General features: G+C 69.4%; 50 protein-coding genes and 1 riboswitch (2 of these 51 cut by a window edge). Of the genes, 30 read left to right on the top strand and 20 right to left on the bottom strand.

What is annotated here, in order from left to right; all coding sequences use genetic code 11:
* Positions 1-732 carry the 5' portion of a hypothetical protein gene (locus tag ACZ5IK_RS18100; protein ID WP_465488706.1) on the bottom strand. It extends 261 nt beyond the left edge of the window, so only the first 732 of its 993 coding nucleotides appear in the window; it begins with the start codon at positions 730-732; its stop codon lies off the left edge, out of view.
* A gap of 106 nt (positions 733-838) precedes the next feature.
* Here ACZ5IK_RS18100 and ACZ5IK_RS18095 point away from each other — a divergent pair, with 106 nt between their 5' ends.
* Complete coding sequence (locus ACZ5IK_RS18095; RefSeq protein ID WP_465488705.1) at positions 839-3,472, top strand: valine--tRNA ligase; 2,634 nt, start codon at positions 839-841, stop codon at positions 3,470-3,472.
* A gap of 70 nt (positions 3,473-3,542) precedes the next feature.
* Here the strand turns inward: ACZ5IK_RS18095 and ACZ5IK_RS18090 are convergent, their stop codons facing one another.
* Both ACZ5IK_RS18090 and ACZ5IK_RS18085 read right to left on the bottom strand, forming a co-directional pair.
* The gene (locus tag ACZ5IK_RS18090) at positions 3,543-4,418 is read right to left on the bottom strand and encodes an SGNH/GDSL hydrolase family protein (protein ID WP_465488704.1); all 876 of its coding nucleotides are present in this window, start codon (positions 4,416-4,418) and stop codon (positions 3,543-3,545) included.
* Positions 4,419-4,525: 107 nt separating this feature from the next.
* The gene (locus tag ACZ5IK_RS18085; protein WP_465488703.1) at positions 4,526-5,155 is read right to left on the bottom strand and encodes a class I SAM-dependent methyltransferase; all 630 of its coding nucleotides are present in this window, start codon (positions 5,153-5,155) and stop codon (positions 4,526-4,528) included.
* 70 nt (positions 5,156-5,225) lie between these two features.
* Here ACZ5IK_RS18085 and folC point away from each other — a divergent pair, with 70 nt between their 5' ends.
* The 3 genes from folC (at position 5,226) to ACZ5IK_RS18070 (ending at position 7,865) form a co-directional block, all read left to right on the top strand.
* Positions 5,226-6,902 carry a bifunctional tetrahydrofolate synthase/dihydrofolate synthase gene (gene folC / locus ACZ5IK_RS18080; RefSeq protein WP_465488702.1) on the top strand — a complete coding sequence of 559 codons (1,677 nt, stop codon included), beginning with the start codon at positions 5,226-5,228 and terminating at the stop codon, positions 6,900-6,902.
* A complete protein-coding gene (locus ACZ5IK_RS18075) occupies positions 6,899-7,294 on the top strand; it encodes a DUF4233 domain-containing protein (RefSeq protein WP_465488701.1) in 396 nt (131 codons plus the stop codon). The genes folC and ACZ5IK_RS18075 overlap by 4 nt, the downstream gene beginning before the upstream one ends.
* A gap of 352 nt (positions 7,295-7,646) precedes the next feature.
* Positions 7,647-7,865 (top strand): hypothetical protein, encoded by a 219-nt coding sequence (locus ACZ5IK_RS18070; RefSeq protein WP_465488700.1) that lies wholly within the window; start codon positions 7,647-7,649, stop codon positions 7,863-7,865.
* Here the strand turns inward: ACZ5IK_RS18070 and ACZ5IK_RS18065 are convergent.
* Together ACZ5IK_RS18065 and ACZ5IK_RS18060 are read right to left on the bottom strand one after the other, a co-directional pair.
* Positions 7,845-9,071 (bottom strand): HNH endonuclease signature motif containing protein, encoded by a 1,227-nt coding sequence (locus tag ACZ5IK_RS18065; RefSeq protein WP_465488747.1) that lies wholly within the window; start codon positions 9,069-9,071, stop codon positions 7,845-7,847. The genes ACZ5IK_RS18070 and ACZ5IK_RS18065 overlap by 21 nt on opposite strands.
* A 301-nt stretch (positions 9,072-9,372) precedes the next feature.
* Positions 9,373-11,754: a penicillin acylase family protein gene (locus ACZ5IK_RS18060; RefSeq protein WP_465488699.1), complete on the bottom strand. Its 2,382-nt coding sequence runs from the start codon at positions 11,752-11,754 to the stop codon at positions 9,373-9,375.
* 160 nt (positions 11,755-11,914) lie between these two features.
* On the opposite strand from ACZ5IK_RS18060, the gene ACZ5IK_RS18055 reads away from it, so the two are divergent.
* Positions 11,915-13,471, top strand: coding sequence for an alkaline phosphatase D family protein (locus tag ACZ5IK_RS18055; RefSeq protein ID WP_465488698.1), 1,557 nt, complete (start codon positions 11,915-11,917; stop codon positions 13,469-13,471).
* On the opposite strand, the gene ACZ5IK_RS18050 is transcribed toward ACZ5IK_RS18055, so the two are convergent.
* The gene (locus ACZ5IK_RS18050) at positions 13,425-14,318 is read right to left on the bottom strand and encodes an NAD(P)-dependent oxidoreductase (protein ID WP_465488697.1); all 894 of its coding nucleotides are present in this window, start codon (positions 14,316-14,318) and stop codon (positions 13,425-13,427) included. The two genes, ACZ5IK_RS18055 and ACZ5IK_RS18050, sit on opposite strands and share 47 nt — an antisense overlap.
* Positions 14,319-14,430: 112 nt before the next feature.
* On the opposite strand from ACZ5IK_RS18050, the gene ACZ5IK_RS18045 reads away from it, so the two are divergent.
* The 4 genes from ACZ5IK_RS18045 (at position 14,431) to ACZ5IK_RS18030 (ending at position 19,526) form a co-directional block, all read left to right on the top strand.
* Positions 14,431-14,778, top strand: coding sequence for a winged helix-turn-helix transcriptional regulator (locus ACZ5IK_RS18045; protein ID WP_465488696.1), 348 nt, complete (start codon positions 14,431-14,433; stop codon positions 14,776-14,778).
* Positions 14,779-14,842: 64 nt separating this feature from the next.
* Complete coding sequence (ndk, locus tag ACZ5IK_RS18040; protein ID WP_020629465.1) at positions 14,843-15,253, top strand: nucleoside-diphosphate kinase; 411 nt, start codon at positions 14,843-14,845, stop codon at positions 15,251-15,253.
* A gap of 56 nt (positions 15,254-15,309) precedes the next feature.
* Positions 15,310-16,053: a maleylpyruvate isomerase family mycothiol-dependent enzyme gene (locus tag ACZ5IK_RS18035; RefSeq protein WP_465488695.1), complete on the top strand. Its 744-nt coding sequence runs from the start codon at positions 15,310-15,312 to the stop codon at positions 16,051-16,053.
* A 128-nt stretch (positions 16,054-16,181) separates the two neighbouring features.
* Positions 16,182-19,526, top strand: coding sequence for a phosphodiester glycosidase family protein (locus tag ACZ5IK_RS18030; RefSeq protein ID WP_465488746.1), 3,345 nt, complete (start codon positions 16,182-16,184; stop codon positions 19,524-19,526).
* A gap of 59 nt (positions 19,527-19,585) precedes the next feature.
* Here ACZ5IK_RS18030 and ACZ5IK_RS18025 read toward each other — a convergent pair whose 3' ends face one another.
* Positions 19,586-20,611, bottom strand: a complete 1,026-nt coding sequence (locus tag ACZ5IK_RS18025; RefSeq protein WP_465488694.1) for a M14 family zinc carboxypeptidase — start codon at positions 20,609-20,611, stop codon at positions 19,586-19,588.
* Between the two features lie 118 nt (positions 20,612-20,729).
* Between ACZ5IK_RS18025 and ACZ5IK_RS18020 the strand changes: the two genes are divergently transcribed.
* Genes ACZ5IK_RS18020 through ACZ5IK_RS18010 form a run of 3 tightly spaced genes read left to right on the top strand, consistent with a single transcriptional unit; the run spans position 20,730 to position 23,288 of the window.
* Positions 20,730-21,644 carry an ABC transporter ATP-binding protein gene (locus tag ACZ5IK_RS18020; protein ID WP_184906242.1) on the top strand — a complete coding sequence of 305 codons (915 nt, stop codon included), beginning with the start codon at positions 20,730-20,732 and terminating at the stop codon, positions 21,642-21,644.
* On the top strand, positions 21,644-22,459 hold the full coding sequence (locus tag ACZ5IK_RS18015; RefSeq protein ID WP_465488693.1) for an ABC transporter permease: 816 nt from the start codon (positions 21,644-21,646) through the stop codon (positions 22,457-22,459). The genes ACZ5IK_RS18020 and ACZ5IK_RS18015 overlap by 1 nt, the downstream gene beginning before the upstream one ends.
* A gap of 1 nt (position 22,460) precedes the next feature.
* Complete coding sequence (locus tag ACZ5IK_RS18010; protein ID WP_465488692.1) at positions 22,461-23,288, top strand: ABC transporter permease; 828 nt, start codon at positions 22,461-22,463, stop codon at positions 23,286-23,288.
* Between the two features lie 42 nt (positions 23,289-23,330).
* On the opposite strand, the gene ACZ5IK_RS18005 is transcribed toward ACZ5IK_RS18010, so the two are convergent.
* On the bottom strand, positions 23,331-24,761 hold the full coding sequence (locus ACZ5IK_RS18005) for a S8 family peptidase (RefSeq protein WP_465488691.1): 1,431 nt from the start codon (positions 24,759-24,761) through the stop codon (positions 23,331-23,333).
* 530 nt (positions 24,762-25,291) lie between these two features.
* Between ACZ5IK_RS18005 and ACZ5IK_RS18000 the strand changes: the two genes are divergently transcribed.
* The 5 genes from ACZ5IK_RS18000 (at position 25,292) to proB (ending at position 31,895) form a co-directional block, all read left to right on the top strand.
* On the top strand, positions 25,292-28,444 hold the full coding sequence (locus ACZ5IK_RS18000; protein WP_465488690.1) for a translation initiation factor IF-2 N-terminal domain-containing protein: 3,153 nt from the start codon (positions 25,292-25,294) through the stop codon (positions 28,442-28,444).
* Between the two features lie 170 nt (positions 28,445-28,614).
* A complete protein-coding gene (gene rplU / locus ACZ5IK_RS17995) occupies positions 28,615-28,929 on the top strand; it encodes a 50S ribosomal protein L21 (RefSeq protein WP_005158538.1) in 315 nt (104 codons plus the stop codon).
* Positions 28,930-28,967: 38 nt separating this feature from the next.
* A complete protein-coding gene (rpmA, locus tag ACZ5IK_RS17990; RefSeq protein ID WP_003067129.1) occupies positions 28,968-29,225 on the top strand; it encodes a 50S ribosomal protein L27 in 258 nt (85 codons plus the stop codon).
* 106 nt (positions 29,226-29,331) lie between these two features.
* Positions 29,332-30,789, top strand: coding sequence for a GTPase ObgE (gene obgE, locus ACZ5IK_RS17985; protein ID WP_465488689.1), 1,458 nt, complete (start codon positions 29,332-29,334; stop codon positions 30,787-30,789).
* Positions 30,786-31,895, top strand: a complete 1,110-nt coding sequence (proB, locus tag ACZ5IK_RS17980; RefSeq protein ID WP_101606007.1) for a glutamate 5-kinase — start codon at positions 30,786-30,788, stop codon at positions 31,893-31,895. Before obgE ends, proB begins: the two co-directional genes overlap by 4 nt.
* On the opposite strand, the gene ACZ5IK_RS17975 is transcribed toward proB, so the two are convergent.
* From ACZ5IK_RS17975 to ACZ5IK_RS17965, 3 genes are all read right to left on the bottom strand, one after another.
* The gene (locus tag ACZ5IK_RS17975) at positions 31,892-32,623 is read right to left on the bottom strand and encodes a hypothetical protein (protein WP_465488688.1); all 732 of its coding nucleotides are present in this window, start codon (positions 32,621-32,623) and stop codon (positions 31,892-31,894) included. The genes proB and ACZ5IK_RS17975 overlap by 4 nt on opposite strands.
* Positions 32,624-32,625: 2 nt before the next feature.
* Entirely contained in the window at positions 32,626-33,117 is a 492-nt protein-coding gene (locus ACZ5IK_RS17970; RefSeq protein ID WP_465488687.1) for a SigE family RNA polymerase sigma factor, read from the bottom strand.
* Positions 33,118-33,210: 93 nt separating this feature from the next.
* Entirely contained in the window at positions 33,211-33,846 is a 636-nt protein-coding gene (locus ACZ5IK_RS17965) for a TetR/AcrR family transcriptional regulator (protein ID WP_465488686.1), read from the bottom strand.
* A gap of 89 nt (positions 33,847-33,935) precedes the next feature.
* On the opposite strand from ACZ5IK_RS17965, the gene ACZ5IK_RS17960 reads away from it, so the two are divergent.
* Positions 33,936-35,210: an FAD-dependent oxidoreductase gene (locus ACZ5IK_RS17960; RefSeq protein WP_465488685.1), complete on the top strand. Its 1,275-nt coding sequence runs from the start codon at positions 33,936-33,938 to the stop codon at positions 35,208-35,210.
* Here the strand turns inward: ACZ5IK_RS17960 and argS are convergent.
* The 3 genes from argS to ACZ5IK_RS17945 all read right to left on the bottom strand — a co-directional run bounded on the left by argS (position 35,205) and on the right by ACZ5IK_RS17945 (position 40,516).
* On the bottom strand, positions 35,205-36,929 hold the full coding sequence (gene argS / locus ACZ5IK_RS17955; RefSeq protein ID WP_465488684.1) for an arginine--tRNA ligase: 1,725 nt from the start codon (positions 36,927-36,929) through the stop codon (positions 35,205-35,207). The genes ACZ5IK_RS17960 and argS overlap by 6 nt on opposite strands.
* Before the next feature lie 71 nt (positions 36,930-37,000).
* Entirely contained in the window at positions 37,001-38,287 is a 1,287-nt protein-coding gene (locus tag ACZ5IK_RS17950) for an MFS transporter (RefSeq protein ID WP_465488683.1), read from the bottom strand.
* A gap of 123 nt (positions 38,288-38,410) precedes the next feature.
* Positions 38,411-40,516, bottom strand: a complete 2,106-nt coding sequence (locus tag ACZ5IK_RS17945) for a RecQ family ATP-dependent DNA helicase (protein ID WP_465488682.1) — start codon at positions 40,514-40,516, stop codon at positions 38,411-38,413.
* Positions 40,517-40,677: 161 nt separating this feature from the next.
* On the opposite strand from ACZ5IK_RS17945, the gene nadD reads away from it, so the two are divergent.
* The 7 genes from nadD to ACZ5IK_RS17910 all read left to right on the top strand — a co-directional run bounded on the left by nadD (position 40,678) and on the right by ACZ5IK_RS17910 (position 47,206).
* Positions 40,678-41,277, top strand: coding sequence for a nicotinate-nucleotide adenylyltransferase (nadD, locus tag ACZ5IK_RS17940; RefSeq protein ID WP_076166208.1), 600 nt, complete (start codon positions 40,678-40,680; stop codon positions 41,275-41,277).
* A gap of 54 nt (positions 41,278-41,331) precedes the next feature.
* Positions 41,332-41,736, top strand: a complete 405-nt coding sequence (gene rsfS / locus ACZ5IK_RS17935) for a ribosome silencing factor (protein WP_101606014.1) — start codon at positions 41,332-41,334, stop codon at positions 41,734-41,736.
* Positions 41,733-42,347, top strand: coding sequence for a histidine phosphatase family protein (locus ACZ5IK_RS17930; RefSeq protein ID WP_465488681.1), 615 nt, complete (start codon positions 41,733-41,735; stop codon positions 42,345-42,347). Before rsfS ends, ACZ5IK_RS17930 begins: the two co-directional genes overlap by 4 nt.
* A 3-nt stretch (positions 42,348-42,350) precedes the next feature.
* Positions 42,351-43,076 (top strand): diglucosylglycerate octanoyltransferase, encoded by a 726-nt coding sequence (gene octT, locus ACZ5IK_RS17925; protein WP_465488680.1) that lies wholly within the window; start codon positions 42,351-42,353, stop codon positions 43,074-43,076.
* A 10-nt stretch (positions 43,077-43,086) separates the two neighbouring features.
* Positions 43,087-43,932, top strand: coding sequence for a DegV family protein (locus ACZ5IK_RS17920; protein ID WP_465488679.1), 846 nt, complete (start codon positions 43,087-43,089; stop codon positions 43,930-43,932).
* 146 nt (positions 43,933-44,078) lie between these two features.
* Positions 44,079-44,804 (top strand): ComEA family DNA-binding protein, encoded by a 726-nt coding sequence (locus ACZ5IK_RS17915; protein ID WP_465488678.1) that lies wholly within the window; start codon positions 44,079-44,081, stop codon positions 44,802-44,804.
* Positions 44,801-47,206 carry a ComEC/Rec2 family competence protein gene (locus tag ACZ5IK_RS17910; RefSeq protein WP_465488677.1) on the top strand — a complete coding sequence of 802 codons (2,406 nt, stop codon included), beginning with the start codon at positions 44,801-44,803 and terminating at the stop codon, positions 47,204-47,206. Before ACZ5IK_RS17915 ends, ACZ5IK_RS17910 begins: the two co-directional genes overlap by 4 nt.
* 17 nt (positions 47,207-47,223) lie before the next feature.
* Here the strand turns inward: ACZ5IK_RS17910 and thrC are convergent, their stop codons facing one another.
* Complete coding sequence (thrC, locus tag ACZ5IK_RS17905; RefSeq protein ID WP_101606020.1) at positions 47,224-48,489, bottom strand: threonine synthase; 1,266 nt, start codon at positions 48,487-48,489, stop codon at positions 47,224-47,226.
* Positions 48,490-48,501: 12 nt separating this feature from the next.
* A riboswitch (SAM riboswitch) is annotated at positions 48,502-48,634 on the bottom strand.
* A 135-nt stretch (positions 48,635-48,769) separates the two neighbouring features.
* Here thrC and holA point away from each other — a divergent pair.
* Positions 48,770-49,756, top strand: a complete 987-nt coding sequence (holA, locus tag ACZ5IK_RS17900; protein WP_101606021.1) for a DNA polymerase III subunit delta — start codon at positions 48,770-48,772, stop codon at positions 49,754-49,756.
* Positions 49,757-50,002: 246 nt separating this feature from the next.
* Here holA and rpsT read toward each other — a convergent pair whose 3' ends face one another.
* Entirely contained in the window at positions 50,003-50,263 is a 261-nt protein-coding gene (gene rpsT, locus ACZ5IK_RS17895) for a 30S ribosomal protein S20 (RefSeq protein ID WP_037310642.1), read from the bottom strand.
* Positions 50,264-50,596: 333 nt separating this feature from the next.
* On the opposite strand from rpsT, the gene ACZ5IK_RS17890 reads away from it, so the two are divergent.
* Positions 50,597-51,502 carry an EamA family transporter gene (locus ACZ5IK_RS17890; protein ID WP_101606022.1) on the top strand — a complete coding sequence of 302 codons (906 nt, stop codon included), beginning with the start codon at positions 50,597-50,599 and terminating at the stop codon, positions 51,500-51,502.
* Between the two features lie 23 nt (positions 51,503-51,525).
* Entirely contained in the window at positions 51,526-51,900 is a 375-nt protein-coding gene (locus tag ACZ5IK_RS17885) for a VOC family protein (protein ID WP_101606023.1), read from the top strand.
* Here ACZ5IK_RS17885 and ACZ5IK_RS17880 read toward each other — a convergent pair.
* Entirely contained in the window at positions 51,897-52,484 is a 588-nt protein-coding gene (locus ACZ5IK_RS17880; RefSeq protein ID WP_465488676.1) for a class I SAM-dependent methyltransferase, read from the bottom strand. The genes ACZ5IK_RS17885 and ACZ5IK_RS17880 overlap by 4 nt on opposite strands.
* A gap of 113 nt (positions 52,485-52,597) precedes the next feature.
* Here ACZ5IK_RS17880 and lepA point away from each other — a divergent pair, with 113 nt between their 5' ends.
* Positions 52,598-54,436, top strand: a complete 1,839-nt coding sequence (gene lepA / locus ACZ5IK_RS17875; RefSeq protein WP_465488675.1) for a translation elongation factor 4 — start codon at positions 52,598-52,600, stop codon at positions 54,434-54,436.
* Positions 54,437-54,487: 51 nt separating this feature from the next.
* Here the strand turns inward: lepA and ACZ5IK_RS17870 are convergent, their stop codons facing one another.
* From ACZ5IK_RS17870 to ACZ5IK_RS17860, 3 genes are all read right to left on the bottom strand, one after another.
* On the bottom strand, positions 54,488-54,934 hold the full coding sequence (locus ACZ5IK_RS17870; protein ID WP_465488674.1) for a pyridoxamine 5'-phosphate oxidase family protein: 447 nt from the start codon (positions 54,932-54,934) through the stop codon (positions 54,488-54,490).
* A gap of 21 nt (positions 54,935-54,955) precedes the next feature.
* On the bottom strand, positions 54,956-55,480 hold the full coding sequence (locus ACZ5IK_RS17865) for a hypothetical protein (RefSeq protein ID WP_465488673.1): 525 nt from the start codon (positions 55,478-55,480) through the stop codon (positions 54,956-54,958).
* Between the two features lie 124 nt (positions 55,481-55,604).
* Positions 55,605-57,368, bottom strand: coding sequence for a family 20 glycosylhydrolase (locus tag ACZ5IK_RS17860; RefSeq protein WP_465488672.1), 1,764 nt, complete (start codon positions 57,366-57,368; stop codon positions 55,605-55,607).
* 155 nt (positions 57,369-57,523) lie between these two features.
* Here ACZ5IK_RS17860 and ACZ5IK_RS17855 point away from each other — a divergent pair, with 155 nt between their 5' ends.
* Positions 57,524-57,671, top strand: partial view of a nitronate monooxygenase gene (locus ACZ5IK_RS17855; protein WP_465488671.1) — the 5' end (the start) only. The gene runs 902 nt beyond the window's last position; the window shows 148 of its 1,050 coding nt (coding positions 1-148); it begins with the start codon at positions 57,524-57,526; its stop codon lies off the right edge, out of view.

Genomic DNA, 57,671 nt, shown 5'->3' with positions numbered 1-57,671 from the left:
GTCCTCCGGGGTCCTGGCCTCGCTCGGGAGCGCGTCGAAGGCGTAGGCGGTCGCGTAACTCGCGTGGATGATCAACTCGCCTGTTCTGCCCGCCTTCACCGTGAGGAAGCCGGTCATCCGCGGGGTCACCGGCAGCAGGCCTTTCGGCCCGATGAGAGTCAGGTAATCGCCCTTCTCGACGGTGACCGGACCTTTGAACATCGGTTCGAGCCGGGCGCGTTCGTTCGGGGTCAGCAGCGCGAGCAGCTCCGAACCGTCGCCGGCCCGCAGCGCCGAGGTGCCGAGCCGTGCGGCCGCGACGGCCTGCGTCACCGTCCGGAATCCCGCCTCGACCTCCTGCGCGGTGAAGTCGCCGACGGGCTCCCCCCGCGGCACGGTGATCCCGGCGATCCTTTCGCGCCAGTTCGCGGCGGGGGTGCGCTCGTAAGGCCGGGAGAGGTCGACGCCGCTCACCGCCTGGGCCACCTTCGGCGGCTGACCGGAACCCACGTCGGCGCCGCGTCCCCGCAGCTGCTGCATGACGACCGCCCCGGCTCCGAGCACGACGACGGTCACGACGAGGAACAGCGTCAGGACGCGACCCCGGCGGGACATCCGGAAACGTCGGCGGGACCTCGGTTTCGGTACCCGTTTGCGGTCCTTCTTCGCGCCGAGCCGGGCCTCGCGTTCGGCCTGTTTGCGCCATTCCGGATCCATCAGGTCCGGATGTGTCTCCAGGCGCCGATCTTCCACGAAAGTGCCTCTCCCCAGTGCGTTGTGACAAATCCTCATCGGCGGAGAACGGCGAGCGTTACGGCCGGTGACGAACTCGGTGGAGGAGGTTCGTAGACTTGACAATGTGACCGAGAACGCCCAGCCGCAGCAGACCGACCTACCGGGTGCCTGGAACCCGGCCGACGAAGAAGCCTCGCTCTACCAGCGCTGGGTAGACGCCGGGTACTTCACGGCCGACCCCACGTCGGACAAGCCGCCGTTCACGGTAGTCATCCCGCCGCCGAACGTGACCGGTTCGCTGCACATCGGGCACGCCTTCGAGCACACCCTGATCGACGCCAGCACCCGTTACCACCGCATGCTCGGCGACGAGACGCTGTACCTGCCGGGCATGGACCACGCGAGCATCGCGGTCCACGCGCTGGTCGAGAAGCAGCTCCGCGCCGAGGGCACCAGCCGTCGCGAGCTCGGCCGCGAGGCCTTCGTCGACCGCGTCTGGCAGTGGAAGAACGAGCACGGCGGCAAGATCCTCGCCCAGATGAAGCGCCTCGGCGAGGGCGTCGACTGGACCCGCGAGCGGTTCACCATGGACGACGGCCTGTCCAAGGCCGTCAACACGATCTTCAAGAAGCTCTTCGACGACGGCCTGATCTACCGCGCCGAGCGGCTGGTCAACTGGTCGCCGGAGCTGCGGTCGGTGCTGTCCGACGCCGAGGTGAAGCACGAGGAGGTCGAGGGCGAACTCGTCTCCATGCGCTACGGCGACGGGGACGACGCGATCGTCGTGGCCACCACCCGGATGGAGACGATGCTCGGCGACACCGCCGTCGCGGTCCACCCGGACGACGAGCGCTACACGCATCTCATCGGCACCGAGGTCGAGCTGCCGCTGACCGGGCGCCGGATCCCGATCGTCGCGGACAAGCACGTCGACCCGGAGTTCGGCACCGGCGCGGTCAAGGTGACCCCCGCGCACGACCCGAACGACTTCGAGATCGGCCAGCGCCACGACCTGCCGATGATCACGATCATGGACGAGCAGGGCCGGATCGACGGCACCGGCACCGAGTTCGACGGCATGGACCGCTTCGAGGCCCGCGTCGCGGTGCGGGAGAAGCTGCGCGAGCAGGGCCGTATCGTCGCGGAGAAGCGCCCGTACCTGCACAGCGTCGGGCACTCCGAGCGGTCGAAGGAGCCGATCGAGCCGCGGCTTTCGCTGCAGTGGTTCGTCAAGGTCGGCCCGCTCGCGAAGGCCGCCGGTGACGCGGTGCGCGACGGCCGCGTGAACGTCCACCCGCCGGAGCTGGAGAAGCGTTACTTCGACTGGGTCGACAACCTGCACGACTGGTGTATCTCGCGCCAGCTGTGGTGGGGCCACCGCATCCCGGTCTGGTACGGCCCGAACGACGAGGTCGTCTGCGTCGGACCGGACGAGGAGCCGCCCACGGGCGAGGGCTGGACCCAGGACCCGGATGTCCTCGACACCTGGTTCTCCTCGGGCCTGTGGCCGTTCTCCACCCTCGGCTGGCCCGAGAAGACGCCGGACCTCAACAAGTTCTATCCGACGTCGGTGCTGGTCACCGGCTACGACATCCTGTTCTTCTGGGTCGTGCGGATGATGATGTTCGGCCTCTACGCCACCGGTGAGGCGCCGTTCAAGACCATCGCGCTGCACGGCATGGTCCGTGACCAGTACGGCAAGAAGATGTCGAAGACGGCGGGCAACGGCGTCGACCCCATCGAGTGGATGGACCGCTACGGCACCGACGCGCTGCGGTTCACCCTCACCCGGGGCGCCAACCCGGGCACCGACGTGCCGATCGGCGAAGAATGGGTCGCGGGTTCGCGGAACTTCACCACGAAGCTCTGGAACGCCACCAAGTTCGCCATGATGAACGGCGCGGACGCGAACGCCCCGCTGCCGCCCGCCGCCGAACTCACCGAAGCCGACCGCTGGATCCTCGGCAGGCTCGGGAACGTCGTCGACGAGGTCACCGGCTACCTGGCGGACTACCAGTTCGCCAAGGCCACCGACACGCTCTACCAGTTCACCTGGACCGAGCTGTGCGACTGGTACCTGGAGCTGTCGAAGGTCCAGGTCTTCCAGGGCGACGAGGCCCGCGTGACGGCGACGCGCGCGGTGCTGGGCCACGTGTTCGACACGGTGCTGAAGCTGCTGCACCCGTTCATCCCGTTCATCACCGAGAAGCTGTGGACGGCGCTGACCGGCCGCGAATCGCTGGTGATCGCCCCGTGGCCGGTGGCCGACGCCTCGTACGCCGACGCCGTGGCGGACAAGCGGATCGCCGACGTGCAGAAGCTGGTCACCGAGGTTCGCCGGTTCCGCGCGGACCAGGGCCTCAAGCCCAGCCAGAAGGTGGCCGCGCGGCTGTCCGGCGACGGATTCGCCGAGATCACCGGGCACGACGAGCCGATCCGCTCGCTGGTCCGGCTCACCGCGCCCGAGGACGGCTTCGCGCCGAGCGCGTCGCTGGAAGTCGGGCTGTCGGCCGGTGTCGTCACCGTCGAACTGGACCTGTCCGGCACGATCGACGTCGCCGCGGAGCGCAAGCGCCTACAGAAGGACCTCGGTGTGGCGGAGAAGGAACTGGCGCAGGCCGAGGCCAAACTCGGCAACCAGGCCTTCATCGACAAGGCGCCGGAGCCGGTGATCGGCAAGATCCGGGCCCGCAAGGAGACCGCGGTCGCCGACATCGAGCGCATCAACGCCCGGTTGGCGACGCTTCCCGCCTCCTGACCAATGCTATAAAGGGGACTTTCATTGCGAATTTTGCAATGAAAGTCCCCTTCATGGCATCCAGGGAGGCTCAGCGGAGGTGGCGGAGGATCACTCCGGCCACGCCCGCCATCCCGGTGCGGTACGGGTGGTAAGCCGCCGCGGCGAGCAGTTTCGTGTGCTGTCCGTTGATCCACGCGGCACCGTTCGGCGCGCAGGCGTCGTGCCCGGCGGACGGACCGAAAGTGTCCACAAAGGACGCTTTGCCGTCCTTGGTGACCGCTTTCTTGATCGCCGAGTTCAGCGCCTTCTCGACGCTGTTGAGCCACGCGTAGTCACCCTCGGCGAAGGGCAGGATCTTCGGGCAGAAGCCGGATTCCGGCGCGATCCGCGGGTAGCCGATGACGAGCACGTCGGCGCGCGGCGAGCGGGCGTGGATCCCGGCCAGTACCTTCTCGACGTTCTTGCCGGTGTCGGCGATCTTGGCCTTCATGGTGTCGACACCGCCGACGGTGAACTTGTCCTGGCAGGGGTTCCCGGTGGGATCGCTCGCGCGCAGTGACGGGCAGGTGCCGACCAGCGCGCCGAAGACGCCGTAGTCGTTGCCGCCGATGCCGACGGTGACCAGGTCGGTGTTCGCGCGCAGGGCGCTGAACTGCGGCGGATTGCTGCCGAGGATCACGCTCTGTGACTGGGTCATGTTGGTGGTGTCCGCGCCGCCGCAGCTGATGTCGGTGTAGGAGCGGACCCGCAGCGCCGCGGCGAGGATCGACGGGTAGTTCTGCGTCGATTTCCCGCAGAACAGCGGGTCGAGGCGGGGGAGCGGGATGAGCGGTCCGGACGTGTAGGAATCACCCAGCGCGACGTAATTCCGGTAGGACCGCTCGGCGGCGGTGGCCGCCGTGGTGGAGGCGATCAGCAGGACGACGGTCGAGACGGCCGCGAACAGGACGCGTCTGAAGCGCATGAGGACCCCGATCTCCGGACTGGTTGGCCTCTCAAAAATGAACCGGATCCGGCCAGGTCGGCGCCGCCGATCGGGTGGTCGGGCGCGAGCTTCACCCGCTTGGGGTGTCACATCGGGTGATCGTCTTCCGGCCTGCGGTAGACCAGGAGATACCGGAAGAAGAGCAGATTCCGCACCTTGCTCCCCGGCAGGAGCCGGGCCGCGTCGCGCCGGATCCGGTTCATCGGCGGAAACGTCTCCATGATCGGCGCCGCCGGAAGCGGATCGATCCCGCCGTTGAGCCGCTCGCCCGCGTACACGACCACCCTGGCCAGCGCGTTGACCGGCGAGGCCACGAGGGCGCGGGCGTAGTCGGACGGCGTACTGGGCTTGCCGAGGCCCAGCACGGCCAGCACCCCGCCGGGGACCAGCGCGTCCCGCAGCTTCGTGACCGTTTCGAACGGGACATGGTGGAGTGAAGCGAGGCAGGAGATGAAGTCGTACGCCTCCCCGGGCAGCTTCTCGGTGGAGACGTCGGCCTGCCGGTAGGAGATCGTGCCGGGACCCGGCGAACCGGCGGCGCGGGCGAGGTCGACCATCGGCCCGGACCGGTCGATCGCCTCGACGTGCATCCCGGTCGCCGCGAGCCGCCTGGCGAACCGCCCGCTGCCGCAGCCCACCTCCAGCGCCACCCCCGGACCTGGCGGCAGCTGGTCGAGCAGCAGCGGGTGGTAGTGGTCGTTGTGGTTGAACCCCATGCGTCGAGAGTGCCAGCAAAAGCCGCACGTAGACTCGCTCCGACAGGGAGTAACGCTAAGAGGAGAGTTCGTGCCGCGAGGTGACGGCCGGGATTCTGAAGAGTTCGCAGAATCCCCGGACCTGGCAGATCTGGACAGTTTCGCCGGCGTCGACGAATTGGGGGCACGTGCCCACGATCCGTCCGACGACACCGACCCGGATCTGGACGCCCCCGACGCCGCGTACCAGGCGGGCGGCGGCGCGGGCGGCGGGATCGGCGGGATCGGGCAGCTGGGGGACAACCTCGCGCTCGGACCCGTGCCGGACCTGGTCGCCCCGGAAGACCTGGAACTGCACGAACTGGACGATCAGGGCGACGACCTCGCCCCGGCCGACCCCAACGGGCAGCAGGCACGCCGCGAACTGCTCGCGGTCGAGGCCGAGCTGAACCTGCGCTGGCCCGAGACCAAGATCGAGCCGTCACTGGCCCGGATCGCGGCCCTGGTCAACCTCATGGGCGAACCGCACCGCGGTTATCCGGTCGTGCACGTCGCCGGGACCAACGGCAAGGGCTCGACCACGCGGATGATCGACGCGCTGCTGACCAGGATGGGCCTGCGCGTCGGCCGGTACACGAGCCCTCACCTGCAGCTGGTCACCGAGCGGATCGCGCTCGACGGGATCCCCATCTCCGCCGCCGCGTACGTCGACCTGTACCGCGACGTCGCGCCCTACGTGACCATGGTCGACAACGCGGGCGGACCCGACGCGGTGCCGATGAGCAAGTTCGAGGTGCTCACCGGGATGGCGTTCGCGGCCTTCGCCGACGCGCCCGTCGAGGCCGCAGTGGTCGAAACCGGCCTCGGCGGCTCCTGGGACGCCACGAACGTCGTGGACGGCGACGTCGCCGTCATCACGCCGATCGGCGTCGACCACGTCGAGTACTTCGGCGGCGATCCGGCCAAGGCCGCGGTGGAGAAGGCCGGGATCATCAAGCCCGGCAGCGTCGCGGTCATCGCCGATCAGGACCCCGAAGTCCAGAAGATCCTGCTGGAGCGCGCCATCGAGGTCGACGCGAGCGTCGCCCGCGCGGGCAGTGAGTTCGGCGTGCTGGAGCGCGAGATCGCCGTCGGCGGGCAGATGCTGAAGCTGCAGGGCCTCGGCGGCGTCTACGACGAGATCTTCCTGCCGCTGCACGGCGCGCACCAGGCGGCCAACGCCGCGCTCGCGCTGGCCGCCGTCGAAGCCTTCTTCGGCGCGGGCAAGGACAGGCAGCTGGTCGTCGAAGCGGTCCGTGAGGCCTTCGCCGAGGTCGAGACCCCCGGCAGGCTGGAACGCGTCCGCGCCGCCCCGACAGTGCTGCTCGACGCCGCCCACAACCCGCACGGCGCCAAGGCGCTCGCCGCCACCGTCGCCGAAGAGTTCGCCTTCCGCCGTCTCGTCGCCGTCGTCGGCGTCATGGCGGAGAAGGACGCTCGGGGCATCCTGGACGCCCTGGAACCGGTCGTCTCCGAGATCGTCGTCACCAAGAACTCGTCCCCGCGCGCGATGCCGCTCGACGAACTCAACGACATCGCCATCTCGATCTTCGGCGAAGACCGCGTCGTGGCCGAAGCGAGCCTGGACTCCGCGATCGAGACGGCCATCGGCCTCGTCGAGCAGAGCGACGACCCCGAGGAACCCCTGGCGGGCGGCGGCGTTCTGGTCACCGGCTCGGTCGTCACCGCGGGCGAAGTCAGGACTTTGTTCGGTAAGGAGCCGGCGTGACCGACGAGACCCAGAAACCGCCGGCCAAGGACCCGATGAAGTCCTTCCGGGGCGTGATGGCCGGTTCCCTGATCATGGAGGGCATCACCGTCGCGCTCGCGCTGCCGGTGGTGGCGAAACTCGGCGGCGGCGTCGGTTCGGTCACCGGCTGGTCGACGATCGCGATCGCGATCGCGCTGATCGTGCTGTGCGGTTTCCTGAAGAAGCCCTGGGCGGTGCCCGCGGTACTGGTCCTGCAGGTCGCGCTGATCGCGTTCTTCGTGGCGCTGCCCGCCGTGGCGATCCTCGGGGTGATCTTCCTCGGGTTCTGGCTGTGGCTGCTGTGGCTGCGCCGGGACGTGGCGAGGCGGATGGCGGCCGGAACGCTCCCGAGTCAGCAGCAGGCTCAGTAGAGTTCTCCGGGTGACCGCGCGGGTTTGTTCGAGCCTCCGCGTTCCCTGAGGAAGAGCTTCGCCAGGTTGGTCATGGCTTCCCCGTCGGAGACTGGGCAGCCGATCTTGACGGCAGAAGACCGAACTGCCTCCGCTTCCCGGGTCCGCGGTGGACACGAGCCCGGACGCCGACGTGGACTGGACGAGCGACTCGCCCGCGCGTGACGATCTCCCGCACCGTGTGGATCGCCGCGTCCCTGGGCTGCTGGCGGGCGAAGGTGCTCCTGGTGCGGGATCTTCAACAGCGTGCGCAGAACCGGTGCGCAGTATGTGTTCGAGCTCGGAATTCTCGCGCTGCTCGCCGGTATCTGCTGTGGAAAACCTGTTCTTCGTGGTCGCGGCCGAGGTCGACCCCCTGCGGGACCGGCTGGCTTCCGAGATGAGTCTCCGTCCGCAGCCGAAGTCGTCGGCGGCGGTGCGGGAGGTCATGGCCTCGCCGATGGGAGGTCCGCTGCCGCGCTTGGGCATGCCGAGGGGCCCGTCGCCGGTGGTGGTGGCGGGCTTCTCGGGTTCAGCGGCGGGGTGTTTGTAGTGGGTCGAGGTATTGGGGTGGGATGAATTCGGGTCGGCCGTCGGTGGCCATCCTGACTGTCCAGCCGGATTGTCCGTGGATGACCATGTGGTGGTAGCGGCAGAGCAGGCAGAGGTTGTTGAGGTCGGTGTCGCCGAGTTGGCTCCAGGGCAGGAGGTGGTGGGCTTCGCAGTGTTTGGGGCGTCGTTGGCAGCCGGGGAAGGCGCAGCCGTGGTCGCGGAGGTTCAGTGCGCGTCGTTGTCCGGGGGTGACGGTGCGGGCGGCGCGGCCGATGTCGAGGGGTTCGCTTTCGGAGCCGAGGACGGCGGGGATGATTGTGGCGTCGCAGGCGAGCATGCGGGCGTGGCGGGCGGTGATCTGGGTGACTCCGTCTACGCAGGCGGCTCCTAGGCCTGAGGTCAGGGTCTCGAGTGGGATGGTGACGACCACGGTGGTGCGGTCTCCGGACAGGGTGGGGGCTTTGTCGTTGGTCATGGCGTAGTGGATGGCGTCGAAGAGGGCGTCGCCGTGGCGTTGGGCGGGGGTGCGCAGGTCGTGGTTGCCGTCTTGGTCGACGGGTCTTCGCTGGCCCCAGGTTTCGAACAGGGCGTTCGCGCGTGCCCCGAATTCGGGGTCGAGCAGGCCGTTGAGTCGCCACCAGCCGTCGTCGCGTTTGCGGAGGAACACTTCGCGTGAGGGTGGTTTGAGGTCTTCGTCTTTGGGTTCGTTCCCGTCGGGATCCAAGCGTGCCACGAGGTTCGCTCCGGCGGTGAGGATCTCTTGTGGTCCGGCGCGGCGGGCGAGGTCCACGAGGATCTGTTCCGCGCTTGGCCGGGCTTCGGCGGGGATCTTTTTCAGGACTGCGAGGAGTGGGTCGAGTTGCTGGTGGCCGAGGTCGCCCTCGGCCGCGGCGGCGCCCGCAATCGGTGCTGATGCGGGGGCGGGGGTGCCGTCGAGGTTGCGGCCGTCGGTCACCGCGATCGCCCGGGTCACTGTCTTGCGTGCTTCCTCGGGTGTGATGCGGGCGGTTTCGGCGTACCAGCCGGCGGTGGAGCCGTGTCCGTACAGTTCCATCGGGCCGCGGGATTCGATCTCCACCAGGTATTGCCCGATCTCGGCCAGGGCTTGGCGTGCCACCGACAACCGTTCGACCACGCCGTGCGCGAGTTCGCGCGCACCGGCACGCCACAGCTCCTGTGGCGGTTCGAGGATTCGTTGGCTGGACACCCCGCCATGATACCAAAGAATCGAACACATATTCGAGCGGAAATGACCTGTACCTGAAGGTGTAATGAAGTCGGTTCGCATTCCCGATAATGCTAAAGCGAAGCCCCGCATTTAGTCGACTAAATGCGCCAAGGACCACCGGACCGGCCCCACCCGACCCCGCTTAAGGTGATTCACGACGGCACCGGTGTCCCGCTGGCGGTCAATCCGACCGGCGGGGAACCGGCACGACGTCACTCAGCTGACTAACCCCAAAGCGGGCCCCGCATTTAGTCGACTAAATGCGGGGCCCGCCCAACGCCTACCGCAGTCGCACTACCCGCAGTTCCGGTGACCTCGCGATATCCGCCCCGCAGAACCGCCCGCGCACCCAGCCGCCGCTGGAGTACAACCGCGTCTGGTCGGCGAAATGCGGCGAAGTGACGTCGGTCGACTGCGAGTAGGTCTGGATCGTCGAGACGTCCGGGCAGGCCTTGCCGCTGAAGCCGACCACCTGCACGAAGCTGGATCCGTGCACGACCTCGTGGTTGCCCCTCGCCGGGTCCCACAGCGACGTGATCACGTTCAGCACGCCGAGGCCGCCCGGTCCGCCGTGGATCGGGATCCGCTGCCCGGCCCGCGTCACGGCCTGGTTGTCGCCGAGCCTGCCGTCGACGGGGAGGCCGCCGTCGCGGAATTCCGCGAGCGTGTCACCGAAAGCGCTCTGCACGGAAGGATTTCCGACCGCAAGAGTATTAGGCGTCGTGACCGGCTGGGCAGGGTCGAACGGGACCTGCCAGGTGTTCCGCAGCCCACCGAGCCGCTCAGCGAACCGCTGGAAGAACAGCGCGCCGCGGCTGTCGAGCCGGAACGTGCGGTCCCAGGCCGCCAGGGTGGCGCACGCGTTCCCGACGGGCACCGGGCCCGACGCGGACGGTGCCTGTCCGCCGGGGAAGGCCGCGCACATCTTCGCCGTGTCGGAGGCCGCGAGTTCGGCGGTCCGGCTTCGGTCCCGGTACAGCAGGTCCTTCATGGACGACGGTGTGAAGTCCTTGCCCGCCAGGCCTTCTTCGGCGGAGATCAGCGCTTCCCGGGTCCGGTCCGACCGCTGAGTCCCGGTCGAACCGACGATCCGGGGGAGCGGTGCGATCGGGGCTCGCGCGTTGGCGAGCCAGGCGCTGTCGTTGGCGTTCAGTTCGTAGTCGCGGCGCTGCTGCACCGGCAGCCGGGACGGCGCGAACAGGCCCGGTTCGAGGGCGCCGGGGTCGCTTCCCCAGTTGCACGAGGACTTCGATCCGTCCAAAATGGACAATCCGGTGCCGGGGAACAACGCGCGGCCGAGCGGGGTCCCGCAGGTCGCGGCCCGTTCGTCGGTGACGTGCGGGACGACCTGGATGTCGGTGTAGAGCGCGTTGCCCGCCCGGTCGGCGGCGATCGTGTTGACCCACGGGACGCCCTGGGTCCGGGCGAGCGCCTCGGCGACTTCCTTGGTGCTGTGTGCTTTGCTCAGTTCGAACCAGGTGTTGAGGCCGCGCAGGTTGCCCGCGTTCCCGTCGCGCAGCGCGTGCGCGGACTTCGCGGTCCACGGTGTCGGCACCCCGAAGGCGGACCCGATCACCTGGCCGTGGCGCGTTCCGTAGAACGTGCGGCCGACCAGCCGCCGCTCGCCGTTCGGTTCGCGGACCTCGACCTTCACCTCACGCGCGGTCATCTTCTCCGGTTTGCCGTCGACCAGGTAGGTGGTCGGGTCGCCGGGAGTCAGCGGCACCTCGAAGAGGCCGAAGGTGATCGCGGTCGACACCGTATGCGTCCACGCGACGTCGGCGGTGTGCCCGATCTGCGGCAGCGGGATGCCCAGCAGGCTTCCGCCCGCGACGTCGAACCGGCCGGGAATGGTCAGTTGTGACTGCCAGAACCGGCGCCCACCCTGCCATGGGTAGTGCGGGTTACCGAGCAGCAGGCCGCCGCCGGAGCGTGTCCCGTCACCCCCGATCGCGATGCCGTTGCTGCCGAGCTCGCCCGTCTTCATGGCCTTGCGGAGCCCGTCGGCGATCCGCGGCGCCGAGTCCGGGCTCGCGGCCGGAGCGTCCTTCGCGGACGGCGGCTGGGTCCTGGCGAGATCGGAGGCGAGGAGGCCTTGCCCCGCCACTGAGGCGACGGCGTAGAAGTGCCGGTAGAAGTCGAGTTCGGTGATGGGCCGGACCCAGTCCGCGCCGCGGCAGACCGGATCGGTGATGCGGTCGGCGCCGGTCTGCTTCAGATACGTGTTGTAACCCTCGACGTAGCCGGAAACCAGTTCCCGGACCTCCGTCCGCGGGCCGTGCGGCGCCGGCTGGGCGACGAGGCGTTCGACGACGCCCGAGTCGTTGATCCGCTGGAAATGCAGGTCGCTGTCGAGGTTCGTCTTCGCCTCGCTCATCGCCGGATTGCCCTGGCCGCCCGCCCCGAGGTACGCGGAACGCCGCGCGGACACCGTCAGATAGGTGTTGGCGAGTTCGCAGATGTTGTCCTTGGCCGCGGCGAAACCGTAGCCGTAGCCGAGCCCGTCGAAGTCCTTGGCCGCGATGTGCGGGATCCCGAACTCGGTGTAGCTGATCACCGCCCGCGACCGGCCCAGCTCGTCCGCCGACGAGGCCCCCGTCACCAGACTCGACATCGCCAAAGCCGCTGTGAGCAGCACGAAGCCACGCTGGATTCTTCGCATCGTTCCCCCTCCGGATCGATCATCCCCGTGATCGAAGCTACCTGCGGGGACACCGGGGAAGCAGCGGCCGATCGGTGGAGGCAGAAATACCGCCCACTCGTTCACCGCCGCGCAAACCGCCGTTGGCCCACCGGCCGTGGCCGCGGGATAGAACCGCGCCATGACCGCTTCCCACCACAATCGCCGCACGCTGCTCAAAGCCGGTCTCACCGGCGCCGGGGCCGTCGCGGGCGGACTGCTCCTCCCCGGAACCGCGACCGCGAACGCCGTCCCGCTGATCCGCGGCGGCCGCCCGGTGCTCACCCACGGTGTCCAGTCCGGCGACGTCACCACCGGCTCCGGCATCGTCTGGTCGCGCGCCGACCGGCCTTCGCGGCTGATCGTGGAGGTCTCCAGGGACCCCTCGTTCCGTCACGCGCGCCGCGTGCGCGGTCCGGTGATGAGCCCGGAGACCGGCGGGACCGGCAAGGTCCGCGTCGCCGGGCTGCTGCCGGGGACCGAGGTCCACTACCGCGTGACCGCCGAGTCCCTCGACGGCCGTACCTGCAGCGAAGCCGTCACCGGCCGGTTCGCCACCGCGCCACTCGGCCGCTCCGACGTCCGCCTGGTGTGGTCCGGTGACGTCGCCGGGCAGAACTGGGGCATCAACCCCGAACGCGGCGGCATGACGATCTACCGCGCGATGGCCGACCGTCGCCCGGATCTGTTCCTGCACTGCGGCGACACGGTGTATGCCGACGCGCCGCTCACCGAGACCGTCGCGCTGCCTGGCGGGCGGGTGTGGCGCAACATCGTCACCCCGGAGAAGTCGAAGGTCGCCGAGACGCTCGACGAGTACCGCGGCCAGTTCGCCTACAACCTCCTCGACGACAACCTCAAGCGCTTCACCGCGAACGTGCCGTCCTACGTCCAGTGGGACGACCACGAAGTCGTGAACAATTGGTACCCGGGGGAGATCCTCAACGACCGTCCCGAGTACACCGAGAAGCGTGTCGACGTCCTCGCCGGCCGCGCGTTCCAGGCGTTCCACGAATGGCATCCGATCGACCGCCGCCAGGCCGTCGACGGCCGCGTCTACCGCAACTTCCGACACGGTTCGCGCGCCGAGGTCTTCGTACTGGACATGCGGACGTACAAGGACGCCAACACCGCGGACCAGACCAAACCCGGCCGGATCCTCGGCGACCGCCAGGCGCGCTGGCTCGTCGACGCGCTCGACCGCAGCACCGCCACCTGGAAGATCGTCCAGGCAGACCTCCCGATCGGCCTCACCGTCCCGGACGGCAAGGGCATCGAGGGGGTCGCGAACGGCCTGCCCGGCGCGCCCGGCGGCCGCGAGACCGAGCTCGCCTGGGTGCTGCGGGAGATCGCGCGGCGCCGGGTGCGCAACGTCGTCTGGCTGACCGCCGACGTGCACTACACCGCGGCGCACCACTATTCGCCGGATCGCGCTTCCTTCAACGATTTCGACCCGTTCTGGGAGTTCGTCTCCGGTCCGCTCAACGCCGGCGCGTTCGGCCCGAACACGCTCGACCCGACCTTCGGGCCGGAAGCGGTGTTCGTGCACGCCCCGCCCGCGGCGAACACCTCGCCCGCGGACGGGTTCCAGCACTTCGGGGAGGTGAACATCGACGGCCGCAGCGGCACGCTCACCGTCGATCTGCGCGACGCTACAGGCGCTTCGCTGTGGAAGAAGACCCTGCAGCCCCAACGCTGAGCAGTTCCGTCAGGACCGCGATGCTGCGGTCGCCGTGCCCGGCCTCGGCGGCCCGCCGCACGAGGTCGTGCAGCGGAAGCTGCCAGCCGACGTCGACGCCCTCCTCGGCCAGTTCGAGGTCGGCGGCGGCGCCGGCGTGGAAGACGTTCACCGAGGCGGCGGGGGCGGAGTAGTCGCCGCTGTCGATTTCCTTGGTGTACATCGGAAGCACCGAGATGATCATCTCGAACCACTTGGTGGCGTACGGCAGGAGGGTCTCGGCTTCGAGGCCGCGTGACCGCAGCAAGGCGGCACCCTGGAAGAACCCGACCAGCGCGGGCAACAGGGTGCCGCCGACGGCCGTTTCGTACAGCGCCGCGAGGTCGGTCTCCTCGCCGAGGTGGACGGTGTCGCCACCCAGCACCCGCAGCGTGTCCACGTGTTCGTCGAAGACGGACTTGTCGCCGCCGTAGTACAGCAGTGTGTCCGGCGCGCCGACGGCCGACGGCACGTTCTTGACCGCGCCGTCGAGGAACCGCGCGCCCTTGCCCGCCGCCCAGCCTGCCATCCGCCGCGCTCCCGCCGGTGAGCCGCTGTTCAGCGTGACCAAGGCGCGTCCGGTCAGGGTGGTGGCCTCCAAAGCCGCGACAGTGTCCTCATAGGTGGTCAGGCAGGCGATGATCAGCGGGCTCGCCCGCACCGCTTCTCCGGCCGTCGCGGCTTTGACGGCTCCTTGCGCGACAAGGGGATCGGCCTTCGAAGCCGTCCTGTTCCACACGGTGGTCGGATGCCCGGCGGCGAGGAACGCGCCCGCCAGGGCCGAGCCCATCGAACCGAGTCCGACGACGGTCACCGGGGTCTTCGGCATTTTTCGCTCCAGTCAAAGGAAATCTTCGGGATGACTTCATGCTGGGGCTTCACGTACATTCCTTCAAGTACCTACAATTTTGCCGGGTACTGACAAAAAGGTAAGTGTGACGATGACGAAGAACCGCACGTTCACCTGCGGCCTCGACGCCGCGATCGCCGTCATGGGCGGCAAATGGAAAGGGCTCGTCCTGTTCGCGCTCCAGGACGGGCCGTTGCGCTTCGGCGAGCTGCGGCGCGCGGTGCCCGGGATCAGCGAACGGGTGCTGATCCTGCAGCTGCGCGAGATGGAGACCACCGGACTGCTGCATCGCGAGGTGTACCACCAGGTTCCGCCGAAGGTCGAGTATTCGCTGACCGCGTTCGGGGATTCCCTCAACACCGCGATGGCCGCGCTCGGCGAGTGGGGCGAGGAGCACCTCGAGCGCATCGAAGCCCTTCCCTGGTCCGAAGTGAAGTGAGCGGCGAAGCACCCAGTAGGCTCCGGGCGAATAGCACGAAACCCACCCAAGGAGAAATACCGCCGTGACTGAACGCACGCTGGTCCTCGTCAAGCCCGATGGCGTCGCGCGCGGCCTCGTCGGCGAGGTCATCTCGCGCATCGAGCGCAAAGGCCTGAAGCTCGTCGCCCTCGAACTGCGCACCGTCGAGCGCTCGGTCGCCGAGGAGCACTACGCCGAGCACAAGGAGCGCCCGTTCTTCGGCGACCTCCTCGAGTTCATCACCTCGGGCCCGCTGGTCGCGCTCGCCGTCGAGGGCCCCCGCGCCATCGCCGCCTTCCGCCAGCTCGCCGGCGGCACCGACCCGGTCGAGAAGGCCACCCCGGGCACCCTGCGCGGCGACTTCGCGCTGGAGACCCAGTACAACCTGGTGCACGGTTCGGACTCCCCGGAGTCGGCCGAGCGCGAGCTCAAGCTCTGGTTCCCCGAGGTCTGACACACTCGTGGGTGACGCGGGAAGATCGCGTCACCCACGGATCTGGGGGAGTGGCGATGACACCGGACGAGTACCTGGCACGGCTGCGGGAACTCACCACCGGTTTCGCGGAGGTCGCGCGTACCGGTGACCACGCCGCGCCGGTGCCGTGCTGCGGCGACTGGAGCCTGCGTGACCTGGTCGTCCACCTCGGCAACGTCCATCGCTGGGCGGCCGGGATCGTCCGCACCGGTGAGCCCGCCCCGCAGATCTTCGAGGTCGAGCCGGACTCGGACCTCACCGCCTGGTACGGCGAATGCGCCGACGGCCTGATCGAGGCGTTGCGCGGGGCCTCCCCGGACGACGGCGCCTGGAACTTCACCGCCGCCGCCAAGAACAAGGCATTCTGGTTCCGCCGCCAGGTCCACGAGACCGCGGTGCACCTGCTCGACGCGCACCGCGCGGCCGGAACCGCGTACACCCTCGACCCGTCCATCGCCGCCGACGGCGCGGACGAGGTCCTCCTCGGCATGCTGCCGAAGGTGAAGCGCTGGCACACCCCGCCGGTGGTCACCGTTCCGTTGCTGCTGAAGACGTCCGACACCGGACACGCCTGGTTGATCACACCGCCGGGTGAAGACGACGTTCCCGGCTCGCGACAGGCCGACCCCGCCGAAGCGGCGGGCGCTGTCGTCGAAGGTCCCGCGGACGGGCTCGATCTGCTGCTGTGGCAACGGGTCGGTCTCGCCGAGTCGGGTCTCGAGATCACCGGTGACGTCGCGGCCGCCGAGACCTTCCTCGCCGGGCCTTTCACTCCCTGATCTTCGGCGCCCTACGCCGTTCGGTTCACGTTCACCTCGGGGTCTTCTCCTGGCGGCTCGCGTCCGCTGTGCTGGGCGAAGCCGCCTGTCACTCGATCGTGGGGTAATTCGTGAGAAAATCACGCTTGTTGCTGCTCGCTGCCCTGCTGCCCGTTTCGCTGATCGCCGCGCCGGTGCACGCCGATCCGCTGACCGCTCCGCTCGGTCCGGCGCCGGTCGAAGCCGCCCCCGCGGCTTCTTCGGCGAAGGAGGGCCCGTCCGCGTACGCCGTGGCCGCGCCCGACGACGGTCTCGTCACCACCAGCGCGACTTCGCGCGTGGCACCGGGCCTGAGCCTCACCGAGTTCGACCGGTACGACCCGGCGGGCTGGATCCGCGGCGACACGCTCGCCGTCGACCTCACCAGCAAGACCCTCAAACCGGCGTACCTCAGTCCTGGCACGGTTTCCGCGCGGACGCCGCTTTCGCAGCAGGTCGCCAGGTCCGGCGCGGTCGCCGGGGTCAACGGCGACTTCTTCGACATCAACGCCACCGGCGCGCCGATCGGCGTCGGCGTCGACGCAGGGAAGCTCCAGACGGCGCCCGCGCGCGGCCACAACCTGACCGCGTCGATCACCGAGGAAGGCAAGGCGCGCCTCGCGGAGGTGTTCCTCGACGCGTCGATCACCTTGCCCGACGGCAAGGTCGTGCCCGCGTCGAACTTCAACAGTCCGGTGCTGGGCGGTGACGCGATCGGCGTCTACACGCCGCTGTGGGGCGCGTCGTCGCGGCGGACTTCGGTCGCGGGCGCCCGGCGCGTCGTCGAGATCGAGCTCCGGGACGGTGTCGTCACGCAGGTGCGGCCGCAGCCCGCGGACGGCCCGATCGCCGCGGGCGTGACGGTCCTGCTCGCCCGCGACGGCGGCGTGGACGCGTTGTCCGGCTTGAAGACCGGTGACCGGGTCGGCGTCGCCTACGCTCCGAAGAGCGACGCGGGCAAGCTGTCCGTCTCGATCGGCGGGAACGTCGTCCTGCTGCGCGACGGCGCGATCCAGCCGGTCGACAACGTCGCCATGCACCCGCGGACCGCGGTCGGGTTCTCCGCCGACGGCACGAAGATGTGGCTCGCCACGGTCGACGGACGGCAGGCCGACAGCCGCGGCATGACGGAACTGGAACTCGCGCGCCACCTGAAGTCGCTCGGCGCGGACGACGCCATCAACCTCGACGGCGGCGGCTCGTCGACCATGCTCGCCCGCGAGGAAGGCGAGAAGGCGCCGCTGGTGCGCAACTCGCCGTCGGACGGCGGGGAACGCTTGGTGCCCAACGGGATCGGCGTCACCACCGTGCCCGGAAGTGGTCGCCTGACCGGCTTCTCGCCCCGTCCCGCACAGGACACCGCCGACGCGACTCGCGTGCTTTCCGGGCTGACGCGGAAACTCACCGCCGGCGCGCACGACGAGACCGGGGCCGCGGTCGACGGCAAGGCCCAGTGGCTCAGCACGAATCCCTTCCGCGGCACCGTGACGAACGGCGTCTTCACCGCGCACGCCGACCGGTTCCGGCCCGACGCGCCCGCGGACGTCGACGTCTACGCGAAGCGCGGCGGCGTCCTGGGCAAGGCCACTCTGAACGTCCTCGGCTCACCCGTCCGGCTGGGCACCAGCACCGAGCAGGTCGCGTTGTCCGGCGAAGGCGCGAAGAGCACGTTCAAGGTTCTCGGCTACGACGCCGACGGCTACGGCACCTGGGTCGAGCCCGACGACGTCAAACTCGACTACGACCCCGCTGTGGTGCGGATCGAGCCGTCCGGCGACGGGTTCGCGGTGACCGCGTTGAAGGCCTCGGGTGCTTCGGCGATCACCGCCACCGCGGGCGGGAAGGTGACGCATCTGGCGGCGTCCGTCGGCACGGAATCCCGTGTGGTGGCTTCGCTGGACGGCCCGGCGGGCTGGAGCGCCAGCGTTTTCCCGGCCGTTGTCGGCGCCGCGCTTTCCGAGGCGGCCGGCCGTGACGGCGGACGCGGTCTCGCGCTGGACTACCGGCTGAACGGCACCAACGCCACTCGCGCGGCCTACGTCAACTCGGCGGCGCCGATCACGCTGCCGCCCGGCACCCAGCGCGTCGGCCTGTGGGTCAACGGCGACGCGAAGGGGGCCTGGCTGCGGGCCGAACTCCGCGACGCCGCCAACGTTCCGTCCATTGTGGACTTGACGCTGAGCGTCGACTGGACGGGCTGGCGCTACGTCCGCGCGGCGATCCCGGCCGGTCTCCCCGACGGGCAGCGGCTGACGAAGTTCTACGCCGTCGAGAACGTCCCGGACCAGCAGTACGAGGGACGGCTGGTCTTCGACGACCTCACCTTCGAGGTCGCGCCCGCGGCCGCGGTCCCCGCCGATCCGGCGCCGCGTGACCCGGCGTTGATCACCGACGGCGCCGCGACCGGCGGGCTGCGGATCGCCGTGGTCAGCGACGCGCAGTTCACCGCCGACGAGCCGAACGGGCCGCTGGTCGCCCAGGCCCGGCGCGCGCTGCGCGAGGCGGTGGCGGCGAAACCGGATCTCGTGCTGATCAACGGCGACTTCGTCGACCGCGGCACGGCCGCCGACTTCGTGCTGGCCCGCTCGATCATCGACCAGGAACTCGCCGGCAAGGCACCTTGGTACTACGTGCCCGGCAACCACGAGGCAGACGGCGGGCACGGGCTCGCCGAGTTCCAGGCGGCGTTCGGCGAGACCCATCGCGTCGTCGACGTCGCCGGGATCCGGCTGGTGCTGATGGACTCCTCGCGCGGTTCGCTGCGCGCGGGCGGGTTCGACCAGATCCGGATGCTGCGCGAGGCGCTCGACGGCGCGAAGGCCGACCGGCGGATCCGCGGCGTGGCCGTCGCGATGCACCATCCGGTCAAGGACCCGAGCCTGACCGGGAACTCGCAACTGGCCGACCGCAAGGAGGCCGCCATGCTGACCGGCTGGTTGACCGCCTTCGAGCGCGAGTCGGGCAAACAGGCGGCCGCGATCGCTTCGCACGCGGGCGTGTTCAGCCTGTCGCGCGTGGACGGTGTGCCGTACTTGGTGAACGGCAACTCCGGGAAGTCACCCGCCGCAGCCCCCGGTGACGGCGGTTTCGCCGGCTGGACGATGGTCCGGTTCGAGCCGGGGGACAAGGCGCAGCCGGTGCGTTTCGAGACGCGGCCGAACCTCGACGCGCTGACGCTGTCCGGGCCCTCGTCGCTGGCGCGCGGGGAGAAGGCGGACATCCGGGCCGCGGTGACGCAGGGAGCGCGTCAGGTGCCGGTTTCGTACCCGGTCAGCGCGGACTGGAAGGGCGGCTGGGGTACGCACGTCGCCGACGGCTTCCTGCCCGCGATGCCATGGGACGTCGCGTCCTTCGACCCGGCGACCGGGGTGCTGACCGCGCTGCGGCCGGGAGTGGCGACTCTGTCGGTCACCGTCAACGGGGTGGCGAAGAGCCTCTCGATCACCGTCCGGTAGTGCTATGAAAGGCCCGTTACTTGCAAAATTTGCAAGTAACGGGCCTTTCATAGCGTCCCTCAAGCGGCCTCGTGCGCCTCTTCGACCGTGCCCGGCAGCGCCGGACCGCGCGGCGGGATCGCGTCGGCCTTCGCCGGGTCCACCTTCCGCACCGAACCGTCGGCCGCGGTCTTCGCGATCGCGAGCATCGACGCCAGCGCGTCCTGGATCTGCGCCTGCTCCCGCTCCGGGATGAGGCTCAGCTCGATCAGCACGCTGCCGTTGCCGAGCAGCCCGTACCCGTTGCGCGCGATGCCCTGGTAGTCACCGCCGGGATACTGTGAGACGTAGCCGCCGTTGCCGTCGATCGACCGCTGCACCACGACCGCGATCTGCTTCGCGAAGTCCACATCGGACTGTTTCACGCCCGCGTTCGTCGGCCACAGCGTCGACGCGGTGATCTCCTTGCCTCCTGCGTCTTTGTACCGGCCCTGCATGTGGTAGTCGACCATGATGTCCGGCTTGAACGACGCGTTCCGCCGCTGGATCAGGCCCGCTTCGGTGGCCGGGTTGTCCTTGGGCGCGACAGCCGGGTCGTGGTACCGGTTGATGTCGTAACCCTTGCCCTTCTCGCCGTATTCGGGAGTGGCGTTCGGGTCGTAGTTGTAGCGCCAGTCGCGCTCGTTCCCGTCGGGGTTGGCGCGCACGACGATGTCGACGGTCACCTTCGAGAGCAGCTTCTGCGCCCACGGGCTGTGCCCGACGCCGACCTGGCGCAGGAACTCGAGCGCGGCGGGCGTGCCGAGCGGCTCGTCGCCGTGCTGCTGGGTGACGTACTGGATCCGGGTCTTGCCGTGGCCGACCCTGGCCGCCCACACCGGACGGCCCTCGTTGCTGCGGCCGATCTTGTCCACCCGGATCTTCCCGTGGCTGAGCAGGGCGAGTTTGTGCAGCTCGAAGGCGAGCTTGGCGGTGGAGGGACGCGGGTCGACGGTCCGACCGTCCACAGTGGTCCCGGCGGTCTCGGCTGCCTGCGCGGCGGGCGCCACCAGGAGCCCGGCGCTGACAAAAACGGACAACAGGGCGATTCTGGGCTTGAGACTCATGGTCGGTGAGTATCGACGAGCCGCGACCGTCCAACAAGGGCGCGGTTAAACCGGTCGAATTTTGTCGGTGGCAGGTCCTAGGGTGCCAACCGTGGGTGATGCAGAGCACGGACCGGCGATGGTGCAGGCGAAGGCGTTGGTCAAGCGTTTCGGTGACTTCGAGGCCGTACGCGGGATCGATGTCGAGGTCCGCCCGGGGGAGGCGTTCGGCTTCCTCGGGCCCAACGGCGCGGGCAAGTCCTCCACCATGCGGATGATCGCGAGCGTGTCCCCCCGCAGCGACGGCGACCTGCGGGTCCTCGGCATGGATCCGGACGTCGAGGGGCCGAAGATCCGCGCCCGGCTCGGGGTGGTGCCGCAGCAGGACAACCTGGACACCGAGCTCACCGTCCGGCAGAACCTGCAGATCTACGGCCGCTACTTCGGGCTCTCCCGCTCGCACGTGCGGAGCAAGGCCGAGGAGCTGATGGAGTTCGCCCAGCTCACCGACCGGGCGGACGCGGAGGTCGATTCGCTCTCCGGCGGGATGAAGCGGCGGCTGACCATCGCGCGCTCCCTGGTCAACGACCCGGAGCTGCTCCTGCTCGACGAGCCGACGACGGGGCTGGATCCGCAGGCCCGCCACCTGTTGTGGGACAGGCTATTCCGGCTCAAGGCGGGCGGCACCACACTGATCATCACCACGCACTACATGGACGAGGCCGAGCAGCTCTGCGACAGGCTGGTCGTGATGGACAACGGCCGCATCGCCGCCGAAGGCTCGCCCGCCGACCTGATCAGCCGGTATTCCACCCGCGAGGTCGTGGAACTGCGCTTCCCGAACGGCGAGCAGGAAGCCGCCGCGAAGCAGATCGAGGGCCTCGCCGAACGCGTCGAGGTGCTGCCGGACCGTGTCCTGCTCTACACGATGACCGGCGAGGCCACCCTCGAACAGGCGCACGCGCGCGGGCTGCGTCCGCTGTCGAGCCTGGTCCGCCGGAGTTCGCTGGAGGACGTCTTCCTCCGCCTCACCGGCCGGACGCTGGTGGACTGATGACCACAGCGGAGACGAAGGCCTCCACCGGCCGCGTGGTGTCGACCTGGCTCGGCGCCTGGCTGCGGGTCGAGGGGTACTGGATGTGGTACCGCCGGTACTGGCTGTCGACGTTGTACTCGACGGGCCTGCAGCCGGTGCTGTTCCTGGCCGCGATGGGGCTCGGCTTCGGCTCGCAGGTGCGGGCGGGCGCCGCGACGGGCGGGTTCTCGTACCTCGAGTACGTCGCGCCCGCGCTGCTCGTCGCCGGCGGCGCACAGCTGGCGGTGGGGGAGTCGAGTTACCCGGTGCTGTCCGGGTTCAAATGGCAGCAGAGCTACGTGGCCGTCACCGCGTCCCCGATCACCCCGGGGCAGGTGCTCGGCAGCCAGATCATCTGGGTGGGGATCCGGCTCACCCTGGCGGGATCGATCTACGCCGTGATCGCCGCCCTGTTCGGCTCGTGGACGAGCTTCGGCGTGCTCGCGGTCATCCTGATCGGGACGCTCACCGGCATCGCCTGCGGCACCCCGGTGATGGCGCTGGCCGCGACCACCTACGACGAGGGCGCCCGGTTCGGCCTGGTGTTCAGGTTCATCCTGATCCCGATGACGTTGTTCTCCGGGACGTTCTTCCCGATCGCCGAACTGCCGGTGCCGCTGCGGTGGATCGCCTGGCTTTCCCCGCTGTGGCACGGAAACGAGGCCGCCAGAGCGGTCAGTCTCGGCACCGTCGGACCGCTCGCCACGCTGGGGCACCTCGCCTTCCTGGTGGTGCTGGCCGGTGCGGGCTGGGCGCTGGCGCACAAGTACTTCTACCGACGGCTGGTGGTCTGAGATGGCTGTTCTCACCCAGGACCCGCGGCGCGGGGTGCTGCTGCGCGTCCTGCCGCCGTCGATGTACAGCGGCCGTTCGAAGGCGGTGCTGGAACGCACGTTCCTGACGTACTCGCACGTCTGGATGCTGTTCGTGTCCGGCGCCTTCGAGCCGTTGTTCTACCTGATGGCCTTCCAGCTGGGCTTCGGCAAACTCGTCGGCGAGGTCGTCGGCCCCGGCGGTCAGACGATGACCTACGTCGCCTTCGTCGCGCCCGGTCTGCTCGCGGCGTCGGCGATGAACGGCGCGATCCTGGACTCGACGTACAACCTGTTCTTCAAGCTGAAGTACGCGAAGCTGTACGACGCCATGCTCGCCACCCCGATCGGGCCGCTGGACATCGCGCTCGGCGAGGTCGGCTGGTCGGTGCTGCGCGGCGGGATCTACTCGGTGACCTTCCTCGGCGTGATGACCGCGATGGGGCTGCCCGGGTCCTGGTGGGCCGTGCTGATGATCCCGGCGGCGCTGCTGATCGCGATGGCGTTCTCCGCCGTCGGCATCGTGCTGGTGACCTTCCTGCGGTCGGTGTCCCAGTTCGACTACATCAACCTCGTGCTGATGCCGCTGTTCCTGTTCTCCACGACCTTTTACCCGCTGTCGGTCTACCCCGAGGCGATCCAGTGGATCGTGCGGATCTTCCCGCTGTACCACGGCATCGAGCTGATGCGCGGCCTCTCGACCGGCGTGCTGTCGTGGAGCATGGTCGGGAACGTGGCGTACCTGCTGGCGCTGGCAGCCATCGGCATCTACGGGGCGTCGCGGCGGTTCGGCAAACTCCTGCTGCGCTGACCCCGTCCCGCATTCAGAGGACTGAACGCGGGACGCCGAAGCTCACCGGGCCGCGTTCGCGCCCGGCTGCCGGGGCGCCACGGCAGCCAGCGCGTCGACCATCCCGTGTCCGTAGAAGCCGTTGAACCCCGCGTACCCGGTGCAGTACGCGTCTTGTGAGCCGTCGCCGGTCAGGTCGTAGTCGGCGGGGCACGCGATCGGAGCCGCCTGCGCGTCCAGCGTCCGTTTCAGCTGGCGGGCGCCGTAGCCGGGGTGTTCCGAAGCGAGCAGGGCCGCGACACCGGCGACGTGCGGCGCCGCCATCGACGTCCCGCACAGCGGCGCGTATCCGCCGGAAACGGTCGAGAGCACGCATCGCCCGGCCTCGCCGCCGGGCGCGGTCACGGCGATCACTCCGAGTCCGTACGAGCTGTAGCCGGCCTTGACCCGCTCCGCGCTCACGGACGACACCGCGACGACGTCCCGCAGGCCGGCGGGCAGCGCCTGGCAGCCTTCGGCCTGGGTCCGGGCACCCGAGCGCGCCGACGGCGCCAGCTCGACGGCCTCGTTGGTCGCCGCGGCGACGTTGAGCGTGCCCGCCGAGGTCGCGTACTCGACGGCGCGGGCCATGACCTCGTTCACCACGCCCCGCTCGTCGTCGTGGGCGCACGAGAGCGACCACGGATCGACGAAGTAGCTGCTGTTCGTCACGGCCATGCGCTGTGAAACGGCCCACATCAGCCCGCAGACGGCGGCCTCGGGGTCGGCGTACCCGCGGTCGTCGATCACCTTCACCGAGGCGATCCGCACCCCCGGCGCCACCCCGGTGACACCCTTGCCGTCGTCGGCCGCGGCGATGATGCCTGCCACGTGGGTGCCGTGCACCGACGTCGTCGCGGTCCAGTTCCCGTCGGGCACGCCGGTCAGGCAGCCCGCGGACTTGCCGGGGTCGAGCGCGGTCGTCAGGTCGGGGTGGGCGGCGTCGACGCCCGAGTCGAGGACGCCGACGACGACGTCGCGGCTGCCCGGTTCGATCACCCTGGCCTTGTCGGCCCCGATCTCGCGCATGTCCCACTGCTCGCCGGTGCGGTCGGCCGTGTCCACCTTCGCCGGATCCGTCGGTTCGAGTCCGGCGCGAGCGGGTGCGGCCTTGGCCGACGGGGTGCCGTTGGCCCGCTGCACCGCCAGCCGTTCCGCCTGCGCGCTGAACGCGGCGGCGGGCCGGACCAGTTCGGCGAAGTCCCGGTCGGCCGAGGTCGCGACGGCCACCGCGATCTGCGGGTAGTAGATCGTCGTGCTGCCGCAGCCGCCGGTGATGGCGGCCCTGGCCTCGGCTTCGGAGGTGCCCCTGTCGAAGGCGACGACGTAGCGCAGCGCCCGTCCTTGGGGATGGCACGATGGTTCCGCGTCCGCCGTCGAGACAGCGGCGACCGAGCCGCAGAGCACCACAAAGGCGCACACGGCCGCTCGCAGGGACCGTCCCAGCAGGGACACCGGACCTCCCACCGGAGAACAGGGGACAACGAGGGCACCGCGGCCTTGGCTGGACTTCGGTACCCCCGAGCGGCACGCTAGCCACCCTCGGCCGGGTCGACAAGCTCTCCCGCGAAGTTCGCTCGGCCGGTGGTCGCGGCGCGCCCGGGAGTCAGGTCTGTGGCACCGAGTACACCGGAGTGGGGCCGGGGTGTGGGATACTCGCGTTGGCCGCTGGCCGACGGGCACACGTGAGAGGTGGTGCTCGCGGTCTCGTGGCCCGGTGGTGTGCTGCACATCCTCCACACGCGTCGCCGCTGCATGCGGCTCGACGACGTGGCGGGCGGCCCGATGTCGCGAACGTGGCCAGCGCTCCGCCGAGCAGACCTTCAGCCGTACGCGGCGCCCGGACAATCCCGGCGCCGTCGCGGTGCCGGGCAAGGATTCCCGCTGCTGGTGACCACCACGGCGGAACGAACAGAAAGGGGCCCCTGCGCGGCCGCGTCGAGCCGGTGTGAGCCAGCCGACGCGCCCGGGGGCGGAGGAGATATATGTCGAACGCGGACACACCCGCCGTCACCGGCGGGAATACCGCCACACCCATCGCAGGCCAGCTGGCCGAACTGCCTCCCCGGATCCGGGTGCACGCCCTGGCGAAGCTCTTGGGATCCAACAGCCGTGAACTGATGGCCAAGCTCGGTGAGCTCGGCGAGACCGTCCGCAGCGCGCAGTCCAGCGTCACCCGCGATGTGGCCATCAAGCTCGCCGAGGCCCTCACCGGCGGAGACGAGCCCGAGACCGCCGAAGCGGCCCCGGTCGCCGAGGCTCCCGCAGAAGCTCCTGCCGAGACGCCGAAGGCTCCCGAGCCCGAGGTCAAGGCCGAAGCGAAGCCCGAGGTCAAGCCGGAGCCCGCCCCGCAGGAGGAGGCGCCTTCGAAGCGTGTCCCGCCCGCGTTGGCCGCCCCGGTGACCCCGGAGCAGCCGCAGCGGTCGACCAGGCCGTCGAAGGCCGCCGTGCACGTTCCGGTGTTCGCGGCGCCGTCGCCGGTGTTCCTGCCGCCGGAGCCGGTCGCGGCGAAGCCCGTCCGCAAGCCGGAGCCTGCCTTCACCCCGACCGAAGAGACCGTCACCGACGAGGACGAGACACCGGCCGATCAGGCCGATCACCAGGACGGTGACGACGACGGTGACGACGCCAACGGCCGTCGCCGCCGCCGTCGCGGGCGTCGTGGCCGTGGCCGCGGCAAGGGCGGCGACGAGAACTCGGCCGAGTCCGAGAACGAAGACGAGCAGCCCGAGCCTCCTCGCGGCCGTCAGCCGCGGGGGAAGGACCGGAGCGACAAGAACGAGAAGGACGCAGACGAGGCCGAGTCCGAGACCGCCGAAGAGGCGTCGGCCGCCTCTGATTCAGCGGAGTCCGATTCGGACAATGACGCCGATTCCGACAACGGCAGCAAGCGCCGCCGTCGCCGTCGCCGCCGCAAGGGCGGGGACGACGACAACGCCGAGTCCACCAGCGACGACCCGCCCAACACGGTCGTCCACGTGCGCCAGGCCAAGGCCGCCGAGACCGAGCGTCCCGCGCGGGACGAGGTCCGCAGCGTGCGCGGCTCGACCCGGCTCGAGGCCAAGCGCCAGCGCCGCCGGGACGGCCGCGAGGCGGGCCGCCGCCGCGCGCCGATCCTGTCCGAGGCCGAGTTCCTCGCCCGCCGCGAGTCGGTCGAGCGCACCATGGTCGTCGCCGAGAAGGGCGAGTCCACGCAGATCGGCGTGCTCGAGGACGGCGTCCTGTGCGAGCACTTCGTGACGTCGTCGGGCACCGGCTCGATCGTCGGCAACGTCTACCTGGGCCGCGTGCAGAACGTGCTGCCGTCGATGGAGGCCGCCTTCATCGACATCGGCCGCGGCCGCAACGCCGTGCTCTACGCCGGTGAGGTCGACTGGGACGCCGCCGGTCTCGAGGGCAAGGCCCGCAAGATCGAGCAGGCGCTCTCCACCGGTGACTCCGTGCTGGTCCAGGTCACCAAGGACCCGGTCGGGCACAAGGGCGCCCGGCTGACCACGCAGATCTCGCTGCCCGGCCGCTTCCTGGTCTACGTGCCCGCGGGCGGTGCCACCGGCATCTCGCGGAAGCTCCCGGAGAACGAGCGCCGCCGCCTGAAGGACATCCTCAAGCGCATCGTCCCCGAGGACGCCGGTGTGATCATCCGCACCGCGTCCGAGGGCATCGTCGAGGAAGAGCTGGACCGCGACGTCCGCCGCCTCAAGGCGCAGTGGGACGTCATCAAGGAGAAGGCCGAAGCCGGCAACGGCGGCAAGAAGAACAGCGCCCCGGTCATGCTCTACGAAGAGCCGGACCTGCTGGTCAAGGTCGTGCGCGACCTGTTCACCGAGGACTTCGCGAAGCTGGAGATCCAGGGCGACAAGGCCTGGGACACCATCTACGACTACGTGCAGCACGTGGCGCCGGACCTGGCCGACCGGGTCAAGCGGTACACGGGCACCGGTTCGGCCTTCTCCGACCACCGGATCGACGAGCAGATCACCAAGGCGCTGGACCGCAAGGTCTGGCTGCCCTCGGGTGGCTACCTGGTCATCGACCGCACCGAAGCGATGACGGTCATCGACGTCAACACCGGCAAGTTCACCGGATCGGGTGGCAACCTCGAGGAGACGGTGACCAGGAACAACCTGGAGTCGGCGGAGGAGATCGTCCGCCAGCTCCGGCTCCGGGACATCGGCGGCATCATCGTCATCGACTTCATCGACATGGTGCTCGAATCCAACCGTGAGCTGGTGCTGCGCCGCCTGACCGAATGCCTCGGGCGCGACCGCACCCGGCACCAGGTCGCCGAGGTCACCTCCCTCGGCCTGGTGCAGATGACCCGCAAGAAGATCGGCACCGGGCTGCTCGAGGCCTTCTCGACGCCGTGTGAGCACTGCAAGGGCCGCGGCGTGGTCGTCTCGACCGAACCGCAGCGCACCGGTGGCGGTGGCGGTGGCAACGGTCACAGCCATGGTGGCGGCAGTGGCAGTGGTGGCAGTGGCGGCAGTGGTGGGGGCGGCAAGGAGCAGGGCTCCCGCCGGTCCCGCGGCCGAAACAAGGGCGAAGACCAGGGCCAGAACGAGCCCGTGGCGGCCAAGACCGAGGCTCCGCCGGCTTCCGGCCAGCGCGAGTCGGTGGTTTCGGCGGTCCACGCCGTCGCCAACGCCGCCAAGGCCGCCAAGGGCGAGCACCCGCACGAGGTCACCGAGAACGTCGAAGGCGCCGCGCTCAACGGCCACGCCCCGCAGGCCGCTGAGCCGGCGAAGGAAGCTTCGGAGCCCATCACCGAGGCGACCGTCGAGCAGGCGGCCGAGGCGGCCGCTGAGCCGGTTTCCGAGCCGGTGGCCGAGGCACCCGCGACCGAGCTCGCCGGTGAACCGGTGACGACTCCGGACGACGAGGCTCCGGCCGCGCGCGAAGAAGAGGTCGCCGCAGTCCGGGAATCGAGCCCGGAGCCCGAAGCCCCCGAGGTTCCGGTGACTCCTGAGACCGTTGTGACGGAAGAGGTTTCCGAGCCCGAGGTTCCGGCGGCTCAGGAGGAGACCGAACCCGAGGTGGACGTCCCGGCCCCGGCCGGTCGCTCCACCACCCGCCGTCGTCCGCGACGGACGGCCTCACGGCCGGCCGGTCCCCCGGTCAAGGCGTCGGAAAAGAGCTAGTGAACACCGAGGGGCACCCCGGTGTGATCGCACCGGGGAGCCCCCCGTAACCTGTAGAACGGCCCGCCACTTAGCGGCGGGCACCTTGCGCGGAACATGGACCACCGAGAGAGATCCGGTGGGCCGGTCACGCAAGCCCCCACCCGTTGTCGAGTAAGCAGGAGACTTCCGTGTCGGCGTACGCGATCGTCAAGACTGGCGGCAAGCAGTACAAGGTGGCCGTCGGCGACGTCGTCGAGGTCGAGAAGCTCGAAGGCGAGCCGGGTACCGAGCACACCTTCCCCGCAGTCCTTTTTGTGGACGGTGGCGACGTCACCACGGACGCCGACGCTCTGGCGAAGGTCTCGGTCACCGGCAAGGTCGTCGAGCAGACCAAGGGTCCGAAGATCCGGATCCACAAGTTCAAGAACAAGACCGGCTACCACAAGCGCCAGGGTCACCGGCAGAAGCTGACCCGCGTCGAGGTCACCGGCATCTCCAAGTAGAACTTTCTCCGGATCTTCGTCAGAAAGAGGATTGAGCCATGGCTCACAAGAAGGGTGCGTCCAGCTCCCGCAACGGTCGCGATTCGAACGCGCAGCGACTGGGCGTCAAGCGCTACGGCGGCCAGGAAGTCAACGCGGGCGAGATCTTGATCCGCCAGCGTGGCACCAAGTTCCACCCCGGCGTGAACGTCGGCCGCGGCGGCGACGACACGCTGTTCGCGCTGGCCGCCGGTGCGGTCCAGTTCGGCGAGAAGCGTGGCCGCAAGACGGTCAACATCGTGCCGTCCGAAGCCTGAACCTCGGCTTCTAGTTAGACCTCTGACGAGGGGTGGGCCGGAATATCCGGGCCCACCCCTCGTTTGTTTTATGTATCCCTTTTTCGCGAGTGAATAGAGGCAAGTCATGGCGTCCCGTTTCGTGGACCGCGCGGTGATCCACCTGACCGCCGGTGACGGTGGGAACGGCTGCGCCTCGGTGCACCGCGAGAAGTTCAAGCCCCTCGGCGGCCCGGACGGCGGCAACGGCGGCAACGGCGGCGACGTGCTGCTGATCGTCGATCCGAACGTGCACACGCTGCTCGACTTCCACTTCCGCCCGCACGCCCGCGCCGGCAACGGCAAGATGGGCCAGGGCGGCAACCGCTCCGGCGCGGCGGGCGACACGCTGGAGATGCGCGTCCCGTCGGGCACCGTCGTGATGACCGAGGACGGCGAGATCCTGGCCGACCTGGTCGGCTCCGGAGCCACCTTCATCGCCGCCCAGGGCGGCCGTGGCGGTCTCGGCAACGCGTCGCTGGCCTCCAGCACGCGCAAGGCGCCCGGATTCGCGCTGCTGGGCGAGCCGGGGGAGAGCCGGAACCTCGTCCTGGAACTGCGTTCGGTCGCCGACGTCGGCCTACTCGGCTTCCCGTCCGCGGGCAAGTCTTCGCTGATCTCGGTGCTGTCCGCGGCCAAGCCGAAGATCGCCGACTACCCCTTCACCACCCTGGTGCCGAACCTGGGCGTGATCACCGCCGGGTCGACCGTGTTCACCATGGCCGACGTGCCGGGCCTGATCCCCGGCGCGAGCGAAGGCAAGGGCCTCGGCCTGGACTTCCTGCGCCACATCGAGCGGTGCGCGGTGCTGGTGCACGTCATCGACTGCGCCACCTTCGATCCCGGGCGCGACCCACTGTCCGATCTGGACGCCCTCGAAGAGGAACTGGCCCGCTACACCCCGAGCCTCGGCGGCGACCTCGCCGACCGGCCGCGGGTGGTGGTGCTCAACAAGATCGACGTCCCGGACGCCGCCGAACTCGCCGAGTTCGTCCGCCCGGAGCTGGAAGCCCGCGGGCTCAGTGTGTTCGAGATCTCCACGGCGTCCCGCCAGGGGCTGAAGGAACTGACCTACGCGCTCGCCGCCGTGGTCGAGAAGTACCGCGCCGATCAGCCGGAACCGGAGCCGGAGAAGGTCGTGCTGCGGCCGATGGCCGTCAACGACGCGGGCTTCACCGTCGAGCTCGACCCGGAGGAGGAAGGCGCCTTCATCGTGCGCGGTGTCCGTCCGGAGCGGTGGATCCGCCAGACGACCTTCGCCAACGACGAGGCCGTCGGCTACCTCGCGGACCGGTTGCAGCGCCTCGGCGTCGAGGAAGCGCTGGCCCGCAAGGGAGCCGTGCCGGGCAGCCCGGTCACCATCGGCGACGTCCAGTTCGAATGGGAGCCGTCGACCCCGGCCGGGGTCGCGGTGCACATGTCGGGCCGTGGCACGGATGTGCGGCTGGAGAACAACAGCCGGATCGGTGCCTCCGATCGCAAGGAAGCCCGCCGGATCCGTCGTGACGGCCCGGACGGTGTCGAAGACGAGACGGACGACGAGTGAGCTCTGCCCGTGATGCGATCGCCGGCGCGAAGCGGGTGGTCGTCAAGGTCGGTTCCTCCGCGCTGACCACCGCCGGTGACGGTCTCGACGTGGCCAGGCTGGACGCGCTGGTGGACGCGATCGCCGAGAGGGTCTCTCGCGGCACTCAGATCGTTTTGGTGTCCTCGGGGGCGATCGGCGCGGGACTCGCGCCGCTCGCGCTCGGCAAGCGACCGCGTGACCTGGCCACCCAGCAGGCCGCGGCCAGTGTCGGGCAGCTCGCGCTTGCCCACGCCTACGCCGAGTCGTTCGGCCGGTTTTCCCTGACGGTGGGCCAGGTTCTGCTGACGTCGGACGACGTCGTGCGCCGGGCCCACTATCGCAACGCGCAGAACACGTTCACCCGCTTGCTGGCCCTCGGCGCGGTTCCGGTGGTCAACGAGAACGACACCGTGGCCACCGAAGAGATCCGCTTCGGCGACAACGACCGGCTGGCCGCGCTGGTGGCCCACCTGATCGGCGCCGACGCGCTCGTCCTGCTGTCCGATGTGGACGGTCTGTACGACGGAGACCCCCGTGACGGCGCGACCCGCAAGATCGCCGAGGTCGCCGGGGAGTCCGATGTGGACGGGATCACCGTCGGCATGTCGAGCTCCGGGCTCGGCACCGGCGGCATGGTCTCGAAGCTCGCCGCGGCCCGCACCGCCGCCGGCGCCGGGATCCCGGTCCTGCTCGCCGCCGCTTCCGAAGCCGCACGCGCCCTCACCACCGCCGAGGTCGGCACGGCGTTCGCCGCAGCGGACTCCCGGCTGTCGGCCCGCCGGTTCTGGCTGGGCTACGCCGCGGGCGCGTCCGGGAAACTGCACCTCGACGACGGCGCGGTCTCGGCCGTCGTCCGTCGCCGCCGTTCCCTGCTCGCCGCCGGGATCACCGGCGTCGAAGGGGACTTCCAGGCGGGCGACGTCGTCGACCTGGTCGACCTCCGGCAGCGGACCGTGGCGAGAGGGGTCGTGGCCTTCGACGCGGGCGAACTGCCCGATCTCATCGGCCGCTCCAGCCACGACCTCCCCGCCGAGCAGCGGCGCGAGGTCGTCCACGCGGATGACCTCGTCCCCTTGCGTCGTTAGGGCACCAGGCCCGGGGTCAGGGCGATCTCGCGGAGCTGGGCTTGGGTCAGCGGAGGCAGTTCGCGCTGCCCCGGCGGAAACGGCTGTTCGTCCGTTCCCGCTTCGGTGGAGTTGCTGGAACTGACGACGACGAGTGCCTCCGCGGTGCGATAGGCGGCTTGGTAGATGACGAAGTCAGGGTTGCGGGGCTTCCTGATCGTCGTCTCCACGAGGGTTCCGCCGCGGATCAGGCTCGCCGTGCACGTGGTCGGAGTCGGCTCCTGGACCTCGCAAGCGGTTCCCGCCGAAAGCAGTGTGCCGTCGTTGGTCGCCAGGTCCACGAAGAGCGAACCCGTCCGGTCGCTCACCTCGGCCGACATGACGTAAAGCGTCTTGCCCGTCGCCGGATAGGCCTCCAGTTTGAGCGGGTCCGCCGGGGTGACATAGGTGCGGATCGCCTGGTCGAGCAAGCACTCCAAGCGAGCGGTCACCGCCTTCGGGGTCTCCGTGGATGATTTTTCACCGCAGGGTGAGGTCGAGGCCGGTTCGGCCCGGTCGGGAAGCGTGATGAGTGCGGTTCCCACCGGGAATCCCGCCACGGCCAGCGCGATCACCGCGACGATGGTCGTCAGACGGCGTCGCCGGGACCGCCTGCCCGCGGTGAGCACGCCCTCGCCGGTGAGCCCGATCGGCGGCTCCGCTTCGGTCACGTACTCCTTCAGCGCGGAGCGGACATCGTGGTCTTCCATGACTACTCCTTGCTCGTCGGGGAGGGCAGGACGGCGCGCAGAGCCTCGACCCCGCGGGCGGTCTGGCTTTTGACGGTGCCTTCGGCGATGCCGAGCAACGAGGCGACTTCGGCGACCGAAAGGTCTTCGAGGAAGCGAAGGACGACCATCGCGCGCTGGCGCGGTGTCAGGCCGCTGAGCACCCGTTCGAGGTCGATCCGGTCGTGGCTGTCGTAGCCCGGTGGCGCGGCTCGGTCGGGAGGCGCCGAGGTCACCAGCTCCCGGCCGTGTTTCCGCCTTCGGGAAAGGAAGAGGTTGAGCAGGATCCGGCGGGCGTAGGCGTCGACCGTGTCCGGCCTGATCCGCCGCCAACGCCGGTACAGCTGGATGAACGTGGCCTGCACCAGGTCCTCGGCGCCGTGCCAGTCGCCGCACATGCCGAACGCCAGTCGCCGGAATCGTTGTACGCGGGCCGCGAAGTACTCACTGAAGTCGGCGTCTCTCGTTTGTCCCACACCGGCCACCTCCCCCTCGTCTCACTCTCTCTAGTCCGGAAGGCGTCCGAAAGGTTCAAGTGATTCCGCGGCGGGGGGAGCAAGGGACCTTTGCTATCGCTTCCCGGGATCGGCGAGGTGACCGATGAGCCGTGCCAGCTGCTCGCCGTAGGCCTCCACGAACTCGGCCGACTGGGGATCCTGGCCCGAGACGGCCCGGACGACGCGGGGGAACGCCAGCGTGGCACTGGCCGCGGCCATGAAGATCACCAGCAGGAACGCCGGATCGAGGTCGGCGGGGAAGTCTCCCGCGGCTTGGCGGGCCCGCACGTACTCCACCTGCCGCTCGAGGAAGCCGCGCTGGCCTTCGACGCCGATCGCGTCGGGGGCGCCGTCGGTCAGGTTCTCCCAGAGGAACAGTTTGGCGAGATCGTGGTCCCGGATCCCCGACTGGACGAAGAACCGGATCGACTCCGCGAACGGCATGTCGTGCTCGGAGGCCGCGACGTAGTCGTCGTACATCGTCGCGGTCAGCGCGTTGTAGAGGCCTTCCTTGCCGCCGAAGTAGTACGAGATCAGCTGCTTGTTCACGCCCGCCCTCGCGGCGATCTCGCTGACGCGTGCCGCCGCGTAGCCCTTCGCGCCGAACTCGCTTTTCGCCGCCTCCAAGAGCTGTGTCTTGGTGCGCTCGGGGTCGCGCTGGCGTTCGACGGGGGCGCGACGAGGACTGCGCGGGGCGGCTTCGGACATGGGGTCACCTTAGCCGCTGACTCTTTCAAACGTTTGGTTGACTTTATTATCCGCTTGGTTGATAGTGATCGGCGGAGAGAGGAGATCCCATGACCACGAGGATCGCGATCATCGGCGGCGGCACGGGTGGGCTCTGCCTGGCGCACGGGCTGCGCAAGGCAGGGGCCGACGTGTCCGTCCACGAGCGCAGCCGAACCAGGACCGAGCGGCTGCAGGGCTATCGCGTGCACATCAATCCGCAGGGTTCGGCCGCGCTGCACGAATGCCTGCCATCCGAACTCTGGGAACGGTTCCTGGCGATGACCGGCACCACGGGCGGGGAGTTCAGCTTCGTGACCGAGCGGTTGAAAGACCTGATGGTGATCGACAGCGAATTGACCTGGAGCCCGGATCCCGCGTCGAACCACCACTCGGTCAGCCGGATCAGCCTGCATCAGGTGCTGTCCGACGGGCTCGACGGAGTTCTGCACCACGGCAAGGAGTTCGTCGGCTACCGCCGTGAAGGGGAGGTGGTCGTCTGCGAGTTCGCCGACGGGAGCACCGTCGAGGCCGATCTGGTCATCGGCGCGGACGGGGCCAATTCCCGGGTGCGCAGACAGTTTCTTCCCGAAGCCGAACGGGTGGACACCGGGATCGTCGCGATCGCGGGCAAGCATCCGCTGACCGCCGAGACCCGGGAACGCCTGCCCGTCAGGCTCACCGACGGCCCGAGTCTGGTGATGCCACGCGCCGGCACGGGACTGTTCAGCGCGCCGCACGAGCTGGACGGCACCGCGTCGGTCAATGACGAGACCGCGAGTTACGACCCCGTCCTGTTCGACAACACGTCGAGCTACATCATGTGGGCTTTCGCCGCGGACAACCGGCGTTACCCGGACGGTGTGTCCTCATTGGACAGTGAAGCTCTGCGGGCTCTCGTGCTGGACCTGATCGACGGCTGGGATCCCGCGTTCAAGGAACTGGTCGCCGGCTCGCCCGCGGGCTCGGTGTCCCGGTTGCCGGTCTTCACGTCGAAGCCCGTCGCGCCGTGGCCGACGAGCAACATCACCCTGCTCGGCGACGCGATCCACAGCATGACGCCGTTCCGCGGCATCGGCGCGAACACCGCGCTCCGGGACGCGCGCCTGTTGAGCCGCAACCTCGTCGCGGCGCGCGAGACCGACGACGTGCGCACCGCGGTCGCCGACTACGAACGGCAGATGCGGGACTACGGCTTCGCGGCGGTGCGCGATTCGGAACGCAGCGCGCGCCAGTTCGTGTCGGAGAACCGGGTGGGCCGCGCGATGGCACGGGGGATGTTCCGCCTCTTCCAGGCCGTCCCTCCGTTGAAGCGCAAGGCCTTCAGTGATCAGGGCACCTCATAGCCTGGCGGGAGTGGAGATGCCCAGCAGGGACAGACCCAGCGCCAGCGTCTTCGCGGTGAGTTCGGCCAGCAGCAGGCGCGAATCGCGGAGGCCGGGTCCTTCCGCGCCCAGCACCGGGCACTGTTCGTAGAACCGCGAGAACACGACAGCGGTTTCGTAGAGGTACGTGCACAGTTTGTGGGGAAGATACCCGGTGGTCGCGGCGCCGATCGCCTCGGGAAAGCGGGTCAAGGCGAGCGCCAGTGCCCGCTCGGCGGGATGGCCGAGCAGGATCCGCGCACCGATGAGATCCTGATCCGCCTTCGCCAGCACGGAACGGATCCGCGCGTGGGCGTACTGCAGATAGACCGAGGTGTTCCCGTTCTTGGAGAGCATCCGCTCCCAGGAGAAGACGTAGTCACGCTCACGATCGCCGGAAAGATCGGCGTACTTGATCGCGCCGATCCCGATCGCCCTGGCGACCTCGTCCCTGACCCCGGGGGAGAGGTCGCCCCGGTCTTCGAGCACTTCGGCGGCATGGGAAACGGCTTCGGCGAGCAGATCGGAAAGCCGGACCGACTCGCCGGCCCGGGTCTTCATGGCCCGGCCGTCTTCTCCCAGCACCGAGCCGAACCCGAGGTGCTCGGCCCGGTGCTCCTCGCGGAGCCAGCCGGCGGCCCGGCAGACGGCGAACACCATCGCGAAGTGCTGTGCTTGCGGCGCTCCGACCACGTAGAGCAGATCGGTGACCTCCCGCTGTTCCGTCCAGTACCGCAGGGTCGCGAGATCGGTGGCCGCGTAGCCGTAACCGCCGTCGCGCTTGCGCACGATGAGCGGCAGCGGATCGCCTTCCCGGTTGCGGAAGCCGTCAGGGAAGACGCAGACGGCGCCGTCACTGATCTCGGTCAGCCCGGCGGCGGTCAGCTCGTCCACGACCGCGGCGAGAAACGGGTTGTAGAAGCTCTCGCCGTAGACGTCCGCGCTCGAGAGGCCGATCCCGAGGAGTTCGTAGACCTGGGTGAAATGCCTTGTCGACTCGTCGACCAGATGCCGCCACAACGACAAGGTCTCTTCGTCGCCACTTTGCAGGAGGACCACACGCTCCCTCGACCGGGTCGCGAAGTCTTCGTCCGCCTCGAATTTCGACCGGGCGGCCCGATAGAAGCCGTTGAGGTCTCCGATCGTGTACGGGCCCTCCGGGCGCTCGTCGAGCAGATGCTCGATCAGCATGCCGAACGGGGTACCCCAGTCGCCGAGATGGTTGTGCGGGATGACGTCGTGGCCCGCGAACCGCAGCAGCCGCGCGATAGCGTCGCCGATGACCGTGGGCCGGAGGTGTCCGGCGTGCATCTCCTTCGCCACGTTCGGGCTGCTGTAGTCGATGGCGATCCGCCGCGGTCGCGGCGTTGCCACGGCGCCCAGCCGCGGGTCACCGTTGAGCGCGGTCGTCCGGTCTTCCAGCCAGGACGAGCGCAGCGTGAAGTTGAGGAAACCCGGCCCCGCGATCTCCGGCGGCTCGGCGAGATCGGCGACATCCAGGTGCAGCGCGATGTCGGCGGCGATCTCCCTCGGCGGCTTGCCGAGCCGTTTGCCGAGGCTCATCGCGAGATCGCACTGGTAGTCGACCCCGCTCCGAGAGGAGACCCGGACCAGCACGGCAGGCGGCTCGATGTCGGTGACGTGGCGAAGGGCCTCCACCACGCGTCGCGCCAATTCCTCGCTCACATCGCCGAACAACACGGTGCCCCTCCTTCACGCTCGTCGTAGGAGCGCGAGGGTAGCCACCAGCCGCGTCGTGGGCGACGGAGTTTTCAGCGCAGGTCGCTGCCCTTGGTTTCCGGCAGGGTCCGGATGACGAAGAACGCGATCGCCGCACCGGCGGCCACGTACCAGAAGAACAGCGTCGACAACCCGGCGTCGGACAGCGCGGTGAGCACCAGGGGAGCGGTGCCGCCGAACAGCGCGACGGTCAGGTTGTACCAGGCGCCGATGCCCAGACCGCGCAGCTCGGTGGGGAACAGCTCGCTCATGATCGCGGGCGCGATCGACGTCATCGCCGTGTACAGGCAAAGTCCGACGCAGAACACGACCAGCAGCCCCGGCAGCCCCGGCCTGACCAAAGTGGACAGTGGGACGATGAGGATCGCGGTCGCCGCCGCCCAGACGAGCAGCTGCGGTTTGCGGCCGAAGCGGTCCGACAGCGCGCCCATCGGGTATTGGAGCGCGACGAACAACGCCGTCGCGATCGACAACGCGAGGAACACGTCGACGTCGTCGGCCTTGCGGGTCTTGACCGCGAACGAGGTCAGGGCGCTGAAGAACGTGTAATAGCAAAGGGTCGACAGCATCGAGAAGCCCACGAGCTGCACGACCGCGCGCGGGTGCTCGCGCAGAGTGGTGCGCAGCGGTCGCTCGACCCGGCGCGCGGTGGACTTCTTCTCTTCGAAGATCTCGGTTTCGACGAGGCTGCGCCGGAGCCACAAGCCGATGATGCCGAGAACTCCGCCGAGCAGGAACGGGATCCGCCAGCCGTACGCGGTCAGGTCCGCTTTGGACATCGTCCGCGCGAGCACGAAACCGAGGATCGAGGCGATCAGCACGGCGGAACCGGTCGAGATGTAGAAGAAGGCCGAGTATCGCCCGCGACGGGAAGGCGGCGCGATCTCACCCAAGTACGCCGAAGCGTTGGAGACCTCGCCGCCGAGTGACAGTCCCTGCGCCACCCTCGCCAGCAGCAACAGGATCGGGGCCAGCCAGCCGACCTGATCGAACGTCGGCAGGAGCCCGATGGCCACCGAACCGCCCGCCATCAGCACGATGGTCAGGATCATCGCCGGCTTCCGGCCCCTGATGTCGGCGAAGCGGCCGAGCAACATGCCGCCGAGCGGCCGGAAGAAGAACGCCAGCGCGTACGTGGCGAAGGTGTTGATCAACGCCAGGGCTTCGTTGCCCTTCGGAAAGAACTCGCTGGCGAAGTAGATGCTGAAGGTCGCGTAGATGGTCCAGTCGAACCACTCGAGCGCGTTCCCGACACTGGCGGCGAACAGTTTCTTCACCGGGAGCCGATGCCCCAGCCGCTCCGTCGGTGCGTCCGCCATCGGTACCTCCGTACTCGCGCGTGGACGGAACCTTGCCAGAAAGTCCCCGTGCGGGAAAGAACCTGTCGAATGCCGGGATCGGTTCGTGGTCGCCGGGGTGTCTTCCGGCTTACGGCTCCTGGGTCACGAGGTGCTGGCGAGAGCGAACGGCAAGACGGCACGGGCCCCGGCCTGGCGCAGCAGGCGTACGGACAGGGTCACCGTCCACCCGGTGTCGATCAGGTCGTCGACCAGCAGGATCGGGCCTTCGGCCGCGGCGACCCTGGCGGCGAGTTCCTCGGGAAGGCTGAGCCGCTTCCACAGGTCGGCCAGTCGTTGCGCGCTGTTCGCCTGACGCGGAGGCGGCCCCGCGGAGGTGATGGCGCCCAGATATTCCAGCCGTCCGATCGAGGCCAGCTTCGTCGCCAGACTGTGGACCAGCTGAGGCCGGGTGGCGGACGGCACCTCCACCACCGCGACCGGGCGCTCCGTCCACTGCCAGCCCTTGAGTACCTCGATACAGGCCTGGAAGACCGGATCGGGGAGTTCGGCGTCCGCCGCGGACGGGCCGACGAGTTCGCGCAGCCGGGTGCCCCAGCCGACGTCGGTCACCCGGCCGACGACCTGGCCGGTTTCGGCCTGTTCTCCGGCGGGCAGCCGTCCGGACAACGGGACGTCCAGTCCGGCCATCCCGGTCGGCCACATCTTCCGGGGCGCGACCTCGACCCCCGGGCGGCGCAGCCGTTGCCGGGTGGCGTCGACGACGTCTTCGGAAATAGTGGTGTCCCAATGCTTTCCGGTGCAGTTGTCGCACCGTCCGCAAGGCGTCGCCTCCGGATCGTCCAGCTGCTTTCGCAGGTACTCCATCCGGCAGCCGGTGGTTTCGAGGTAGGCGAGCATTGCGTTCTGCTCGTTGGTCCGTGCCGCGCTCACCCGCGCGTAGCGTTCCTTGTCGTAGCGCCACTCTTCGCCGGTGCCTTCCCAGCCGCCCTTCACCCGGCGGACGGCGCCGTCGACGTCCAGCACCTTGAGGACCATCTCCAGCCGCGAACGGGAAAGCTCGACGAACGGTTCGAGCGCGGGTGTCGACAGTGGACGGTCCGCGTACGCCAGTGCGTTGAGCACCTGCGTCACCCGTAGTTCGTCCGGGAACGCCAGCGAGCCGAAGTACGCCCAGATGTCCTTGTCCTCGTGGCCGGGCAACAGGATCACCTCGGCGCGATCGACACCACGTCCGGCACGGCCGACCTGCTGGTAGTACGCGATCGGCGAGGACGGTGCGCCGAGGTGGACGACGAATCCCAGGTCCGGCTTGTCGAATCCCATGCCCAGTGCCGAAGTGGCGACCAGCGCCTTGACGTTGTTGTTCAGCAGGTCGTCTTCGGCCGCCTGCCGGTCCGCCGGATCGGTCTTGCCGGTGTACGCGGCGACGGGGTAACCGCGCTCCGTCAGCAGTCCCGCCACGTCGTGCGCGGCCGCGACGGTGAGCGTGTAGATGATCCCGGAGCCCGGCAGTTCTTCCAGATGTTCGGCCAGCCAGGCGAGCCGCGCTTGCGAAGTCGGCAGCTTGGCCACCGACAGGTGGAGGCTTTCGCGGTCCAGGGTCCCGCGCAGGACGAGGGTGCCGCCCCCGTTGCCGATGCCGAGTTGCTCGGCGACGTCGGTCGCCACCCGGTCGTTCGCGGTCGCGGTGGTGGCGAGCACCGGGACACCCTCGGGCAGGTCCTTCAGCAGTGTCCGCAGCCGCCGGTAGTCCGGCCGGAAGTCGTGGCCCCAGTCCGAGATGCAGTGCGCCTCGTCGACCACGAGCAGACCGGCGCTCGCGGTCAGCTTCGGCAGGACGGTGTCGCGGAAGTCGGGGTTGTTCAGCCGTTCCGGGCTGACCAGGAGGACGTCGACCTCGCCTGCCGCGATCGCGGCCTGGACCTGATCCCACTCCTGCGGGTTCGCGGAGTTCATCGTCACCGCGCGGATGCCCGCCCTCGCGGCCGCGGAGATCTGGTTGCGCATCAGCGCCAGGAGCGGCGAGATGATCACGGTCGGGCCTTCGCCGCGTTCCCTCAGCAACGCTGTCGCCAGGAAGTACACCGCCGACTTCCCCCAGCCGGTGCGCTGGACGACGAGCGCGCGACGGCGGTGCGCGACCAGCGCCTCGATCGCCGTCCACTGGTCTTCGCGCAGCCGGGCGCCATCGCCCGCCAATGCCCGGAGGAGGGTCTCGGCGCGGTCCCGGAGAGTCGATGTGTCCACGTCCCCACCTCTACCCCATGCCACCGACGAAGTCGCGATCGGCATGTCGTGAACGGACCGTTCATCCATGGAACCGAGGGTAATGTGATCCAGATCACGCCCGGTCGGTGGGTCCGGCGACCCGAGCGTGGAGCCTCGTGCGGTGTATAGGCTCACGACCCATGTCACCACGCAGGATCGGGGTCATGGGCGGCACCTTCGACCCCGTGCACCACGGACACCTCGTCGCGGCCAGTGAGGTCCAGTCCCGGTTCGCGCTCGACGAGGTCATCTTCGTGCCCACCGGCCAGCCGTGGCAGAAGTCCGACAGGGTCGTCACGCGGGCCGAGGACCGCTACCTGATGACCGTGATCGCGACGGCGTCCAACCCCGTGTTCTCGGTCAGCCGGGTCGACATCGACCGCGTCGGGCAGACCTACACCGTCGACACGCTGCGCGATCTGCGCGCGGAATACCCGGACGACCAGCTGTTCTTCATCACCGGTGCGGACGCGCTCGAACAGATCCTCACCTGGCGCAACGCCGACGAGCTGTTCGATCTGGCGCATTTCATCGGCGTCACCAGGCCCGGCTACCGGCTCAATTCGCAGCATCTGCCGAGCGGCAAGGTGAGCCTGGTCGAGGTGACCGCGATGGCGATCTCGTCCACCGCCTGCCGCGAACGGGTCGAAGGCGGGGAACCCGTCTGGTACCTCGTCCCCGACGGTGTGGTGCGCTACATCGCCAAAAAGGACCTCTATCGCAAGGACCGCCGTGGCTGACCGGGTACTCTCGTCGGGCGCACCTGCGAGTAAAGCCATCTTTTGAGGAGAACTGTGACAGCCACGTCCGAGGCACGAGAGCTGGCCGTAGCGGCCGCCCATGCGGCGGCGGACAAGAAGGCGAGCGACGTGGTCGTGCTGGACGTGTCCGACCAGCTGGTCATCACCGACGCCTTCGTGATCGCGTCCGCGCCCAACGAGCGACTGGTCGGCGCGATCGTCGACAACGTCGAGGAGCAGCTGCGGCTCGGCGGGCACAAGCCGGTCCGCCGCGAAGGCGCCCGCGAAGGCCGCTGGGTCCTGCTGGACTACGTCGACGTCGTCATCCATGTCCAGCACCAGGAGGAGCGTTCCTTCTACGGTCTCGAGCGGCTCTGGAAGGACTGCCCTCGTATCGAGGTCGCCGGTCTCACCATGCCGGATCAGGAGGACCCCGCCGACGCGCAAGGCGCCTCGTGAGTCCGCGGCGCCTGGTGCTCTGGCGCCACGGCGAGACCGACTACAACGCGGCGGGCCGGATGCAAGGGCATCTGGACTCCGCGCTGACGCCGGTCGGCTGGAACCAGGCCAGGTTCGCCGTACCCGCACTCGCCCGGTTTTCACCCGACCTGGTGATCGCTTCGGATCTTCGCCGCGCGACCGACACGGCCACCGTGCTCACGGAGGCCATCGGCGTCCCCCTGCGGATCGACAAGCGCCTGCGGGAAACCCATCTGGGTGAATGGCAGGGTTTCACCGGCCAGCAGGTCGACGAAGCGTACCCCGGGGAACGCGCACGCTGGCGGGTCGACGCGACCTGGGCGCCGCCGGGCGGCGAGTCGCGGGTGGACGTCGCGGAACGCGCGTTGGAGGTCGTCGCGGATCTGGACCAGGCCAATTCCGACGCCGGCGACGCCGTCCTGCTGGCCACGCACGGCGGCCTGATCATCGCGCTGACCGCGAAGCTGCTCGGCCTGCCGGTCCCGTCCTGGCCGTCGCTGGGCGGGATCGCGAACTGCCACTGGGTCGAGCTGGCCCGGCGTGACGGCAACTGGCGCTTGGCCGCCTACAACGCGGGAATCACCGGCTGATCCATGGCCCCGCGCCTCTTGGTGTTCGGCGATTCCCTCAGCTTCCACGGCCCGGACGGCCCGCTCGCCGCCGACGACGCGCGCCTGTGGCCCAATATCGCCGCCGAAGCGCTCGGTGGCGATGCGGACCTCGTCGCCGGGTTCGGCTGGAACGCCCGTGACGCCTGGTGGTCCCTGACCGGCGATCCGCGGGTCTGGGCCGACCTCCACCACGTCGACGCCGTGGTGCTGGCCATCGGAAGCATGGACACCCTGCCTTCGCCGTTGCCCACCTATCTGCGGACCGGGCTGCGCTACCTGCGACCCGACCAGCTGCGGCGGGTGGTGCGCAAGACGTATCTGGCGGCCCAGCCACGGCTCGCCGTCGCCTTCCGGGGACGTCCGGCGGTCCTTCCGGCGAAGCTGACCGTCCGCTATCTCGACGAGGCCGTCGGAGCCCTGCGGGTGCTGCGACCGGACCTGCCGATCTTCGGCATGCTGCCGTCCGTGCACCGGTCCGACTCCTACGGCCGCGTCCACACCGCCCGTTCCGGTGCCGCCGCGGCCATGGCCGCTTGGGGGCGCCGCGCGGACGTCCCGCTCCTCGATCTCGCGGCCGTCGTCGGCGATCACGTGCTGAGCGGCCGGGGCAATCCGGACGGGATGCACTGGGGCTGGGAAGGACATGCCGCCGTCGGCGCGGAAATGGCCCGCCTGATGGCCCCGGTGCTGCGCCCCGCGGCAACGTAGGCTGACTGCCGTGTCGGTCGCCGTAGTCACGGATTCCACCGCCCACCTGCCGGAAGGCTTCGCCGAACGGAACGGGATCCGGGTGGTCCCGCTGCACGTCCTCGTGGACGGCGTCGTGTTCCTCGACGGCGTCGAAATGGGCCCCGCGGCCTTGGCCGAAGCGCTCGGCAAACGCAGCATGGTGACGACGTCCCGGCCGACCCCCGCCGAGTTCGTCAAGGAGTTCCGCGCGGCGCTGGCCGAAGGCGCGGACGCCGTCGTGTCGGTCCATCTGTCCCGTGAGTTGTCCGGGACCTGGGAAGCGGCGGTGCTCGCGGCCCAGGAGGTCGGGCCGGACAAGGTGCGCGTCGTCGATTCGCGCAGCACCGCGATGGGACTCGGTTTCGCCGCCCTGCGAGCGGCGAGCGCCGCCGCGGACGGGGCCGATCCGGCCGAGGTGGAGGCCGCCGCGGTCGACGCGGTGAGCCGCTCGGAGACCTTGTTCGCCGTCGAGACCCTCGAATACCTGCGCCGTGGCGGGCGGATCGGCCCGGCGGCGGCCCTGCTCGGCACGGCGCTCGCGGTGAAACCGGTGCTCCACATGTCCGAGGGCAAGATCCAGCCGCTGGAAAAGGTGCGGACGATGAACCGCGCGGTGGCGCGACTGGTCGAACTCGCCGTGAAAGCGGCGGACGGCGGACTCGCCGACATCGCCGTCCACCACCTGGCCTCGCCGGAACGCGCCGTCGAACTGGCCAACCGGCTGGAAGAGTCCATCGACTGCCCGGAGGGGTGCGTGGTGTCGGAGATCGGCGCCGTCATCGGGGCCCACACCGGTCCAGGCGTGCTCGGTGTCGTGATCCAGCGGGTGGGTTAGGGAAACCCGCCACCATCCCACACGGCCCCGACGGAAACCGGTGATCCGGCCCCGCCCGAGGCCGGGTTGTCCACAACACCCCACTTGTCCACAGCCTCGCGATTCTCCACTGCCGCCCGCCACCCCCGCTCCGTAGCGTCGGTCACGTGTTCGACCAAACCGCCCGTCCACCGGGCTCCTCCGCCAACGCCAGGCTGGCGTGGCTGGCCGCGCAGCTGTCGCCGCCCGCCGCCCAGGGCCCGCCTTCGGGCAGGCTCGTTCGCCGCTGGGTGCCCGCCCGGTTCACGGCGGACGGGGTTCCGGTGAACCGGCGGTGGCTGGCCGTGGTGGCCGTGCTGATCGCGGTGGCCGTGATCGTGACCGGCGCGATCGCTTTGTTCGGACACCGGCCAGGGGCGGAGACCCCGCCGCCTCTGCCATCGGCCAAGGCCGCCGGAGACGTCCCCGCCGCGGCGGGCAAGGCGCCTCTGGTGATCAGTGTCGTCGGCCGGGTGCTCAAACCCGGCCTGGTCACGATCCCTCCGGGCGCACGGGTCGCCGATGCCCTCACGGCGGCCGGTGGGGCACCGCCCGGAACGGATCTGACCGGGCTGAACCTGGCCCGGCGGCTCACCGACGGCGAGCAGGTGGCCGTGGGTGTTCCTGTTCCGGCCGCGGCCGGAACAGGAACACCGACCGGGAAGCTCGACCTGAACACGGCCACGGCCGAGCAACTCGACTCCCTGCCCGGGGTCGGCGAGGTGATGGCCAAACGCATCGTCGACTGGCGGTCCGGGCACGGCGGGTTCACCACGGTCGAGCAACTCCGTGACGTAGAAGGGATCGGCGAATCCAAATTCAAGAAGATCCGGGAGTTGGTGTCCGTCGGATGAACCCGTCCGCCGATCCGTCCGAAGTGGACACCACGTCGTGGCGAGGTCAGGATCTGCGGCTGATACCGGCCGCGGCGACGGCCTGGCTCGGCACTCTCTCCGGGTTGCTCGGCGGCTGGTGGATCACGATGCTCTGCGGTGCGGCCGCCGTGGTGCTCGCGATCGCCGCAGGTGTCCGTGCCCGCCGGACGGCGTCCCGGTGGGTGGCGGGCCTGGGCGTGCTCGCGGTCCTCGGGGTGCTCACCGCCGGTCCGGTGGCGCTGCGGATCCGGGCCGCCGAGCACGACGACCTCCGTGCCGCCGCCGCACGGGGGAGCGACGCCACCATGAGGGTGGTGGTCACCGAGCGGCCACGTCCGGTCCGCGGTGCCGGATACGCCGATCGCCGGGCAGGCACCCGCCTGGTGGTCATCGCCGCGACGGTGGACGCCGTGGTGGCGGCGGAGCGGGTGGTGGATTCGGCAGGCCGAATCCTGCTGCTCGCTCCCGCCGAGGGGTGGACGGACCTGTTGCCCGGGCAGCAGGTCACCGCCTCCGGACGGCTCGCGCCGGCCGAGGGGGCCGAACTGACGGTCGCGGTCCTCTCGGTGCGGGGTCCGCCGTCGGCCCTCGGCCCGGCGCCTTGGTGGCAGCGAGCCGCGGAATCGCTGCGCACCGGGCTCCGGGACCTGTGCGCCGTCCTCCCGGAGGAGCAGGCCGGTCTGGTGCCCGGACTGGTCGTGGGGGACACGAGCACGCTGTCCCCGAGGGTCGAGCGCGAGTTCACGGACTCCGGCATGTCCCACCTGATGGCCGTGAGCGGTGGGAACGTGGCGATCGTCTGCGGCTCGATCCTTCTCCTCCTGCGAGTGCTCCGGGTCGGGCCGCGGACGTCCGCCGCCGCGGCCGCCGCGGGGCTCGCCGGGTTCGTGGTCCTCGCCGGGCCCGCGCCCAGCGTGCTCCGCGCCGGGGTGATGGGGGCGGTCGGATTGCTGGCGCTCGCACTGGGGCGCCGGGGTTCGGCGCTGCCCGCGCTGGCGTTCGCGGTGGCGGGGCTCGTCGTGGCCGATCCCGCGATGGCCGCCGACTTCGGGTTCGCGCTTTCGGTGCTGGCCACGGCCGGGTTGGTACTGCTGGCCCCGAGGTGGGCGGAGTGGCTGGTCGGACGCGGAGTTCCGGCCGGCTACGCCGAGGGGCTGGCCATCCCGCTGGCCGCGTTCGTGATGACGGCGCCGGTCATCGCGGGCATGGCGGGATCGGTCAGTCTCGTTTCGGTGGTGACCAACGTGCTCGCCGCGCCCGTGGTCGCCCCGGCCACCGTGTTCGGTGTGCTCGCGACCGTCCTCGGACCATGGTGGCCGTCGGCGGGGAGGCTGCTCGTCCGCCTGACCGAACCCGAGGCGAGCTGGCTCATCACCGTGGCCCGCCATGGCGCCCGCGCGCCGGGAGCGGTCGTGGACTGGCCGGATGGCTGGTGGGGCGGGCTGCTGGCGGCCGGTCTGCTCGTCGTGCTGCTCGTCGCCATCAGGCTGCGTCACGGCCGGATCCTGCTGGCGCTCGCCTTGGCCGGTGGGCTCCTCGTCTTCGTGCCGGTGCGGGTGCTGGCCCCGGCGTGGCCACCGGCGTCGTGGAGCGCCGTCGCCTGCGACGTCGGACAGGGTGACGCCGTCGTCCTCGCCACGGCCGAGCCCGGGAGGGCGATCCTGGTCGACACCGGGCCGGAACCAGGACCGGTGGACGAATGCCTCAGCAGGTTAGGGGTGGACCGCGTTCCGCTGATCGTGCTGAGCCATCTGCACGCCGACCACATCGGAGGCCTCGAATCCGTCTTCGAGGGCCGGTCGGTCGGGGCGGTCGCCGTCGGTCCGGGCAGGGCTCCCGCCTGGGCGTGGCGGCAGGTCGCCGACGAGACCGCGCGCCGCGGGATTCCCTTGCTGGAACTGGGGATCGGGCAACGGCTGGACTGGCCCGGACTGTCGCTGGACGTACTCGGGCCGCGATACGTCACCCGGCGCTCGGTCCTCGAACAGGACGGCACGGTGATCAACAACGGTTCGGTCGTCCTGCGTGCTGGGACCCCGGCGGGCCGGTTGCTGCTGACCGGCGACGTCGAACTCGCCGCCCAGGCCGACCTGATGGCCGAGGGCGCCGATCTGCGTGCCGAGGTCTTGAAGGTCCCGCATCACGGAAGTCGTTACACGGCACCGGATTTTCTCAACGCCGTCGCGCCGCGGGCCGCGCTGGTGAGTGTCGGCGCCGGAAACACCTACGGTCACCCGAATAAGTCCACTTTGGACAATCTGGGGGCGGTCGGTGCCGCGATCGCCAGGACGGACACGGACGGCGACACCGCGGTCGTCTCCGACGCGCGAGGCCTCGCCCTGACGCGACGGGGTGAGCCCCGTGGCCCGCCTCGTTCTTGAGGCGGGCCGCCGGGAACTCAGATGCCGAGAGCCTCGCGGACCGCGTCGGCCGAGGCGCTGACGGTGGCCTTCGGGCCGACCTTGTCCTCGACGGCGTCGAGGGTCTTGAGGCCGTCACCGGTGATCAGGAGAACGATCTCCTCGTCCGGGTTGAGCTTGCCGGTCTCGATGAGCTTCTTGGCCGTCGCCACGGTGACCCCGCCGGCGGTCTCGGTGAAGACGCCTTCGGTGCGGGCGAGCAGACGGATGCCCTCGACGACCTCTTCGTCGGTGACGTCTTCGATCGCACCGCCGGTGCGGTTGACCACGTCGAGGACGTAGGGGCCGTCGGCCGGGTTGCCGATCGCCAGCGAACGGGCGATCGTGTCCGGCTTGACCGGCTGGACGACGTCGTGGCCGGCGCGGAACGCCGCCGAGACGGGCGAGCATCCGGTGGCCTGCGCGCCGAACACCTTGTACGGCGTCTCGTCGACGAGGCCGAGCTGCCCGAACTCGCGGAAACCCTTGTCCACCTTGGTGAGCTGGGAACCGGAGGCGATCGGCACCACGATCTGCGAGGGAAGCCGCCAGCCGAGCTGCTCGGCGACCTCGAAGGCCAGCGTCTTGGAGCCCTCGGAGTAGTAGGGCCGGACGTTCACGTTGACGAACGCCCAGCTCTCCTGCTCGGCGGCGAGCTGGGTGGCGAGCCGGTTCACGTCGTCGTAGTTGCCGTCGACCGCGATCAGGTCGCCGTCGTACACGGCGGTGGTGAGGATCTTGGCGCGCTCGAGGGTCTTCGGGATCAGCACGACCGACCGCCAGCCGGCGCGGGCCGCCGCGGCGGCGACCGCGTTGGCCAGGTTGCCGGTCGACGGACAGGCGAGCACGTCGAACCCGAACTCGCGCGCGGCGGCCAGCGCGACGGCGACCACGCGGTCCTTGAACGAGTGGGTCGGGTTGCCGGTGTCGTCCTTGACCCAGACCTTCTTGACGCCCAACGCCTTCGCGAGCCTGTCGGCCTGGATGAGCCTGGTGGCGCCGGGTTCGGTGTTGGGGATTTCCTCGACGTTCGAGGGAACAGGAAGGAGTTTCTTGTAGCGCCAGATGTTCTTCGGCCCGGCTTCGATGTCCTCGCGGCGCACGCGGCCGAAGTCGTAGGCGACTTCGAGCGGCGAGAAGTCCTCGGCGGAAACGAATTCGGGGGCGAGCGGCTGCCGGTGTCCCTCTTCCTTCGACACCAGTTCGACGGCCGGTCCGAGATCCGGGGTCTTGGTGGTGGAGGTCGTGCCGAGGGTTGCGGTCATCGCGAGGTTCCTTCCTCATCTGCCCCGCCATGGCGGGCCGGAATTGGCACCGTGTTCGTCAGCTATCCCGCGATCGCGGAATGACAGGCTGACGCCGGTTGCCGGGGCTTCATCGGGCCGTTCCCTCTGCCCCTCTGGATGAGCGGTATTCGATTGTCGGCACGCGTTCGATCGCGTCGCCTCGCCAACACCGTACGACATGAGGCTCGGGTGGGGCCACCGTGCCCGGAACACGTCACCGGACAAAGCACCCGAGAGGACGAGTGGGAGGATCGTCACCGTGACGACGCAAGCTTCCGCCCCATCGCCGCTGGTCCTGGTTCTCGGTGAGGAAGAGCTGCTGATCGAACGCGCGGTCCGCAGCGCTTCGGACGCGGCCAAAGCTGCCGATCCGACGGCGGATCTGTCCCGGATCCGGGTGTCGGACCTCACAGTCCCCGCGCTCGCGGAGATGGTCAGCCCCTCGTTGTTCGCCGAGGGCAGGGTGATCGTCCTCGAATCCGCGCACGACATCTCGCAGGAGCTCGCCGACGGGGTGATGGCCTACGTCAAGGCGCCCGCCGAGGGCATCGTGCTCGTCGTCGTGCACAGCGGAGGCGGCCGGAGCAAGGCCGCGAAGGCGCTTCCCGCGGCCTTGAAGAAGGCCGGGGCGGAGGTCGTCGAGTGCCCGAAACTGACCAAGGCCGCTGAGCGGGAATCCTTTGTCCGCAACGAAGTTCGCCGGGTCGGCGGGAAGATCGACGGTGCGGCCGTGCTCGCGCTGATCGATGCGGTGGGCTCGGATCTGCGCGAGTTGTCTTCGGCCGCGACCCAGCTCGTCGCGGACGCCGGGGGAGCGGTCGACGAGCAGGCGGTCCGCCGCTACCACCGGGGCCGCGCGGACGTGAACGGGTTCGCCGTCGCCGAGAAGGCCGTCGCCGGCGACATGGCGGCGGCGCTGGAGTCACTGCGCTGGGCGATGCAGCTGGGCGTTCCGTACGTGCTGGTCGCGGACGCCCTCGCCGACGCGGTCCGGACGATCGCGCGGGTGTCCGGCGCGGGGCGCGGGAACCCGAACCAGATGGCGGGCGAGCTGGGGATGCCGCCGTGGAAGGTACGCAAGGCGCAGGGGCAGGCACGGGGCTGGGGGCAGGACGGTCTCGCCACCGCCATGCGGATCGTCGCCCGGCTCAACGCCGAGGTCAAGGGCGCCGCCGCCGACCCGGAATACGCGTTGGAACGCGCCGTCCTGGAGGTCGTCGCCGCACACGGCACCCCCAGCCGCTAACACACCCGCCGGACCACGCCCAGCGCTCACTGGACCGAGCCCGACGATCAACGCGCCCGACAACCGGACCGGCGGACTCGTCTCGCCGGAAGCGCGCCAGCGCGACGGCGAGACTTCACCAGTCGCGCGCCCTCTCTTGGGCCGAAGGCCCACGTAAACGCGATGAAGGGGCGCCTCCCCGCGCCACGTGAGTGACAAGCGGGTCGGCGCCCCTTCATCGCGTTTACGTCAGCGCGCGATTAAAAATCAGAGCGAGTTAGCGCGCTTCGCCAGCGCGGACTTCTTGTTGGCGGCCTGGTTGGCGTGGAGAACGCCCTTGGTCACGGCCTTGTCCAGCTTCTTGGCCGCGTCCTTCTGCAGCTCCAGGGCCTTGGCCTTGTCGCCGGAGTCGGCGGCCTCGCGGAACTTGCGGATCGCGGTCTTCACCGAGGACCGGATCGCCTGGTTGCGCTGACGCGCCTTCTCGTTGGTGGTGATGCGCTTGATCTGCGACTTGATGTTGGCCACGGGGGCGCTCCTCTTGACTCTCTCGGTGGTTTCACCGCCGCGCTGTGACCGGCCCTGCGCGCTCGTGAAAGCGGCGCGGGTTTCCTCCATGACGGAATGCCACACAGCGGTGAAGGGCCAGCTTAACAGTCGTCCCGGAGCGGATCTCGGCCGCCTCCGGAGGGGCTCTTGCGGTACGGTCGAGAGCGTAGTGCCTAGGGTTCCGCCGCCTGCCCGTTCAACGAAACACACAATCAGGGCAAGCGGGACAGGTCCGAGCGGCACCATCGGCGGGGCCGGAAGCACCGCCGTTCATCTGACGGGACAAAAGCCTGGAGGACCGGTGTTTTCCGCATGCGCGGAAAACGTGAAAGGTCCGCAGTGAACGCCACCGCCCTGTCCCTCGTCATCGCCGCCGCCGTCATTCACGCGGGCTGGAATCTGGCAGCCAAGCGGATCCGCCGTGGCGGAGCCCGGTTCGTCTGGGCGTACTACAGCTTGTCCGCGATCCTGCTCATCCCCGTCATGGCGGTTTCACTGGCCGTGGAGCCGCAACGTCCACAGTGGACATGGCTGCTGGCCGCCGCGGTCACCGCGGTGTTCCACGTCACCTACGGAGTCGTCCTCCAGCGGGGGTACGCCGTCGGTGACCTGTCCGTTGTGTATCCCCTCGCCCGCGGGACCGGGCCGCTGATCTCGGTGCTCGCGGCAGTCGTGCTGCTCGGGGAGCGACCAGGGCCGCTCGGCCTGGTGGGCGCGTTCCTCGTGGTCGCCGGGGTGCTGGTCATCGGTACCGGGCGGGCACCCGCCCACGCCGACGCCGCGGATCGCGTCGCTCGCCGCAAGGGCGTGGCGTACGGGCTGCTGACCGGGCTGACGATCGCCGCCTACACACTCTGGGACGCGCATTCGGTCACCGGTCTCGGTGTCCCGCCGATCGTCTACTTCGGAACCGGCGCGATCGTGCAGAGCCTGCTCATGGCGCCGTACGCGCTGAAGGACCGCGAAGAGGTCTCGTGGCTCTGGCGCGAGCACAAGCGCGAAATCGTCATCGTCGGCCTGTTCTCACCGATCGCCTACCTGCTGGTCCTTTACGCGCTTCGGATCGCTCCGGTGAGCCTCGTCGCACCCGCGCGGGAGTTGAGCATCGTCCTCGGCGGCCTGGCGGCCTGGCTGATCTTGAAGGAGGCGAACGCCGTGCGCAGGCTTGTCGGGTCCGTGGTGGTGCTGGCGGGCATCGCCGCGATTGCGATGGCCTGAACCCATCGGGTAGGGATTGAGCCATGGACGTGCTGAGCAGCAGGGTGCTGATCCACCCGAAGGACCTCGACGTGTCGACGGCGTTCTATCGGGACACCCTTGGCTTGGCGATCGACAAGGAGTTCCCTGGTGGGACGGTGTTCTTCGCCGGGAACGGGTCGATCGAGATCGTCGGTACCGGGAAGACGGGCCCGACCCCTGACGTCGCCTTGTGGCTCCAGGTCCGGGACCTGCCCGCGGCACTCGAGGAACTCGCCGCGAAGGGCTTGGACCCGGTTCGCGGGGCTCGCCGTGAACCCTGGGGCCTGGACGAAGCGTGGATCGCCGACCCGGACGGCACCAGGATCGTGCTGGTCGAGGTACCGCGTGAGCATCCGTTGCGGACCGACCCGCGTTAGGCCGCGGGCTTGACCGCGCGCAGCTGAGCGGCGAGCGAGGCGCCGAAGCCCGGCGGGTCCCAGGTCCAGGTCTGCAGGTCGGTGAAGCCGGCGGCGTCCGCTTCGTCGGCCAGCTCGTGGCGGGAAACCGGCAGCCATTTCTCGTGCGACGACAGCAGCAGCCTGCCGCCCGGCCGGAGCACGCGGAACAGCTCGGCGAACCCGGCCGCCCGGTCCTCCCACAGCTGCACGTTGTTGACGCTCAGGACCACGTCGACGGTCTCGTCCGGCTCGCCCGTGGAGTCCGCCGCGCCGCTCCGCAGCTCCACCTTGTCGCCACACCGTCTGCGGGCCCGGGCGAGCATCTCCGGGGACGGATCGACGCCGATCGCGCGGCCGGCGCGTTCGGCCGCGGCCTGCAGGCCGATACCAGGACCAGGCCCCACGACCAGGGTGGTTTCGCCCGACTCGATCGACGCCAGTTCGACGATGCGGAGTTCGGTGGCAGCGTTGCCGTGCGCCATCGCCAGGCCACCGAACCGGCCGAGCAGTCCCCTGGGATGGCCGAACGTCTTGTCGAGGATCTGGGTCAGTGAATTACTCATACTTCGAGGGCACCACAGCACGCCACGGGCCGCATCGGGGATGACCCCCACTCGCACCCGGAGCGGCATGGGAGCATAGAGGTGGCACACCCCGACCTTCGCGAGGAAACCCGTTGACGACGTTCGCCGACACGACCTTCACGCCCCCGGAGCTCATCCGGAACTTCTGCATCATCGCGCACATCGACCACGGCAAGTCGACCCTGGCCGACCGGATGCTGCAGCTCACCGGTGTGGTCGAGGAACGGGCCATGCGTGCGCAGTACCTCGACCGCATGGACATCGAGCGGGAACGCGGGATCACCATCAAGGCGCAGAACGTGCGCCTGCCCTGGAAGGTCGAAGGTCAGGACCACGTCCTGCACATGATCGACACCCCCGGCCACGTCGACTTCACCTACGAGGTCTCCCGCGCGCTCGAAGCGTGTGAAGGGGCTGTCCTGCTGGTCGACGCCGCACAGGGGATCGAGGCGCAGACGCTCGCGAACCTCTACCTCGCGCTGGAGAACAACCTTCAGATCATCCCGGTGCTCAACAAGATCGACCTGCCGTCCGCGGACCCGGACAAGTACGCCGCCGAGATCGCGCACATCATCGGCTGCGAACCGTCGGACGTGCTCCGCGTGTCCGCGAAGACCGGTGTCGGGGTCGGCGAGCTCCTCGACGCGGTCGTGAAGCAGGTGCCCGCACCGCAGGGTGACGCGGACGCCCCGGCACGGGCGATGATCTTCGACTCGGTGTACGACACCTACCGGGGCGTCGTGACCTACATCAGGGTCGTCGACGGCAAGATCACCCCGCGCGAGCGGATCAAGATGATGTCCACCGGCGCCACGCACGAGCTGCTGGAAGTCGGGATCATTTCGCCGGAGCCCAAGGCCAGCAAGGGGCTGGGCGTCGGCGAGGTCGGCTACCTGATCACCGGGGTGAAGGACGTCCGGCAGTCCAAGGTCGGTGACACCGTGACCTCCGAGCGCAACGGCGCGAAGGAGGCCCTCGCGGGCTACCGCGAGCCGAAGCCGATGGTCTATTCCGGCCTGTACCCGGTGGACGGTTCGGACTACCCCGAGCTGCGCGAGGCCCTGGACAAGCTCCAGCTCAACGACGCCGCGCTGGACTACGAGCCCGAGACGTCGGTGGCGCTCGGCTTCGGCTTCCGCTGCGGCTTCCTCGGCCTGCTGCACCTGGAGATCACCCGGGACCGGCTGGAACGCGAGTTCGGCCTCGACCTGATCTCCACCGCGCCGAACGTGGTCTACGACATCGTGCAGGACGACGGCAAGAAAATCCACGTCACCAACCCGTCGGACTGGCCGACCGGGAACAAGATCGACAAGGTGCTCGAGCCGGTCAGCAAGGTGAGCATCCTGGCGCCGTCCGAGTTCATCGGCACGATCATGGAGCTGTGCCAGAACAAGCGCGGCCAGCTGCTCGGTATGGACTACCTGTCCGAAGACCGCGTCGAGCTGCGGTACAACATGCCGCTGGGTGAGATCATCTTCGACTTCTTCGACACGCTGAAGTCGCGTACGCGCGGCTACGCGTCGCTGGACTACGAAGAGGCCGGTTCGCAGGCGGCGGACCTGGTCAAGGTGGACATCCTGCTGCAGGGCGAGGGCGTGGACGCGTTCTCCGCGATCGTGCACAAGGACGACGCCTACAACTACGGCAACCGCATGGTGAACCGGCTTCGCGAGCTGATCCCGCGGCAGAACTTCGAGGTGCCGATCCAGGCCGCCATCGGGGCCAGGATCATCGCCCGCGAGACCATCCGCGCGATCCGCAAGGACGTGCTCGCGAAGTGCTACGGCGGTGACATCTCGCGTAAGCGCAAGCTGCTGGAAAAGCAGAAGGAAGGCAAGAAGCGGATGAAGACCGTCGGCCGGGTCGAGGTCCCGCAGGAGGCCTTCGTCGCCGCACTGTCCACTGAGGACAACGGCAAGAAGAAGTAGCGATACTCGCGAAAAGGCCGCCCGAAGCGTTGTCGGGCGGCCTTTTTCGTGTCAGCGATTTCCGCTGACACGGTTCGCCGTGACGAAGACGGCGACACGGCGTTCGGCCGCCATCACGCGGTCGTACTCGTCCCAGTCGTCATGGGTGCCTGTCGCCGCGACGAAGACCTCGCGCAGCAGCGCGGGGAGTCCTGCCGGGTCGAAGTCCGGATCCGGGTCGTCCGGGCCGATGAGGTGGACGGTGCCCTGGACCGCCGCCCATTCCCAGCCGCGGCGGAAGGTGATCGTGGCGTGGCCCGCCCGGCGGAACAGGTCGAGTTTCTTCGCCCCGCCCACCGCGACGAAACCGACTCCCGGAGCCTTGGTGACGGGGTCTTCGATCACCCCGGCGTTCACCACCGACGAGTGCACGGTGCCGTCCGCGCGGACCGTCGCGACGGTCGCGAGTCCGTTTTCGCGCAAGGAAAGAGTGCGGACGAGTTCGAGGTCTGCGGCCATGGAACCACCGTAGCGCTCCGGTCAGCCCTCCGCGGGAGACGAACGGTGAGCCGCGAGAGTGGCCCGGAGGGCGATCACGGTGTTGTCGAACTTCCTGGCCGGTTGCCAATAGAAGCCGGGACTCTCTTCCTCTTCCGGACCGGTGGCAAAGGGGGATTCCTTCCCCAGGCTTTGGAATTCCGTCGGCACCCGGCGGCCGTCCCGGAGCTTGACGACGAGGATCGGGCGGCCGGCTCCGAACTCCTCGGTCTTGGGAGCCTTGAGGAACTCCGACGTGAGATCTTCGGTCTTCGAGGTCACGATGAACTCCGAGATGTCTTCCCAGGCGATGTGTCGCCGGGGGAAGAACCGGCCTTCTTCACGGACTCGGATCCCGGATGGTCGCTGGGAAAGGACGGGCACCGCCATCGAGTATCCCGCCGCCAGCCAGATGAGCAGGAACGGAACCATGAAGTGCCACGGAGCGATCTGCTTGCCCATGGCCAGCATCGTCACGTACCCGATGGTCACGAGGAGACCGATGCCGAAGGTGACCGCGCCCATCATCTCGTGAACGGCGAACCTGTGGTGCCAGCGTGTTCTCGCCGGGTGTGCCCCTATGCCGCCAGCTTAGAAGGCTTTGGCCGGGACCGGCGAGGATTTCCGAAACCCCCACCGGCCCCGGCGGGATTCAGCAGGTGCCGTTGTCGCGCCAGACTCCCCATTGGCCGGTGGTCCCGGGCTCTTCGCCCTGCGTCCACCACTGTGCCGCCCACTTGTGCCCGTTGTGGGAGACGGTCGATCCGCCGGTGTAGACCGAGGCGCGGTCCCACGCCGGGAGTGAGCAGGTGCCGGGGTTGCCGGATCCGGTTTCCCAGGGCACCTGGCTCGACGCGTAGTAGTTGATGCCTTGTGCCTGCCAGCGCGGGGCCTGCGCGCCGAGGCGTACCCGGAAGACGTTCCAGTCGTGCGTCGACCACTGCGACCAGCCGAGTTCGGCGTGCGCCGGAAGCCTCGGGAAGGCGAGGTAGTCGATGTTCGCCGGGGTCACCACGGTTTCGGTCCACAGTGGGGATTCGACGCCGCGGACGGCGGATTCGGGCACACCGGAGAGGTAGGCGCCCGGGTTCCAGTTGTAGGCGTCCTGGACCTCGATGTATCCCGCCCACGACAGCCCGATCGGTGTGCTGGAGTTGTACTTCATGTCCAGGTACGCCTTGTTCGCCGGCGACAGGATCACCTTGCTGCCGCGGGCGACGGCGTTCGAGACCTCCGTGCTGGAGGTCGTCGTGCCCCAGAACTGCGGAGTCGCCGTGGCGGGCAGGGTGGCCTTGCCGATCTCGTGCCAGCCCACGACCTGCTTGCCCGCGGCGGCCACCATCGGCAGCACACGGTTCATGAAGGTCCGGTAGTCCGTGTCGCTGGTGGCCTGGGCCTCGTCACCGCCGAGGTGGAAGTACGGCCCGGGTGTCAGCGCGGCGACCTCCCGGATCACGTCGTTGACGAAGGTGTAGGTGAGCTCCTTCGAAATGCAGAGCGAGCTGTAGCCGACCGCGGTGTCGGTGCGCAGCGGGGGAGCGGTGTTGTTGCAGTTCAGTTCGGCGTACGACGCCTGGGCGGCGTTGGTGTGCCCGGGCATGTCGATCTCCGGGATGACCGTGATGAACCGCGAAGCCGCGTAGTTCACGATCTCGGTGTACTGCGCCTTGGTGTAGTAGCCGCCGGCGCCGCCGCCGACCTGGGTGCTGCCGCCGTAGGTCGTCAGCCGTGGCCAGCTGTCGATCTGGATGCGCCAGCCCTGGTCGTCGGCCAGGTGCAGGTGCAGGTTGTTGATCTTGTACTGCGCCAGCTGGTCGATGTACCGCTTGACGGTCGCGACGGGGTGGAAGTGCCGGGCGACGTCGAGCATCGCGCCGCGGTAGCCGAAACGCGGATAGTCCAGGATGTTGGCGCCCGGAATGGTCCAGGGGCCTTGCTGCACCATGGGGCTCTCGATTTTGCCGGGCAGCAACTGGCGCAGCGTCTGAACGCCGCCGAAGAGGCCCTGAGCCGTCGTCGCACGCAAGATGACCGAGGCGGACGTCGAGTTCAGCTGGTAACCCTGGTCGCCGACTCGGGCGTCGGCGCCGGACAACAGCAGCGAGATGCCGTCGGCGGGCGTGCCCGAGGGCGCGTCGGAGACGGGCAGGGCGAAGCCGGTGGACGTGCGGAGGACCCCGGCGAGGTACTCGCCGACGGCCTTGGCAGGCGCCGAACCGGCCTGCGTGTAGATCTTGGTGTTCGCGGTCAGGGCGTGGTCGGCGCCGGTGACCGCCTGGGCCGAAACCGGTACCGGGACGATCGCCTGCAACGGCGGGGTGGCCGCGTCGGCGACGGGGGCGGCTGCGGTGGTGGCGCCGGCGAGCAGCGCCACCCCGACGAAGGCGCGGCCCAGCCGCACTCTCAAGGTCTTCACCAGGGCCTCCTGGGGGACTCGGGAGACGTGACCCGCGTCACGACTCGTCCGATCGTCGCATTTTCGGCGTTAAAGGTCTAGACCACCAACAAGGAACCTTGGAGTGACTCGAACGTCACATTCCGTGTCGCCACGGGAGGACTATCGTCGGAAACGTGTTCGAAGACCTGCGTTTCCCCGTGATCGCGGCCCCGATGGCGGGCGGGCCGACCACTCCGGAGCTCGTGGCCGCGGTGGCCGCGGCGGGCGGATTCGGCTTCCTCTCCGGGGGTTATCTGAGCGCCGACGCCCTGGCGGACCGGA

It is taken from the genome of Amycolatopsis sp. NPDC031561, assembly GCF_055580625.1.
This window is presented reverse-complemented; position numbering and strand designations above follow the sequence as displayed.

Coding starts and splice junctions, on each gene's coding strand:
- ACZ5IK_RS18090 (WP_465488704.1), bottom strand. CDS start 4,418: ATGCGCTTCAGACGCGTCCTGTTCGCGGCCGTCTCGACCGTCGTCCTG.
- ACZ5IK_RS18085 (WP_465488703.1), bottom strand. CDS start 5,155: ATGGGGTTCAACCACAACGACCACTACCACCCGCTGCTGCTCGACCAG.
- ACZ5IK_RS18060 (WP_465488699.1), bottom strand. CDS start 11,754: ATGCGAAGAATCCAGCGTGGCTTCGTGCTGCTCACAGCGGCTTTGGCG.
- ACZ5IK_RS18055 (WP_465488698.1), top strand. CDS start 11,915: ATGACCGCTTCCCACCACAATCGCCGCACGCTGCTCAAAGCCGGTCTC.
- ACZ5IK_RS18050 (WP_465488697.1), bottom strand. CDS start 14,318: ATGCCGAAGACCCCGGTGACCGTCGTCGGACTCGGTTCGATGGGCTCG.
- ACZ5IK_RS18045 (WP_465488696.1), top strand. CDS start 14,431: ATGACGAAGAACCGCACGTTCACCTGCGGCCTCGACGCCGCGATCGCC.
- ACZ5IK_RS18035 (WP_465488695.1), top strand. CDS start 15,310: ATGACACCGGACGAGTACCTGGCACGGCTGCGGGAACTCACCACCGGT.
- ACZ5IK_RS18025 (WP_465488694.1), bottom strand. CDS start 20,611: ATGAGTCTCAAGCCCAGAATCGCCCTGTTGTCCGTTTTTGTCAGCGCC.
- ACZ5IK_RS18020 (WP_184906242.1), top strand. CDS start 20,730: ATGGTGCAGGCGAAGGCGTTGGTCAAGCGTTTCGGTGACTTCGAGGCC.
- ACZ5IK_RS18015 (WP_465488693.1), top strand. CDS start 21,644: ATGACCACAGCGGAGACGAAGGCCTCCACCGGCCGCGTGGTGTCGACC.
- ACZ5IK_RS18010 (WP_465488692.1), top strand. CDS start 22,461: ATGGCTGTTCTCACCCAGGACCCGCGGCGCGGGGTGCTGCTGCGCGTC.
- ACZ5IK_RS18000 (WP_465488690.1), top strand. CDS start 25,292: ATGTCGAACGCGGACACACCCGCCGTCACCGGCGGGAATACCGCCACA.
- rpmA (WP_003067129.1), top strand. CDS start 28,968: ATGGCTCACAAGAAGGGTGCGTCCAGCTCCCGCAACGGTCGCGATTCG.
- obgE (WP_465488689.1), top strand. CDS start 29,332: ATGGCGTCCCGTTTCGTGGACCGCGCGGTGATCCACCTGACCGCCGGT.
- ACZ5IK_RS17975 (WP_465488688.1), bottom strand. CDS start 32,623: ATGGAAGACCACGATGTCCGCTCCGCGCTGAAGGAGTACGTGACCGAA.
- ACZ5IK_RS17965 (WP_465488686.1), bottom strand. CDS start 33,846: ATGTCCGAAGCCGCCCCGCGCAGTCCTCGTCGCGCCCCCGTCGAACGC.
- ACZ5IK_RS17960 (WP_465488685.1), top strand. CDS start 33,936: ATGACCACGAGGATCGCGATCATCGGCGGCGGCACGGGTGGGCTCTGC.
- ACZ5IK_RS17950 (WP_465488683.1), bottom strand. CDS start 38,287: ATGGCGGACGCACCGACGGAGCGGCTGGGGCATCGGCTCCCGGTGAAG.
- nadD (WP_076166208.1), top strand. CDS start 40,678: ATGTCACCACGCAGGATCGGGGTCATGGGCGGCACCTTCGACCCCGTG.
- octT (WP_465488680.1), top strand. CDS start 42,351: ATGGCCCCGCGCCTCTTGGTGTTCGGCGATTCCCTCAGCTTCCACGGC.
- ACZ5IK_RS17910 (WP_465488677.1), top strand. CDS start 44,801: ATGAACCCGTCCGCCGATCCGTCCGAAGTGGACACCACGTCGTGGCGA.
- thrC (WP_101606020.1), bottom strand. CDS start 48,489: ATGACCGCAACCCTCGGCACGACCTCCACCACCAAGACCCCGGATCTC.
- ACZ5IK_RS17890 (WP_101606022.1), top strand. CDS start 50,597: ATGCGCGGAAAACGTGAAAGGTCCGCAGTGAACGCCACCGCCCTGTCC.
- ACZ5IK_RS17885 (WP_101606023.1), top strand. CDS start 51,526: ATGGACGTGCTGAGCAGCAGGGTGCTGATCCACCCGAAGGACCTCGAC.
- ACZ5IK_RS17880 (WP_465488676.1), bottom strand. CDS start 52,484: ATGAGTAATTCACTGACCCAGATCCTCGACAAGACGTTCGGCCATCCC.
- ACZ5IK_RS17870 (WP_465488674.1), bottom strand. CDS start 54,934: ATGGCCGCAGACCTCGAACTCGTCCGCACTCTTTCCTTGCGCGAAAAC.
- ACZ5IK_RS17865 (WP_465488673.1), bottom strand. CDS start 55,480: ATGATGGGCGCGGTCACCTTCGGCATCGGTCTCCTCGTGACCATCGGG.